The sequence below is a fragment of the Flavimaribacter sediminis genome, assembly GCF_019492055.1.
GTDB classification, from domain to species: domain Bacteria; phylum Pseudomonadota; class Alphaproteobacteria; order Rhizobiales; family Rhizobiaceae; genus Flavimaribacter; species Flavimaribacter sediminis.
In genome coordinates, this window is record NZ_JAICBX010000001.1 from 1,540,649 (window position 1) to 1,598,319 (window position 57,671).

At 54.1% G+C, this 57,671-nt stretch carries 48 protein-coding genes and 1 tRNA gene (2 of these 49 running past the window's edge); 21 read left to right on the forward strand and 28 right to left on the reverse strand.

What is annotated here, in order from left to right; all coding sequences use genetic code 11:
• Together K1W69_RS07350 and K1W69_RS07355 are read left to right on the forward strand one after the other, a co-directional pair.
• Positions 1-950, forward strand: partial view of a phosphatase PAP2 family protein gene (locus K1W69_RS07350; RefSeq protein ID WP_220227638.1) — the 3' portion only. It extends 1,132 nt beyond the left edge of the window; the window shows 950 of its 2,082 coding nt (coding positions 1,133-2,082); its start codon lies off the left edge, out of view; its stop codon occupies positions 948-950.
• 199 nt (positions 951-1,149) lie between these two features.
• On the forward strand, positions 1,150-1,344 hold the full coding sequence (locus K1W69_RS07355) for a hypothetical protein (protein WP_220227639.1): 195 nt from the start codon (positions 1,150-1,152) through the stop codon (positions 1,342-1,344).
• A 22-nt stretch (positions 1,345-1,366) separates the two neighbouring features.
• Here the strand turns inward: K1W69_RS07355 and K1W69_RS07360 are convergent, their stop codons facing one another.
• The 3 genes from K1W69_RS07360 to K1W69_RS07370 all read right to left on the reverse strand — a co-directional run bounded on the left by K1W69_RS07360 (position 1,367) and on the right by K1W69_RS07370 (position 5,577).
• The gene (locus K1W69_RS07360; protein WP_220227640.1) at positions 1,367-2,611 is read right to left on the reverse strand and encodes a thioesterase domain-containing protein; all 1,245 of its coding nucleotides are present in this window, start codon (positions 2,609-2,611) and stop codon (positions 1,367-1,369) included.
• Positions 2,612-2,694: 83 nt separating this feature from the next.
• Positions 2,695-3,948, reverse strand: coding sequence for a thioesterase domain-containing protein (locus K1W69_RS07365; protein ID WP_220227641.1), 1,254 nt, complete (start codon positions 3,946-3,948; stop codon positions 2,695-2,697).
• A 552-nt stretch (positions 3,949-4,500) separates the two neighbouring features.
• The gene (locus K1W69_RS07370) at positions 4,501-5,577 is read right to left on the reverse strand and encodes a hypothetical protein (protein WP_220227642.1); all 1,077 of its coding nucleotides are present in this window, start codon (positions 5,575-5,577) and stop codon (positions 4,501-4,503) included.
• On the opposite strand from K1W69_RS07370, the gene K1W69_RS07375 reads away from it, so the two are divergent.
• Together K1W69_RS07375 and K1W69_RS07380 are read left to right on the forward strand one after the other, a co-directional pair.
• A complete protein-coding gene (locus tag K1W69_RS07375; protein ID WP_220227643.1) occupies positions 5,500-7,053 on the forward strand; it encodes a tryptophan 7-halogenase in 1,554 nt (517 codons plus the stop codon). The genes K1W69_RS07370 and K1W69_RS07375 overlap by 78 nt on opposite strands.
• Positions 7,054-7,179: 126 nt before the next feature.
• Positions 7,180-7,590: a universal stress protein gene (locus K1W69_RS07380; RefSeq protein WP_220227644.1), complete on the forward strand. Its 411-nt coding sequence runs from the start codon at positions 7,180-7,182 to the stop codon at positions 7,588-7,590.
• A gap of 76 nt (positions 7,591-7,666) precedes the next feature.
• Here the strand turns inward: K1W69_RS07380 and K1W69_RS07385 are convergent, their stop codons facing one another.
• The 4 genes from K1W69_RS07385 to K1W69_RS07400 are packed head-to-tail and all read right to left on the reverse strand — an operon-like array spanning position 7,667 to position 12,333.
• Positions 7,667-8,731: a BMP family ABC transporter substrate-binding protein gene (locus tag K1W69_RS07385; protein ID WP_220227645.1), complete on the reverse strand. Its 1,065-nt coding sequence runs from the start codon at positions 8,729-8,731 to the stop codon at positions 7,667-7,669.
• Positions 8,732-8,757: 26 nt separating this feature from the next.
• On the reverse strand, positions 8,758-9,678 hold the full coding sequence (locus K1W69_RS07390; protein ID WP_220227646.1) for an ABC transporter permease: 921 nt from the start codon (positions 9,676-9,678) through the stop codon (positions 8,758-8,760).
• Positions 9,678-10,769 (reverse strand): ABC transporter permease, encoded by a 1,092-nt coding sequence (locus tag K1W69_RS07395; RefSeq protein WP_220227647.1) that lies wholly within the window; start codon positions 10,767-10,769, stop codon positions 9,678-9,680. The genes K1W69_RS07390 and K1W69_RS07395 overlap by 1 nt, the downstream gene beginning before the upstream one ends.
• The gene (locus K1W69_RS07400) at positions 10,759-12,333 is read right to left on the reverse strand and encodes an ABC transporter ATP-binding protein (RefSeq protein ID WP_258570829.1); all 1,575 of its coding nucleotides are present in this window, start codon (positions 12,331-12,333) and stop codon (positions 10,759-10,761) included. Before K1W69_RS07400 ends, K1W69_RS07395 begins: the two co-directional genes overlap by 11 nt.
• Before the next feature lie 285 nt (positions 12,334-12,618).
• On the opposite strand from K1W69_RS07400, the gene K1W69_RS07405 reads away from it, so the two are divergent.
• On the forward strand, positions 12,619-13,818 hold the full coding sequence (locus K1W69_RS07405; RefSeq protein ID WP_220227648.1) for a UbiH/UbiF family hydroxylase: 1,200 nt from the start codon (positions 12,619-12,621) through the stop codon (positions 13,816-13,818).
• Here K1W69_RS07405 and K1W69_RS07410 read toward each other — a convergent pair.
• Positions 13,803-14,771, reverse strand: a complete 969-nt coding sequence (locus K1W69_RS07410; protein ID WP_220227649.1) for an AEC family transporter — start codon at positions 14,769-14,771, stop codon at positions 13,803-13,805. The two genes, K1W69_RS07405 and K1W69_RS07410, sit on opposite strands and share 16 nt — an antisense overlap.
• A gap of 123 nt (positions 14,772-14,894) precedes the next feature.
• On the opposite strand from K1W69_RS07410, the gene hspQ reads away from it, so the two are divergent.
• Complete coding sequence (gene hspQ, locus K1W69_RS07415) at positions 14,895-15,227, forward strand: heat shock protein HspQ (RefSeq protein WP_220227650.1); 333 nt, start codon at positions 14,895-14,897, stop codon at positions 15,225-15,227.
• A 144-nt stretch (positions 15,228-15,371) separates the two neighbouring features.
• On the opposite strand, the gene K1W69_RS07420 is transcribed toward hspQ, so the two are convergent.
• Both K1W69_RS07420 and K1W69_RS07425 read right to left on the reverse strand, forming a co-directional pair.
• Positions 15,372-16,696 (reverse strand): IS1182 family transposase gene (locus K1W69_RS07420; protein ID WP_220227651.1). Its coding sequence is split into 2 segments (ribosomal slippage): positions 15,372-16,069 and positions 16,069-16,696, totalling 1,326 coding nucleotides; the frame shifts between segments, so codons are not numbered across the junction.
• Positions 16,697-16,800: 104 nt separating this feature from the next.
• A complete protein-coding gene (locus K1W69_RS07425; protein WP_220227652.1) occupies positions 16,801-17,424 on the reverse strand; it encodes an invasion associated locus B family protein in 624 nt (207 codons plus the stop codon).
• A gap of 362 nt (positions 17,425-17,786) precedes the next feature.
• Between K1W69_RS07425 and K1W69_RS07430 the strand changes: the two genes are divergently transcribed.
• Positions 17,787-19,607, forward strand: coding sequence for an extracellular solute-binding protein (locus K1W69_RS07430; protein WP_258570830.1), 1,821 nt, complete (start codon positions 17,787-17,789; stop codon positions 19,605-19,607).
• Between the two features lie 19 nt (positions 19,608-19,626).
• Positions 19,627-20,286 (forward strand): DsbA family oxidoreductase, encoded by a 660-nt coding sequence (locus K1W69_RS07435; protein ID WP_220227653.1) that lies wholly within the window; start codon positions 19,627-19,629, stop codon positions 20,284-20,286.
• Here the strand turns inward: K1W69_RS07435 and mfd are convergent, their stop codons facing one another.
• Both mfd and K1W69_RS07445 read right to left on the reverse strand, forming a co-directional pair.
• Positions 20,287-23,790: a transcription-repair coupling factor gene (mfd, locus tag K1W69_RS07440; protein ID WP_220227880.1), complete on the reverse strand. Its 3,504-nt coding sequence runs from the start codon at positions 23,788-23,790 to the stop codon at positions 20,287-20,289.
• Between the two features lie 2 nt (positions 23,791-23,792).
• Positions 23,793-24,074 (reverse strand): FAD assembly factor SdhE, encoded by a 282-nt coding sequence (locus K1W69_RS07445; RefSeq protein ID WP_220227654.1) that lies wholly within the window; start codon positions 24,072-24,074, stop codon positions 23,793-23,795.
• Positions 24,075-24,262: 188 nt separating this feature from the next.
• On the opposite strand from K1W69_RS07445, the gene recG reads away from it, so the two are divergent.
• Complete coding sequence (gene recG / locus K1W69_RS07450) at positions 24,263-26,368, forward strand: ATP-dependent DNA helicase RecG (RefSeq protein WP_220227655.1); 2,106 nt, start codon at positions 24,263-24,265, stop codon at positions 26,366-26,368.
• Positions 26,368-26,790, forward strand: coding sequence for a DUF1801 domain-containing protein (locus K1W69_RS07455; protein ID WP_258570831.1), 423 nt, complete (start codon positions 26,368-26,370; stop codon positions 26,788-26,790). Before recG ends, K1W69_RS07455 begins: the two co-directional genes overlap by 1 nt.
• Before the next feature lie 20 nt (positions 26,791-26,810).
• Here K1W69_RS07455 and K1W69_RS07460 read toward each other — a convergent pair whose 3' ends face one another.
• From K1W69_RS07460 to K1W69_RS07475, 4 genes are all read right to left on the reverse strand, one after another.
• Positions 26,811-27,512 carry a DUF502 domain-containing protein gene (locus tag K1W69_RS07460; protein ID WP_220227656.1) on the reverse strand — a complete coding sequence of 234 codons (702 nt, stop codon included), beginning with the start codon at positions 27,510-27,512 and terminating at the stop codon, positions 26,811-26,813.
• 121 nt (positions 27,513-27,633) lie between these two features.
• A complete protein-coding gene (gene glmS / locus K1W69_RS07465; RefSeq protein WP_220227657.1) occupies positions 27,634-29,460 on the reverse strand; it encodes a glutamine--fructose-6-phosphate transaminase (isomerizing) in 1,827 nt (608 codons plus the stop codon).
• A 123-nt stretch (positions 29,461-29,583) separates the two neighbouring features.
• On the reverse strand, positions 29,584-30,948 hold the full coding sequence (glmU, locus tag K1W69_RS07470) for a bifunctional UDP-N-acetylglucosamine diphosphorylase/glucosamine-1-phosphate N-acetyltransferase GlmU (RefSeq protein ID WP_220227658.1): 1,365 nt from the start codon (positions 30,946-30,948) through the stop codon (positions 29,584-29,586).
• 122 nt (positions 30,949-31,070) lie between these two features.
• Entirely contained in the window at positions 31,071-31,814 is a 744-nt protein-coding gene (locus tag K1W69_RS07475) for a cytochrome c biogenesis CcdA family protein (RefSeq protein ID WP_220227659.1), read from the reverse strand.
• Positions 31,815-31,996: 182 nt separating this feature from the next.
• On the opposite strand from K1W69_RS07475, the gene K1W69_RS07480 reads away from it, so the two are divergent.
• Both K1W69_RS07480 and K1W69_RS07485 read left to right on the forward strand, forming a co-directional pair.
• A tRNA-Lys gene (locus K1W69_RS07480) sits at positions 31,997-32,072 on the forward strand.
• A 149-nt stretch (positions 32,073-32,221) separates the two neighbouring features.
• Positions 32,222-33,046, forward strand: a complete 825-nt coding sequence (locus K1W69_RS07485) for a hypothetical protein (RefSeq protein WP_220227660.1) — start codon at positions 32,222-32,224, stop codon at positions 33,044-33,046.
• Between the two features lie 15 nt (positions 33,047-33,061).
• On the opposite strand, the gene K1W69_RS07490 is transcribed toward K1W69_RS07485, so the two are convergent.
• Positions 33,062-33,709, reverse strand: coding sequence for a class I SAM-dependent methyltransferase (locus tag K1W69_RS07490; protein ID WP_220227661.1), 648 nt, complete (start codon positions 33,707-33,709; stop codon positions 33,062-33,064).
• A 450-nt stretch (positions 33,710-34,159) separates the two neighbouring features.
• Entirely contained in the window at positions 34,160-35,146 is a 987-nt protein-coding gene (gene denD, locus K1W69_RS07495; protein ID WP_220227662.1) for a D-erythronate dehydrogenase, read from the reverse strand.
• A gap of 94 nt (positions 35,147-35,240) precedes the next feature.
• Between denD and K1W69_RS07500 the strand changes: the two genes are divergently transcribed.
• Genes K1W69_RS07500 through K1W69_RS07510 form a run of 3 tightly spaced genes read left to right on the forward strand, consistent with a single transcriptional unit; the run spans position 35,241 to position 40,232 of the window.
• On the forward strand, positions 35,241-35,864 hold the full coding sequence (locus K1W69_RS07500) for an AAA family ATPase (protein ID WP_220227663.1): 624 nt from the start codon (positions 35,241-35,243) through the stop codon (positions 35,862-35,864).
• 52 nt (positions 35,865-35,916) lie between these two features.
• Entirely contained in the window at positions 35,917-37,224 is a 1,308-nt protein-coding gene (locus tag K1W69_RS07505) for an ABC transporter substrate-binding protein (RefSeq protein ID WP_258570832.1), read from the forward strand.
• Positions 37,221-40,232 carry an adenylate/guanylate cyclase domain-containing protein gene (locus tag K1W69_RS07510; RefSeq protein WP_220227664.1) on the forward strand — a complete coding sequence of 1,004 codons (3,012 nt, stop codon included), beginning with the start codon at positions 37,221-37,223 and terminating at the stop codon, positions 40,230-40,232. Before K1W69_RS07505 ends, K1W69_RS07510 begins: the two co-directional genes overlap by 4 nt.
• Before the next feature lie 2 nt (positions 40,233-40,234).
• On the opposite strand, the gene K1W69_RS07515 is transcribed toward K1W69_RS07510, so the two are convergent.
• A complete protein-coding gene (locus tag K1W69_RS07515; RefSeq protein ID WP_220227665.1) occupies positions 40,235-40,882 on the reverse strand; it encodes a histidine phosphatase family protein in 648 nt (215 codons plus the stop codon).
• Between the two features lie 204 nt (positions 40,883-41,086).
• Here K1W69_RS07515 and K1W69_RS07520 point away from each other — a divergent pair, with 204 nt between their 5' ends.
• Complete coding sequence (locus tag K1W69_RS07520; protein ID WP_220227666.1) at positions 41,087-41,464, forward strand: winged helix-turn-helix transcriptional regulator; 378 nt, start codon at positions 41,087-41,089, stop codon at positions 41,462-41,464.
• 80 nt (positions 41,465-41,544) lie between these two features.
• Here the strand turns inward: K1W69_RS07520 and K1W69_RS07525 are convergent, their stop codons facing one another.
• On the reverse strand, positions 41,545-42,591 hold the full coding sequence (locus K1W69_RS07525; protein ID WP_220227667.1) for a DMT family transporter: 1,047 nt from the start codon (positions 42,589-42,591) through the stop codon (positions 41,545-41,547).
• Between K1W69_RS07525 and K1W69_RS07530 the strand changes: the two genes are divergently transcribed.
• Positions 42,574-43,221: a cytochrome c oxidase assembly factor Coa1 family protein gene (locus K1W69_RS07530; RefSeq protein ID WP_220227668.1), complete on the forward strand. Its 648-nt coding sequence runs from the start codon at positions 42,574-42,576 to the stop codon at positions 43,219-43,221. The genes K1W69_RS07525 and K1W69_RS07530 overlap by 18 nt on opposite strands.
• 2 nt (positions 43,222-43,223) lie before the next feature.
• Here K1W69_RS07530 and K1W69_RS07535 read toward each other — a convergent pair whose 3' ends face one another.
• Together K1W69_RS07535 and K1W69_RS07540 are read right to left on the reverse strand one after the other, a co-directional pair.
• Positions 43,224-43,691, reverse strand: a complete 468-nt coding sequence (locus K1W69_RS07535; protein ID WP_220227669.1) for a hypothetical protein — start codon at positions 43,689-43,691, stop codon at positions 43,224-43,226.
• Between the two features lie 75 nt (positions 43,692-43,766).
• Positions 43,767-44,141, reverse strand: a complete 375-nt coding sequence (locus tag K1W69_RS07540) for a hypothetical protein (RefSeq protein WP_220227670.1) — start codon at positions 44,139-44,141, stop codon at positions 43,767-43,769.
• Between the two features lie 398 nt (positions 44,142-44,539).
• On the opposite strand from K1W69_RS07540, the gene K1W69_RS07545 reads away from it, so the two are divergent.
• Positions 44,540-45,208, forward strand: a complete 669-nt coding sequence (locus K1W69_RS07545; RefSeq protein ID WP_220227671.1) for a LexA family transcriptional regulator — start codon at positions 44,540-44,542, stop codon at positions 45,206-45,208.
• Between the two features lie 323 nt (positions 45,209-45,531).
• On the opposite strand, the gene K1W69_RS07550 is transcribed toward K1W69_RS07545, so the two are convergent.
• The 4 genes from K1W69_RS07550 to K1W69_RS07565 form a co-directional block, all read right to left on the reverse strand.
• Complete coding sequence (locus K1W69_RS07550; protein ID WP_220227672.1) at positions 45,532-45,960, reverse strand: PaaI family thioesterase; 429 nt, start codon at positions 45,958-45,960, stop codon at positions 45,532-45,534.
• A gap of 33 nt (positions 45,961-45,993) precedes the next feature.
• Positions 45,994-47,556, reverse strand: a complete 1,563-nt coding sequence (locus K1W69_RS07555; protein WP_220227673.1) for a trimethylamine methyltransferase family protein — start codon at positions 47,554-47,556, stop codon at positions 45,994-45,996.
• Between the two features lie 422 nt (positions 47,557-47,978).
• A complete protein-coding gene (locus K1W69_RS07560) occupies positions 47,979-49,790 on the reverse strand; it encodes a TRAP transporter permease (protein WP_220227674.1) in 1,812 nt (603 codons plus the stop codon).
• Positions 49,791-49,855: 65 nt separating this feature from the next.
• The gene (locus tag K1W69_RS07565) at positions 49,856-50,827 is read right to left on the reverse strand and encodes a TAXI family TRAP transporter solute-binding subunit (protein ID WP_220227675.1); all 972 of its coding nucleotides are present in this window, start codon (positions 50,825-50,827) and stop codon (positions 49,856-49,858) included.
• 139 nt (positions 50,828-50,966) lie between these two features.
• Here K1W69_RS07565 and amaB point away from each other — a divergent pair, with 139 nt between their 5' ends.
• Both amaB and K1W69_RS07575 read left to right on the forward strand, forming a co-directional pair.
• Positions 50,967-52,496: an L-piperidine-6-carboxylate dehydrogenase gene (gene amaB, locus K1W69_RS07570; protein ID WP_220227676.1), complete on the forward strand. Its 1,530-nt coding sequence runs from the start codon at positions 50,967-50,969 to the stop codon at positions 52,494-52,496.
• A 39-nt stretch (positions 52,497-52,535) separates the two neighbouring features.
• Entirely contained in the window at positions 52,536-53,813 is a 1,278-nt protein-coding gene (locus K1W69_RS07575) for an NAD(P)/FAD-dependent oxidoreductase (protein ID WP_220227677.1), read from the forward strand.
• Positions 53,814-53,835: 22 nt separating this feature from the next.
• Here K1W69_RS07575 and K1W69_RS07580 read toward each other — a convergent pair whose 3' ends face one another.
• Complete coding sequence (locus K1W69_RS07580; RefSeq protein ID WP_220227678.1) at positions 53,836-55,242, reverse strand: MFS transporter; 1,407 nt, start codon at positions 55,240-55,242, stop codon at positions 53,836-53,838.
• A gap of 221 nt (positions 55,243-55,463) precedes the next feature.
• Between K1W69_RS07580 and K1W69_RS07585 the strand changes: the two genes are divergently transcribed.
• Positions 55,464-56,447 (forward strand): aldo/keto reductase, encoded by a 984-nt coding sequence (locus K1W69_RS07585; RefSeq protein WP_220227679.1) that lies wholly within the window; start codon positions 55,464-55,466, stop codon positions 56,445-56,447.
• Between the two features lie 496 nt (positions 56,448-56,943).
• Here the strand turns inward: K1W69_RS07585 and K1W69_RS07590 are convergent, their stop codons facing one another.
• Positions 56,944-57,671 carry the 3' portion of a M15 family metallopeptidase gene (locus K1W69_RS07590; RefSeq protein WP_220227680.1) on the reverse strand. Its footprint extends 31 nt past the window's final position, so 728 of the gene's 759 nt are visible here — the last part of the coding sequence; the start codon falls outside the window, past its right edge; it ends in the stop codon at positions 56,944-56,946.

Below are 57,671 nucleotides of genomic sequence, written 5' to 3' on the forward strand. Positions count from 1 at the left end.
CTGTATTGCAGGCGACAAGAGCAGTTCGCAGGCAGCAATACCAGATTCACCGCCGCGGAAGGCCCGAGTCCCTTGCGGCTATGCTTTCACTTGAAGCAAATGGCGAGGGTCTGCAATTGGGCGAGGCCCAAAATTCGATCCAGTTGATGCTGAAAGATCTCGGCGCAGGTCAGCCCGATGACGCCTCCCGCCCCGGCGTGTTGCTCGACTGGATTTCGCAATTGAATGCAGATCGAAACGATCGAAAGCCCCAGGATTTTGAGTCCCTTTTCCTGGTTGACCCAAACCGCAACTATCTTTTGCCAATGGCTTGGCCCGATGGAGCCCCCATGTCTCCGTCCTACGGGTCCCTGCGCGCTGCAGTGGCCGGTGCATGCGTTACTGTCTTAAAGGCGGTTTTTGACATGAACGTGGCCTACACGCGCGCAACTGGCGCAAAGTATAAATATGCGCCAGGCGCATTATCGGGCGAGCGACTCGAGGTTGCCGGAAACATCTTCGGGATTACGCTCGAAGGAGAACTCAACAAGCTTGCCTCCAACATCGCCATCGGTGACCGATTCGCAGGAGCCCATTTTCATTCCGATTGCTACGAAAGTCTCCGCCTCGGCGAATGCCTCGCTGTTGGCATTGTCCAGGAGCAACTCCTCGAATACGGGGTTGCAATGTCAATGTCGTTCACGGGTTTCGACGGCGAAAGAATAACCATCGCGAGCAATGGCAAAGCAGCCAGCGATTCCGTTCGCGCCTATATCGAGCCAGCTTCGGATATTGTGCAGGAGAACCCGCCGCCGGCTTGGGAGGAGATGGAGGATTGGGAATATCGCTTCAATTCCTGGTGGACCCGATCCGTTGTCGAATTCGAAAATCCGATGCTGGACCTCGACGAGGTCGATATTGAATTTGCAATGCCTCAGCTCAAGGAAAAACTTCAACATCTGACGGCCTGAACGCTCAGGCGAACAGCGTCAGATCAGGATGCCGCTTCGGTTGCGCCTCCGAAGCGGCATTCACTCTCTCTCTTCCATTAATAACGGTATCCGTGTCATGACCAACGAAAGTTCCTCGCACCGAGACATTTTGGCTAAGCCCTGTACGACAGAGCGAATATTTGATTGCCGGTCAGATCCGGCGCAGCGTCGACCAAATATGTCAAGTGAAGTAGGCCGCATATCAAATGACGCCTATTTCAAGGTGATCGCCGGTTCAATGGGCATGGGAATGCTGCTGACCTTTGCGCTGCTTGTCGGGCTTTCATTTCCTGATGGCGCCGCTCTGACAGACGCGGCCGTCGGTCGTCACATAACGGTCTCTGACAATATGATCGCCACCGAACGACGATAATAAATCCGGTTCATCTTCCCATTCAGGACGCGGATTCCGGTATATTTGCGTTCGCTGCCGATTCATCAAGCAAGTTCTGCATGATCTCGGCGTTGCGAGGCAACGACGGGTCGACCGTGTCCTTGTGATGTTGACCGGTTACGATCAGATTGTGGTTGGGCAGAAGCTTGTTCAGTGGATGATGCGGATTGGCAACTTCCCGCTGCAATTCGCGGCTGGCGATAATGTCGATATGGTCCGAAATCGGCGTATCATTCATGTAATTGTGCAAGGCGTATTTCAGTTTTGCCGCAGCGTAGGCGGCGCTGTCCGACGCGCAAATCTTAACCAGGCTGTCGCGCACGTCCTTGTCGAACTTGTCCGCCTTGCTGGCCCGCCAACGAAGACCGGTTTGTCGCTTTGCAATCGCCCTGTTTTTAATCTCCGGAATCTCGAATGCGTCCTTGTCCCTGAAGTCGATCCAGGATCCGTTTGTGAAAAACGTCCTGATCTTGGACAGGAATACCCAGAGTCCCGCCCTGGCCTTGCCGAACCATGTCGTTCCGGCAAACAGACGTCCGGCAAACAATCCGCGCTCCTCCTCATACCGGTCGCGCATCTTGCCTCTCTCGATCCTTGGATCGACAAAGATGATTCGATCGAGCGACTTGCCCTGTGCAGCAAATATTTTGACGATTTCAAGCGTTATCCACGCGCCGCCGCAATAGGCGGCCACATACCACGGACCGGTCGGATTCATCCTGAGTATCGAGCGTGCGTAGTCAGCCGCTATTTCTTCTACGGTGCCGAAAGGCTCGTTCTGATCGTCGAATCCGCGAATCTGAAATGCGTAAACCGGCTGGTCCTCGTGGAAGCCAGCCATGAATTGCGGTTTGGGAAAAAGAAATCCGGCGCTACCATGTATGATGAACAGTGGCGTGCGTGACCCGCCGGTACGGGCCGGCACAAGATTGCTCGGAATTTTACGTTCCGTCGAGCCGGTTTCGCTCTGAATTATTTCGGCGATGGCCTGTATCGTCGAGTTCTCGGAGAGCCTGCCTGATTTGAAGCCTATACCGAATTTTTCACCAATTGCCTTGGCTATCTGAGTGGCGAGGATTGAATTTCCGCCAAGTTCGAAAAAATCATCATCCGTTCCAAGGCCGTCTATTTGAAAGGCTTCGGACCAGATCTCCAGAAGGTCTGTTTCGATGACATTGACGGGCGGCACGTAATCTACAAAGAGATCCAGGCTGTCTCTGTTAATCCGTTCGACCTTTTGATCCATTAATCCGCTCATAAGTGTTCGGAAGTTTTGGTGTCTCTAGCACTTTCAGTAAAAGACAACAAACGCGATGACGCCCAAAAATACTATGCGACGGTCTTCAGTGATTGCTTGGGATCGACGACGTTGGCTTCATCCATCATCTTCTGAATGATCCTTGCATTGACAGGAGAAGAAGATGCTACCGCATCGGTGTGTTTTTCTCCCGATACGATTCTGTTCTGGCGCGGCAATATCCTGTTCAACGGGTGATTCCCGTTCTGAAGTTCCTTTTCCCTGGATCTGCTGACTATGATGTCGACAGGCTGATTGAGCGGCGCACTATTGGCATAGTTGAAAAATGCGTGCTTCAGTTTTGCCGAGGCCAATATGATGTCCGTCGTGCTTTCCAGTGTGACAGCCTCGTCCTCGACCATCTCGCTTTCAAACTTCTTCTTTAGCTGACCAATGCGCACAGCCCGTTGCATGTGGTTTTTCTTGCGGGACAAAATCCACTTGCGCACGGCCGGTACGTCGAAGGCGCCGATTTCACGATAGTCGATCCAATGGCCGGTCGCCAGGAAGCATCGGAACCGGGCCCAATTGGAATGAAAGTTCAGTCTTTCCAGCACGGATGTTGAAAGAACCGGTTTGATGATGCGCGCCGGCGCAGAATAACGCATATCGAACTGTTCACGCATTTTCCCGCGCTGGATCCCGGGATCGATCAGCACAAGTCGGGCAGCTTTTTTCCCCATGCCTTCAAGCCTACGCGCCATCTCCACGACGATCCAGCTTCCCGCGCAATAGCCGGCGATGAACCAGGGACCTTCTGGATTGACCTGTAGCATCGAGTCGACGTAGTCCGCGGCTATCTCTTCGACCGTGTCGAGCGGTTCGTCACGCCCGTCAAATCCGCGTATCTGAAATGCATAGACAGGCTGGTCGTCGTGAAATCCTGCCATGAGTTGCGGCGTAGGGAAAACAATCCCGGCGGCGCCATGCACGAGGAACAGCGGCGGCCGGTTTCCGGTTTGCCTGACGGCGATGACATTGCTGGGTAGAGCAAGGATTTCGTCAGACTCGATAAGATTGACCATGGCGGCCGGGGTGCAATACTGAACGAGAGCGCCGGTTTTGAAGGAAGCCGCGAAGGTTTCATTGATCAGGCTGATGAGTTTCGCCCCGTTAGACGAATTTCCGCCGAGATCGAAAAAGTCGTCATCCATGCCAAGATTTTCAATCTCAAGGCATTCTTCCCAGATTGCTATGACCTTGCGCTCGACTGGTGATGCGGGCTCGATAAACTTGTTGGTCAGGTCGAGAGAATCCCGAGAGATCTGCGACGACTCCTGATGCATGCAAACTTTCCCCTGTGCGACGCCATCAGCGATATCAAACTGTCCGCCCGCATGGTGTCTTACTCATATCGATAGACGACTGGCGCATTGCATCTGATTGCGTTGGGGTGGGCAGCCAGCAGCAATGCGAACCATGGACTACATAGCATACTCTGGCCGGCTTCAGGAACCGTCTGGCGCAGGTTTGGATCAGCTATGCAAACTTCCGATGCATATGTTGGGAAGCACAAAAGCGCGTCGCTTGTCGGCTTCACGCGCTGACACTTTCCCATCCACCGCAGCCGAGTAGCCGGCCCCTCGAGTATAGTCAAGCATAACGGCGAAAGCCACAATGGGGAGCCGTTGAAACCGATGCTGTTTGCCAGAGTTTAACAGGCTGGCGCGGTGTCCGCCCGAAAATTCGAGGCGCATAAACTTGTGATGAAAATTCCCGGGGAATGTGCTATAGAAAATTCAGGCGCTTCGTGACTTAACTTCGCGGTATAGCAAGAGGTTACGGAATCCGCAGATTCCCGAAACGAAGCCAAAATGTATTTTATATAATAATAACAGTTACTTAGCGTATTTCAGCCTGTAATATTCTCCATTTTCAAGTCCGATCACGACTGACTGGCCATCGGGGCCCGTATCAACGAGCATGTCCTTGTCAATGCGGGCTGGCAGTTGGAAGGCTGCGACATTCGCCCAGACGTCACCGGCAAGCGTGACTATTCTCAGAGCCTTGCGATCTGCGTCAGGCAGGGCGAGATCCAGTCTTCCATCTTGATTGAAATCGCCTGAAGCCGACAGTCCCATCTTTCTCGAACCGATGAAATGGTTGGAGAAACCTCCCGCTTCAGCTCTGTTTTTCAGCTTACCCTCGCGTAGTTCCACCAGCTTAAGGACGCCGCCAATATGCGGCGTTTGGACATAGGCAATTTGAAACCCTCCGTTCCCCACGTAATCCTCAATTCCTGCAACATTGAGCCAACGGTTGGGCCGCCCGATAAACTTGGTCGCGGCAATCTGGACAAGGCGCCCTTCCCTCAATCCATACACGGACACCGAAGCTCCTCTGTGAACAGAAGACCGGATTGTAACCACCTCCGCAGATCCGTCGCCGTCCAGATCATGGATCCTGGGTGTACGGTCCTCGAAAACCTCAGTGTTCGGCAATTCCAGTTTCTCTGTCTCTCCATTCTGCAAACGAACGGCCAACACCGACGCCTCTATCGCGTCACCCAATATTCCGTGCTGATATCTGGAAGTCGGCCTTTCGTACCAGGCCTCTTCTATGTCCCCGCCATCGTTGGAGGCGGCAAGCGCGCCGTCAGGCAAGGGATCCCGGCTATCAGGTTTCTGCTCGGGTTTCAGCAAACTTTCGTATGCTGCGACGTCAGTCTTTTTCAGTGACCAAGTTGCATCGGCCAAGGCTGAAATGCAGGTCAGGCAGAACATGGCGCTGGCCAGCGCCAGGCGGAAACCGTTCATTCTGAAATTTCCGCTGCAATACAACGCGCAAAGGCAAATTCGACTGTTGCAAAACTGTAATACAGGTGTGATGTTACTGTCATGGAGGAGCAAAATTTCAAAATTGTTGTCGTCGGCGGCGGCACCGCCGGATGGCTCACAAGCCTTATCATAAGGCACTACGCGCGCGAATCGAAGCTGCCCGTCGAAATTCGTGTAGTGGAATCCAGCAAGATCCCGACCATTGGAGTCGGCGAAGGAACTACGGCGATATTTCGTCAGACCCTCGATCTGATTGGCGTGAAGGATACGGAATTCGTCAAACATACAGGCGCAACGGTCAAGCTTGGCATTCGCCACAAGGAGTGGCTACGCCGTAACCATGTTTACGATGGTCCGCTGGACGACCCGAATTTTCTCGCCGTGGATCCTTCCTTCCGACCCGAGGAGATCGGATCGGCGCTTCACATCTATTCCGTGGCTTCTGGAAAGGAGATACCGAACGTTCATCTGTTCGGACATCTCATGAAACGCGAAAAGAGCCCATACGGGCTCGATCTTGACGGCGCATTCATACCATCCGGACCATTCGAACACGCCTACCATTTCGATCAGGCACGCGTTGGCGCCTACTTACGCAGCAAGGCGGACGATATAGAAATCATCGATGACGAAGTCGTGGATGTTGAACTCGACGCAGAGTCAGGATCGATCGCCAAATTGCGCTGTTCTTCGGGTGCGGAAATTTCGGCTGATTTTTTCATAGACTGCACGGGCTTTCGGCGTCAGTTGATTTCCGGCGGGCTTGGCGGCAAGTGGGTCTCCTACCGCAAGAACCTTCCGGTCAATCGGGCGATGCCGTTCTGGCTTGAGCACAAGGAAGGCGACGAGATACTCCCTTTCACGCTCGCCTGGGCGCGGGAGGCGGGTTGGATGTGGGCCATTCCGACCCAGGATCGCATAGGCTGCGGCTATGTTTACAGCGACGAGTTCCTGACGCCGGAACAGGCGCAGCAAGAAATCGAAGCCGCAATCGGCCAGCCGATCGAACCGCGCAAGGATCTGAAATTCGATAGCGGGAGACTGGACGATTCCTGGATCGGCAATTGCCTGGCCGTCGGTCTGTCTTCGAGCTTTCTTGAGCCACTTGAGGCGACTTCGATCCATGGTTCAATCGTCCAGGCCAGGCTTTTCGCAACGGAATTCCTGCCTGCGATGACGCGAGGCAAACCTGTTGACAGGAAGCGGTACAACTCGATTGTCGCCGGGCAGATCGATGATTTCATGGTGTTCATCAATCTTCACTACACTGGCGAACGCGACGAGCCATTCTGGCGACATGCTCGGGAGAACTGTCTTCACGACAGGACGACGGCGATGCTCGAGCATTGGAAAACGAAGATGCCGCGTTATCATGACTTCGCAGCCTTTCCATGCGATCTGCCACATATCAATGCGCAGCTTTATTATCCAGTGCTTGACGGTCTGGAACACCTCGACCGCTCGGTTGCGAAAAACGAATTGGCTTCTTCACCAAAAGTCAGATCGCATGCTCGCAAAACGACGGAGAAATTCGTCAAAGAGAATTTCAGAATTACAAACAAGTGTCTGGGACACCGGGAATATTTGGAAAAGGTGGCGGAGTCGACGCCCTGAAACCAGTGGTCAAGGCCGTGGCTCCGATTACTCGGAAAAGGTCTGGACGGTTTGATCCAACTCAAGACACAAGGCTCCGCGGCATCCTAGAATGCAAACCCGTTCAACTGGATGGAAGGCGATCAGATGTACAATACGATTATCGTGCCTATCGATTTGTCTCACGAGGAGCGAGCAGCACATATGATTGACGCTGCGAAGCAGCTCGGCGGATCATCGGCCAAGATTTACGTTATCAACGTCTTCGATGACGTGCCGGGTTATGTCGCAGCCGAATTGCCTGCGGACATAATCGAAAACTCGAAGAGCGCTTCCATGCAGCGCCTTGAAGCGATCATTGCAGACAAAGGCGTGGATGCAGAAACAGTCATTCGCACGGGTCAGCCTGCGCGGGGCATTCTCGATCTTGCAGAAGACGTCAATGCGGACCTGATCGTGATTGCCTCGCATAAGCCGGGTTTCCAGGATTATCTGCTTGGATCGACCGCTTCACGCGTGGTTCGGCACGCAAAGTGCCCCGTGTTCGTGATACGCTGACTTCGCAAACCATTCTTCAAATACAAAAGGCGCCGGAACAACCGGCGCCTTTAACATTTCAGCTATTTACTGTCGATTAGTTCGGCAGCTGATCGTCGACGCCTTCGACGTAAAAGTTCATGCCGAGCAAAGTGCCATCGTCAGAGACTTCGCCTTCCTTCAGCCAAACAGAACCATCCTGCTTGTTGATCGGACCGGTGAAGGGATTCACTTCGCCTGTCGCGACCTTGGCTTCCAGTTCTTCGGCCATCTGTTTGACGTCATCGGGCATGTTTGTGTAGGGGGCCATGGTCAGGATGCCTTCAGCCAGACCGTCCCAGCTCGATAGCGATTCCCAGGTGCCATCCATCACTGCCTGGGTGCGCTTGATATAATACGGTCCCCAGGTATCGACGATCGCCGTCAACTGTGTCTCAGGTCCCGCCTCGATCATGTCGGACGCCTGGCCAAAGGCCTTGATTCCGCGTTCGGCGGCCACCTGCATCGGCGCAGTCGAGTCGGTGTGCTGTGTCAGAATATCGACGCCCTGGTCTATCAGCGCCTTGGCGGCGTCAGCTTCCTTGCCCGGATCGAACCAGGAATTGACCCACACGACCTTGATGGTGAAATCCGGGTTTACAGACTGTGCGCCCAGCAGGAATGCGTTGATACCCTGTACGACTTCGGGAATGGGGAAGGAAGCGATATATCCTGCTACGCCTTTTTCCGACACTTTCCCGGCAATCATGCCTGAAATGTAACGACCTTGATAGAAACGGGAATTGTAAGTGGTGACGTTGTCGGCGGTCTTGTAACCGGTCGCGTGTTCAAATTTCACGTCCGGGAATTTCTCGGCGGCCTTGATGGTCGGATCCATGAATCCGAACGAGGTGGTGAACACCAACTCGCAGCCTGATCGGGCAAGGCGCTCGATAGCGCGTTCGGCGTCCGGGCCTTCAGGAACGTTCTCCAGATAGACAGTTTCCACCTTGTCGCCGAAATGGTTCTGCAGTTCCTGGCGTCCGATATCGTGAGCCTGTGTCCATCCGCCGTCGGTCTTGGAGCCTACATAGAGGAAGCAGACCTTGGTTGCAGCCTGTGCAGCCCCGGCGGTCATGGAAATGAGCGCGGCAGCAGACATGGCCAGAATATATTTTTTCATGTTTCACCCCTTGGTTTTGGTTTCGTTTAACGGTCCGGCACAAATCCCTGTCCGAGACAGGCCGGTGTATTCATCAACGTCAATCGACGGTTTCTAGAAATCAACACGAGAACCACGATTGTTGCAAGATATGGCAGAGCGGAGAGGAATTGCGAAGGAATCGCGACGCCAAGCGCCTGAGCGTGCAATTGTCCTATGGTTACAGCCCCGAACAGATAGGCGCCCGCAAGAACCCGTAGTGGACGCCAGCTGCCAAAGACGACAAGCGCTAGCGCAATCCAGCCTCGCCCTGCCGACATGTTCTCCACCCATTGCGGCGTATAAACAAGACACAATTGCGCGCCTGCAAGACCGGCGCAGGCGCCGCCAAACATGACGGCAAGGTAACGGGTTCGGATCACCGGAGTGCCCAGAGCATGCGCCGAATGATGATTGTCGCCAATTGCCCGCAGCCGCAGGCCGGCGCGTGTGCGAAACAGAAACCATGACACACCGAAAATCAGCAATATGGAGATGTAGAAAATGATATCCTGATTAAACAGAAGCGGTCCAATAAACGGAATGGACGAAAGCACAGGGATCGCAATCTCGTTGAGCGGAACTCCTGCCTGACCGACGAAACTTTCCCCGATCATGCCGGAAAGCCCGAGTCCGAGAATCGTAAGAGACAGACCGGTCGCGACCTGGTTCGTGACAAGGGTCAAGGTCAGAAAACCGAACAGAAGCGAAAAGGCGGCTCCCGTAAGAGCGCCGCACAGTGCGCCGAGATAGGGATTGCCAGAAAGCTTTGCGACTGCGAATGCAACTGCCGCCCCCATGATGATCATACCTTCGACGCCGAGGTTGAGGACGCCGGAGCGTTCGACGACCAGTTCGCCGATTGCCGCGAGAAGCAGAGGCGTCGCTGCTGTCATGATCGTCAGAATGACCGCCTGCGTCAGATCCATCAGGAGACCCCTCCTTCCTTGACAGTCCGATCAAACACGAACTTGACCCGGTAGTTGATGAGCGTGTCACAACCCAGAACAAAGAACAGCAACAGCCCCTGGAATACGTCGGCGATCTTGTCGGGAAGCCCGATTGATATCTGCGCCGCCTCGCCGCCGAGATAGGTCAGAGCAAGGACAAGACCTGCAGCAAATATGCCTAGTGGGTTGAGCCTGCCGAGGAAGGCGACGATGATCGCCGTAAACCCGTAGCCGGGCGAGATCACTGGCTGGAGCCGTTCGATGGCGCCGGAGACTTCAGAGATACCAGCGAGGCCTGCAAGCGCGCCGGAAAACAGGAAGGCGAAAAAAACCATCTTGGAATTTGAGAACCCGGCAAAGCGCCCTGCCCTCGTAGACTGGCCGAGCACCGAAACCTCGAAGCCTTTCAGCATGTGGCGCATCATGAACCAGGTAAGAAGCGTTACGATGATCGCAAAGACGAAACCATAATTGGTCGGCCCTGACGACGGAACGATTTCGGGAAGAATCGCGTAATCGTGAAATTCGCGCGTTTCCGGAAAATTGAATCCCTCCGGATTGCGCCATGCCCCCCTCACCAACCAATCAAGGAAGAGTTGAGCCACATAGACGAGCATGAGGCTGGAAAGGATCTCGTTGGTATTGAACCGCGTTTTCAGCAGCGCGGGTATCGCGGCATAGGCCGCGCCGCCAAGCATGCCCATCACCACCATCAACGGCAGGACGTAATAACCCTGCAAATTCGGAAGCAGGACCGGAAGAATGGATCCGGCGATCGCCCCCATGATGAACTGGCCTTCTGCCCCGATATTCCAATTGTTGGAGCGGAAACAGACGGACAGTCCAACGGCGATGATAATCAGAGGCGCGGCTTTAATCGTAAGCTCATGCAGCGACCAGGTTTCCGTCAGTGGCTCCACGAAGAAGCTGTAGAGCGCACTGAAAGGATTCTTGCCCAGCATCCAGAAAATGATCACGCCGGCGAGTACGGTGAGGAGCAGCGCCAGGAACGGCGAGAATATGGAAAATAGCGGAGACTGCTGTCGTCGGCGCTCCAGTTCAATGCGCATGGGAAGCCTCCGACCCGTGATCCTCTCCGTGGATACCACCCATCAAAAGCCCGATTCTCTCGAGCGTCATATTCGCCGCCGGCTCAGCTTCTGTAAGCGTGCCTTCGTTGATGACTGCGATTTTAGTCGCCACTTCGAAGATTTCGTCGAGATCCTGACTGATGATAACGACCGCCGAGCCGTTTTCGGCCAGGTCGATCAGCGCCTGCCGGATGCGGCTTGCAGCTCCCGCGTCTACGCCCCATGTCGGTTGATTGACGATCATGACAGCAGGTTGCCGGTCGAGTTCCCGTCCGACGATGTATTTCTGCAGATTGCCCCCTGACAGCGAGGAAGCTTGCGGATCATCGCCCGATTTCCGGACATCCATGTCCTCGATGATACGTTGAGCCGCCTTTTTAACCGCGCCGCGATTGATGATTTTCAGCGGCCCTCCCTCAAGAAACACTTTCGCGTCTGAGCGGTGCCGCGCAAGGATCATGTTATCCGATAGGGACATCTGGGAAACGGCGGCATGCCCGTGCCGCTCCTCAGGAACGAAAGCCGCTCCGAGCAGGCGCCGTCCGGAAATATCGAGTTTTCCTACCGGTTTTCCGCTGATCGCGACCGCGTTGGCGTCGCTGGCAAGGAATTCGCCTGAGAGCATTTCGAACAATTCGCTCTGGCCGTTACCTGCAACGCCGGCGATTCCGATGATTTCGCCCTTTTTGACAGACAGACTAATGTTCTTGATGGCTACTGCGAACGGCGTCCGGGCTGGCGCAGAAAGCCCGGTAGTCTTGAGTAACACCTCATCGCCTGCCGCGCCGGCGTGATGAGTGACAGCCTTGACTTCGGAACCAACCATCATGCGGGCCAGTGAGGCCGCAGTTTCCTGGCCTGGATCGCAGGCGCCTGTCACCTTTCCGTGCCGCAGGACCGTCGCGCGGTCGCAAAGGCGTTTCACCTCTTCCAACCGGTGGCTGATATAGAGCACCGAACGGCCCTCGGAACGGATTTTTTCAAGCGTCTCGAAAAGCTTGTCCGCTTCCTGCGGCGTCAGGACCGAAGTCGGCTCGTCGAGAATGATGAGTTCGGGGTTCTGCAGCAGAGTTCGCACAATTTCGATGCGTTGGCGCTCGCCGACCGAAAGATCGGCGACATGGGCGTTTGGATCGAGCGGAAGGCCGTATTCGCGTGAGAGTTTTTCAGCCTGCTCGGCAAGCTTTTCGATCGGTACGTCGTTATCCATCGACAGCGCGATGTTTTCCGCGACGGTAAGAGCCTCAAACAGCGAAAAATGCTGGAAGACCATACCGATGCCGAGCGCTCGCGCCTGGCCAGGACTTCGGATTTCCACCGGATCGCCCTTCCAGTAAATCTGCCCGCCGGACGGTTCCAGCGATCCGAACAGCATTTTGACGAGTGTCGACTTACCTGCTCCGTTTTCACCCAATAGAGCATGGATTTCACTGGAATTGATTTTGAGATCGATCCCGTCATTGGCGCGGAACTCTCCGAAGATCTTTGTCAGATCCCGGACTTCAAGCAGGCAGTCGTCCCCGTCCTGTCTCGCCTCGACCAAATACACTCTCCCCGAGAGATGTTAATTTATTTTCTGGTTCCCTTGAGCATTCTAGTCACAGCCCACCTGAACTTGAAATGCTCCCGAAAGGAAAACTGCTTCAAGAATTTGACACATAATTGCAAAAGGACGGGTAACTGTCATCAAGTATTGTTTTGATTTGATCCGGTTCCACATGATTTTGCTGCGTCGCAGCAGATTGACGCAATGGTTCGGCAGTTGTGGACAGGGCGTGCTTCCGACGCTAGTTCGTGTCCATAAAAGAAACTCGGAGGCGACCAGAACATGACTCCACGGTTCGACGTTATCGTCTGCGGAGGCGGTCTTGCTGGTGCGGCCGCTGCGCTGGCGGCTGGCCGTTCAGCCAAGAATGTAGCACTCATTGCGCCACAAAATCCCATACCGGACGGACGCACCACTGCATTGATGATGCCGTCGGTTCGCTTTCTGAAACAACTCGGCATTGATTCTGATTTTCTGGAACAGGCCGCGCCTCTGAAAACAATGCGAATTATGGATGACACGGGGAGACTGCTGCGGCCTCCGCCCTTGACCTTCAGGGCTCAGGAGATCTCGGAAGAGGCGTTTGGCTACAATATTTTAAATGGTGAATTGCAGAAGATATTGATGCATGCCCTGCATAATGAAGAGCGCGTCACAGTTTTTGAAGTTGCTGCGGAGAAGATCACTCACGAGGAAGACGGAGTGAGAGTGGCCTTGGAGGATGGCGCCCAGCTGGACGGAAGTATTCTCGCTGGCTCGGACGGACGCAACTCACTTGTGCGACGCTCTGCTGGAATATCCTCACGGTCATGGTCCTATCCGCAAACGGCCATCGTCCTGAACTTCGATCATGAATACGATCATGACGATACTTCCAACGAATTTCACACGCCTGCCGGGCCTTTTACGCAAGTGCCTCTGGGGCGTCATCGCTCCAGCCTGGTATGGGCCATGAGCCCGCCGGATGCGGATGAGAGGAAGCAGGATACAGACGACGTTCTTGGTCAACACGTCGAAGAACGCCTGCATTCGATGCTTGGAAAAGTCAAAATCACATCCGAGCGCGGCTTTTTTCCATTTTCAGGTCTGATTGCTAATCAATTCGGTAAAGGACGGAGCGTGCTTTTGGGGGAAGCCGGTCATGTATTCCCTCCCATCGGAGCACAGGGTTTCAATCTCGGTTTGCGTGACGTCAGTATTTTTATGGATCTCCTTCGCCAGTATGGAACTGGCGGCGAATCCAAGATCGGAGACGCATTCGATCGCGGGAGGCGGTCGGACGTCGGAAGTCGGACCTACGGAGTCGATATTCTGAATCGATCGCTCCTCAACGGATTTTTGCCTGTTCAGATGGCCCGATACGCTGGAATGACGGCATTGGCGCATATCCCGCCGCTGAGAGCGTTCGCAATGCGTGAAGGGATGAGCCCTGGCCAGTCGATGCTATCTGGTGCGGCGAAGCGACATCAAGGGTTCGGGTAAAAGTCCGCAGGGAACCATCCCGCCTGCATCCCTAACAGCAACGTTGAGACCGACAAGACCGAAAGTGTTGTCGTGATCATGATGGTGGCGGAGGCGCGCTCCATCCACAAATTGTACTGCTGGGCGATCACAAAGACATTCGTCGCGGTCGGCAGGGCTGCAAGAAGCACTGCCGTGAATATCCAGACGTCATTATAGTCTCCGGCGAGCGATAGCACTATATAAGTGATTATCGGGTGCAGGATGAGTTTTGCTGGAACGATGTAGGTCAGTTCCACGGGGCGACGTTTAAGTGGTCTGAGAGCCAGTGTGACGCCCATGGCGAACAAGGCGCAGGGCGCGGCGGCCTGCGCCAGATAATCGATCAACCTGACCACCGCTTCGGGGATTGGCGGCGCCATCCACGCGATGATGATGCCGACGATAATAGAAAGGATAATCGGGTGGCTGGCGATACGAACGATTATGGAACGCGTGATTGTCAAAAATCCGCGTTTCTCGCTACCTGAAAGGGCCATCAGCGCAGGCGCAACGCAAAAATGGGCCGTATTGTCGAAAACCAGGATCAGCGCCAGTGGAGCGCCGGCTGCGTCACCAAAAGCAAGTAGAGCTAATGCAGGTCCCATGTAGCCGATGTTTCCATAGCAACCGGCAAGTCCCTGTATCGTACTTTCGGCAAGCGTGGCGCCGCGCAGGAAGAAAGCCAGAGCAAACACGAGGACGAAAACAAAATAGGTTGCAAGCAGGCAGACGAGCGCGAAATCGACCTGCGCAAGTTGGTCCATGGGCGTAGCAGACAATAGGCGGATGAACATCGCCGGCAGTGCGAAGTAGAGCACAAATATGTTGAGCCAACTCAGACCTTCGAGAGGATGGCGATTGACCCGGGCACCAAGATAACCCAGGCCGATCAAACCGAATAGCGGCAATATTAGACCGGCAATGTGCGCCATCAGACCCTAGACCAGGCGGCTTTGCGTAAATTTCAACGCGGTATGTGTCTGATTAATTTTTTCTATGATTATCATTGATTTTCTGACCGCATTGCAGCAATTTCCCAATCAGGAGACGAAGTTATGTTCAAAGCCGAAACAGCGAAGTTTCAGATTGGCCAGACGGTAAGACATCGTATCTACCCGTTCCGGGGCGTAATATTCGATGTGGACCCAACCTTCAACAACACTGAAGAGTGGTATGAATCCATTCCTGAAGAAGTGCGCCCGCGCAAAGACCAGCCCTTCTATCATCTGTTTGCAGAAAATGACGATACCGATTACATCGCCTATGTTTCTGAACAGAACCTCATTCCCGATGATAGCGGACAGCCGGTTCAGCATCCTCAGATCCCGGAAATTTTCGAGGGTTGCGACGATGGAATTTATCGCCTTAGGGGGCCGATAGGCCACTAAGTCACACCATTGCCTGAAACAAAAAGGGGGAGCCAGTTCGGCTCCCCCTCAGACTGCTGACAAACCCCGTCGATTTTTGGCGGGGTTTAGTCTTTTGCTCATTACGACTTGAGCGTTTTATGGCTTCAAGTGCTTCACTCCAGCCTATGCGGGCGCTGGCTGTTTGGTTTTCGTAAGGGCCATTGCGATCTTCTTGATGTTCTGAGCGGTTGCAGCAAGCAAACACTGGACTTTGACCCGCCACAAACTTCGGAACCGCGCGTACCGGTGGCCGTGAAGCTGCTTGGCGTCGGCGAAGGAGCGTTCGACCGTCTCCTTGCGCCGCTTGTAGATCGCCTTGCCCCACGGCGTCAGGCGATGAGCGTCTGTCCGCTCGCGGACAGTGGCCCAGACATGTCGGGTAATGGTGCGTTGAGCCTTGGCGTTGGTCGTGCACGAAGCCAGAAGCGGGCAGGTCCGGCAGACTTTCGGGTTGCTCTTGTAATGCCTGTAGCCGTTTCGGTCCGTGGTGGCGTAAGAAAGGGTCTGCCCTTCGGGACAGCGATAGCCATCCAGAGACTGGTCATAGGCGAACTTTGATTTGCGCATCATGCCCGGTCGCGGCGGGGTGGGATTGCGATAGCCGGTGACGCCGAGAATATCGCGGTCCTCAAGCCCCTTGGCAATGCCGGCGGTGGCATAGCCGGCATCGAGCCCAACGGCACGGGTATCGAAGCCGAAGCGGGCCCGCTGGCGATCGAGGCGGCCGAGATAGACGATGCGGTCATGGACATTGGCCGGGGTGGCATGGGTGTCGGTGATGATCCCGAGCTTGCCGTCGCGCACCATGTAGCCCGCCTCCGATCGGTGCGGGAAACCTTCGTCTCTTTCTCCACCGGCGCGCGCTTGCCCGGCTTCAGCGGCTTCTTGCCATGGGCGGCGCGATCTTCCCCGATTGCAAGGTCGAGATCGTCCCAGTAATCAGAGCGCGACTTGGCCACCAATGCCTTGTCATAGCGGTTCTTGTTGGCGTTCGCCTTGAGATGGGTGGAATCGGTATAGAGCACCGCGCCATCGACAAGGCCGTGATCAATCGCCTGCTCGACAATGCGGTCAAAGATGTCCTGGGCCACGCCCGGATCAGTAAACCGCCGGCGACGGTTCTGGCTCAGTGTCGAGGCGTCAAAGACCGTATCGGAAAGCTTCAGTCGCAAAAACCAGCGATAGGCCACATTCACCTCGATATCCCGCACAAGCTGGCGTTCCGAGCGGATGCCGAACAGGTAGCCGATGAACAGAGCCTTGAACATCAGCGTCGGATCGAGCGCTGGACGACCGTTGTCGGCGCAGTAAAGACCGGCAACCCGATCGTGGATGAAGGAGAAATCGATCACAGCGTCGATCTTGCGAAGCAGATGATCCTTCGGAACCAACTCTTCCAGCGTCACCATCTCGAGAGCGGTCTGTTCAGGGCCAGGTTTCTTCAACATAACCCAATGAATCAGAAACCCCCGGCAAATGCCAGGGGTTTGTCAGCAGTCTGAGGGGGAGCCCGTTCGGCTCCCCCTTTTCATTCCGTATGAGATCGCAACAATCAGTTGCTTTCTTCAATGGCTTTCTTCTGAGCGTCCTCAAGCTTCATCCGTTCCGCCTGAATCTTTTTCTGCATTTCTTCCTGCAGTTTCTGCTGAGATGCCTGCAGGTCAGATTGTTCAACCGGAGGACCGTCGAAGGCCGCCGTAAAACCCGAGAGTGAAATCTTGATCGGATTTGGCGCGCGCTGATAGTTGATGGAAGTGAATACCGCTTCACCACCGCGTTTCATCGAATTGATGATGCCGTCTGTCAGTTGCACTTCTGCCACGCATTTGTCCGGCATGCAGATCGTATAGGGCAAGCGCTGCGCTTCACCTCCGTCGATCTGCAACTGGATGCCTGGCGGAATAAGGCGCGCCGGAGGCACGGTCACCTGCATCGCCCTGCGGTTGACCTTGCCTTCAACCGTCACGAGACCAACAGCTGTTACAAGCTGTCCGGTCTGAGCCTGAACGATATTCTGCACGACGCAGACGTCATTGTCTTCCTGCTTGGTGCATACCTTGTACCAGCCCTGTCCGGGCGCCTGGGCATTGGAGGCTGCCACACCGGCCAGCGATACAGTGCCTGCAAAGATAGCTGCAAGAGCTGCCTTGAAGACGGTCGAGGTTTTGAAAGTCATCGAAATCGAATCTCCTGAGATTTCCGGATCACCATTGTTGTTATTGTGATGAATTTTTGACGTTCATTGCCGATTCTGCTGGATTACCGTTCAATCGCCCCGCCGGCGGCTCTCGCAGAACCTTGATTGTAGCGTTCGTTCTTTCCTCCCTGGTGAAGCGCAATGACGAACAAGTCGCGCTTCACGATCTTTCATAGTTCGATGTTGTCTAAGCATAAACGCCGCTCCTGTCACCCCGTCTTGACGGTTGAATACAAAAATTGGCTTCATTTGAGGCATAAACTCTATTTTGTCGGGGTAATTGAATCACGATTTGGCTTGCTGCCATACTGCCGAGTGTAGAATCAGGGAGATAAGGCGCTATGCGTAAAATGTTTATGAGGTTTGGCGCTGTAGTCACAGCGCTCCTGACATTTGGCGCCGCCGCCTTCAGCGACGATTCAACGCATGCAATTGCAATTCGCGGCGAACCCGCACTGCCCGCTGACTATACGCACTTTCCCTACGCCAATCCCGACGCACCTAAGGGAGGACGTATAGCCTATGGCGTCGTCGGCACGTTTGACACGCTCAATCCTTTCATCGTCAAGGGCGTCAGGACAACAGCGCGTGGCATGTGGGACCCTCAGTTCGGCCATCTGACATACGAACCACTTATGCAGCGCTCGAAAGATGAACCTTTCACCATGTACGGGTTGATTGCGGAATCTGTAGAGTTCGATGAAAATCACACCTGGATACAGTTCAACGTCAATCCAAAGGCTCGGTGGTCAGATGGCGAGCCAGTCACGGCGGACGACATCATCTTCACATTCCAGCTGTTCGCCCAAAAAGCGCGCCCACCCTATTCAGATCGGCTCAAAAAAGTGACGCTGATGGAAAAGGTCAACGACATGAGCGTGCGCTTCACATTGACCGAAGACGCCGGATACGAGTTTCCTCTCATCCTTGCCCTGATGCCGGTGCTCCCGAAACATGCGACCGACGTTGAAACCTTCGACCAGACGACTTTTTCCGAGCCTGTTACGTCGGGCCCTTACACAATCAAGGAAATACGCCCCGGAGAGCGCATCGTTTACGAACGCAGACCCGATTACTGGGCGCGAGACCTGGCGGTAAAACGCGGTTTCGACAATTTCGACGAAATATCCATCGAGTACTTTCTGTCCGACAGCTCACAGTTCGAAGCCTTCAAGAAAGGCGCTTTCGACGTCTATATGGAAGGCAATCCGGTCGCATGGGACCGTTCATACGATTTTCCGGCCGTGGAACGTGGTGAGATTGTCAAAGAAATCTTCGAGGAAAAAACGCCGGCCGGCATGTATGGCTTCGTGTTCAATACGCGTAAACCGGTTTTCCGCAATGTCCATCTGAGACACGCACTGGCGATGCTCTTTGATTTCAACTGGGTCAACCGAACACTTTTTGAAAACGCCTACGAACGGACGGAAAGCTACTTCCAGGGATCGGAATTATCGTCCATCGGCGTTCCTGCGAGCGATCTCGAACGAAAACTGCTTGCTCCGTTCCCCGGCGCCGTAGCGCCGGAGGTCATGGAGGGGCTCTACAGGGCGGCTGAAACCGACGGAAGCGGAAGGGACCGAAAGATCCAGCGACAGGCGTTTCAATTGTTAAAAAAAGCTGGGTACTCAATCAGCAACGGAAAGCTGCTGGACGCCGGCGGAAAACAGCTGTCCTTTGAAGTCATGACACAGAATATCGGACAGGAGAAGTTGGCTCTGGCCTATCAGCGCGGCCTTTCGGCGCTCGGCATCGACATGCAAATTCGCACAGTGGACGACGCCCAGTATCAGCAAAGGACAAACAGTTTCGACTACGACGTCATTATAAAAAGCTACCCCTCTTCACTGTCACCTGGTGTGGAGCAGCTTGGACGTTGGGCCAGTCAGTCTCGGGACATCGACGGCACCTACAACTACGCCGGAACCGCTGATCCGACTATCGATGCGATGATTGACGCGCTGCTTGCCGCAAGAAGCAAAGAAGACTTCGTCGCCGCGGCAAGGGCGTTGGATCGCGTTCTGATCTCCGGACATTATGTCGTGCCGCTGTATTACCTGCCCGGGCAGCGTGTAGCCTACCAGTCGCGCCTTGATCATCCCGAAGAAACGTCCATTTATGGATATCAGTTGCCGACGTGGTGGGACAGCACCGCCAACTGACCGGCGTGGAGATAGTTTCATGACTTCAGTCAACATCGATATCGTGTCCGATGTGATGTGCCCCTGGTGCTATATCGGCAAACGTCGACTGGAAGACGCGATCGGAATGCTGCCTGACGATGTCGAGGTGGATACGCGGTGGCGACCGTATCAACTCGATCCGACGCTGCCGAAAGAAGGCAAGGACAGGAAACAGTATCTCCAGGACAAGTTTGGCGGGTCCGCGGGAGCGTCGAGAGCCTATGAAGCAATCCGGGAAGCCGGACGACTTGAAGAAATCGCTTTCGACTTCGACGCCATTCCAGTAGCCCCCAACACCCTTGACGCACATCGCATCATAAGGTGGTCGGCGTCTGAAGCGCCGGGCGTACAGGACAAACTGGTGGAGATCCTTTTCAAGGCCTATTTCGAAAAGGGTTTGAATATCGGCGACAACGAAGTGTTGCTTAACGCCGCCGAAGAAGCCGGAATGGATCGGTCGATTACGGAGTCTCTTTTGTCCGGTGTCGCCGATTGCGAGGCCGTTGAAAAAGAGATCGACACAGCGCGACAACTCGGCGTGACCGGAGTGCCCTGCTTCATCATCGACAACAAATATGCGGTCATGGGCGCGCAACCTGCAGAGACGCTGGCCCGCGCGATCCGCGAGGTCGCTGCAAAAAAAGCCGAAGCGCAATAATCAGGCCGCCTCGGCGATTTCCGCCAGTTTGGACATCAGTACGGCCGCGCCGTTCAGCCGCTTCTGAGCGTCCGGCAAGTTGCGCGCAAACACGACGCTCTGGTCAGGTCTGAGCCGCGCCTTATCCTGCTGCGCGGCGATATAGGAGACGAGACCGGCCGGGTTCGGGAATTCGGCGTTTCGGAATTGCACCACAATTCCCTTCGGACCGGCGTCGAGCTTTTCAACATTGGCCGTGCGGCAAAGAGACTTGATATAGACGACTTTCAGAAGGTGGTCGACTTCGGCAGGAAGCGAACCGAACCTGTCGATAAGTTCTGCTCCGAACGCGTCTATTTCGTCCAGCGCCTTCAGATCGCCAATCCGTCGATAAAGGCTCATTCGCAGCGTCAGGTCCGGCACATAATCCTCCGGGATCATGATCGGCGTTCCGACTGTAATTTGCGGCGACCATCCCGTATCCGCCAGTTCCTCTCCGCCCTTCAGCTCCGCAATGGCTTCTTCCAGCATGTGTTGATAGAGTTCGAAGCCGACTTCCTTTATATGGCCGGATTGTTCCTCGCCCAGCAAATTACCGGCGCCGCGAATATCAAGGTCGTGGCTGGCCAGTTCAAATCCCGCGCCAAGGGTGTCCAGTGATTGGAGGACCTTGAGACGACGATCAGCGGTTTTTGTAAGTATGCGATTCACTGGAAGCGTCATGAGGGCATAGGCTCTAACCTTGGAGCGCCCTACCCGACCACGCAGTTGGTAAAGCTGGGCCAGTCCGAACATGTCGGAACGATGCACGACGAGCGTATTCGCCGTTGGCACATCTAATCCCGACTCCACGATCGTCGTGGACAGCAGCACATCATATTTGCCGTCGTAAAAAGCATTCATAACATCGTCGAGTTCGCTCGGCGGCATCTGGCCATGCGCCACTGCGACTTTGACCTCGGGAACATCGGATTCAAGAAACGCGTGTATTTCGGCGAGATCAGAAATACGCGGACAAACATAAAAACTCTGTCCGCCCCGGTAATGCTCGCGCAGAAGTGTTTCCCGAATGATCAGCGGGTCAAACGGTGATATGAACGTCCGCACAGCCATGCGATCCACAGGCGGCGTTGTGATCAACGAAAGTTCGCGCACGCCCGTCATTGCGAGCTGCAATGTGCGCGGGATTGGGGTCGCCGACAATGTCAGCACGTGGACATCGGCTTTGAGTTCTTTAAGTCTCTCCTTGTGCTTGACGCCGAAATGCTGCTCTTCATCGATGATCAGCAATCCCAGATTGGCGAATTTAATACCCTTGCCAAGCAGCGCATGGGTGCCAATGACGATGTCTGCTTTTCCGTCAGCCAGTTCCTTCTTGGTCTGGGACAGTTCGCCGGCTGAGATGAGGCGCGAAGCCTGCCGCACCCTGAGCGGGAATCCTCTCAATCGCTCCGCAAAGGTTTTATAGTGCTGACGTGCGAGCAATGTTGTCGGCACAACAATTGCGACCTGAACTCCGTTCATTGCAGCCACGAAAGCCGCTCGCAGCGCAACCTCGGTCTTCCCGAAGCCTACATCTCCGCACACCAGGCGATCCATGGGTCTTGATGCGGCGAGATCGTCAAGAACGGAATCGATCGTGGTCTGCTGATCGTCGGTTTCGTCATACGGGAACCGTGCCGCAAACTCGTCGTAGAGTCCTTCCGGCACGACGAGACTGGCGGTATGGCGGGTATGGCGTTCGGCGGCGATACTGATCAGCGCGTCAGCCATGTCGAGCAGACGTTTCTTCAGTTTTGCCTTGCGCATCTGCCAGGCGACGCCGCCGAGCTTGTCAAGGGTCGCTTCAGCCGAATCGCTGCCGTAGCGCGACAGGAGTTCAATATTTTCGACCGGCAGGAAGAGTTTGGCCTGATCTGCATAATGCAGTTCCAGACAGGCATGGGGCGCGCCGGCTGCTTCGATGGTTCTCAGCCCGACAAAGCGACCGATGCCGTGTTCGGCGTGTACAACAATAGATCCCTCTTCGAGACCGGAAACTTCTGTTATGAAATCCACGCCCTTCTTGCGGCGGCGATTTCTTCTGACCAGCCTGTCTCCAAGAATATCCTGCTCGCCAATGACGGTCAGTTGTCCGCTCTCAAAACCGGCTTCCAGATTGAGAACAGTCATCGCGGCTTCGCCGGTCTTCAGTTCACCCATCTCCGAGATCGAAGAGATGGGCCGTACACGTTCTAGGCCATGCTCACCGAGCACCTGCATCAGCCGATCCAGAGAACCGTCGCTCCAGGCCGTGACAAGCACCCTTCCGCCTTCCGATCTGCGATCGGCGATATGTTTTACGACCTGGTCGAAAACATTGGTCCGCTCGGCTTCCGTGGAATTTTCCTCAACGGTTTTGGCCCAGCGCTTTCCCGGCTTGGAGTCTAGATTGACAACTTCGCGCATGCCGCCACTTTCTTCGGCGAAAGGCGATAAGCGGATTGCATTGCGAGCGCTGAGAAAGGATTCGACAGCACCCTGTTCGAGATAAAGCGTTTTCGGCTCAATCGGATTATAGGGAGTGCCATGTGTAGAAGCTGACGCGTCCGACACCTCGCGACGCGCTCGATAGTGGTCCTCGACCTGATCATATCTTTGCCCGGCGGCTTCCGCAGCGTTGTGGTCGGCAAACCATGTATAGCCTGGCAGATAGTCGAACACGGTCTCCAGTTCTTCGTAGAAGAGCGGAAGCCAGTGTTCCATTCCAGCAAATCGCCTGCCTTCACTGACGGCCTGATAAAGAGCGTCGTCACGACGCGCTGCGCCAAAACTGGCAAGGTAGTTTTTACGGAAACGGCTGATGGTCTCGTCCGTAAGCGCAACTTCGCTCATCGGGTTGAGCTCCAGTTCCCTGCCCTGACTGACTGTTCTCTGGGTGTCCGGATCAAAGCTGCGGATGCTTTCTAGCGTATCACCGAAGAAATCGAGACGGAGTGGAAGTTCGTTGCCAGGCACGAAAACATCCAGAATGCCACCGCGAACAGCAAATTCTCCGACTTCCCGAACTGTGGCGACGCGTTCGAACCCATTGTAGGAGAGCCGGGTAACCACATCGTCCATCCTGACCTGATTGCCAGCGCGGGCCCGAAATCCGAGCTTCGCGAGTACGGTGCGGGGGGGCAGTTTCTGGATCAGCGCGTTGGCGGATATCAGAACAATCGCTGGATTCGGGTTTTCTGCATGGGCAATCAGCGAGCAAAGGGCGGACAGCCGGCGCGCTGAAGCATCCGCGCTTGGTGACACACGGTCGTAGGGCAGACAATCCCAGGCCGGAATGGTCAGGACGGGCAAGTCCGGAGCAAAGAAACCAAGCATTTGCTCCAGGTCGGTAAGATGCTGTCCATCGGTCATCACATGGACAACAGGCTTGCCGGATCTCGCGGTCTCCGCGAGAACAAGCGGAACAGCGCCGTCCGGAACATTGGCCAGTGTGATCGGTTCATCGCTTGCGATGATTGTTGAAGGATTGAAGCTGTGCAGCATACTCATGGGTTTCGTTCGTAAGCACAGATTGCCCGAAACAGGGCTGTATCGAAGTCTGCAGGGGTGTCGATTTCGCCTGTGACCCAGCGGATCAGGTCGCGATCGTCCACTTCCAGAATCCGTTCGAGCGTATCGAGTTCGTCATCGGTCAGTTTATCGATGTTACGATCGGCGAACTGTCCCATGACGATGTCCATCTCACGAATACCGCGGTGCCAGCAGCGAAACAGAATCTTGCGGCGGCGTTTGTCCAGATCGGAGCTGGACCTTGTCGTGCCGGTCATGACGGGAAACTCTTAATCTGCTTGTGGAGGGGCTTCTATAGACGACCCGGCGTTCGTTGTCAGCCGTCGCTTTGTCGATATGCGATATCATGGTAGAGGCTGTTGTTCCAATGCAGATATGCTTCATTTTTTCCGGGATCGCCTCCGCAACTGCTCAGATTCCGGACGGATTGTGAGAGTGTGAAGAAATGCGTCCCGCAGAACTCGATCCGCTCTTTGTTCCCATCACATCCTATTCCGGGATAGGGCCGAAAATTGCGGATTTGATTGCCCGTGCGCTCGATCGTGAATCCGGAGATGACACCCGCGCCGTAGACTTGATTCTTCTACCCCCTCACCGGTTGATCGATCGTAGACATCGACCCGGCGTAGCCTTCGCACAGGAAAGCGAAATCGTTACGCTCAGTCTGCACATCGATCGTCACATGCCACCGCCGCCTGGACGAAGAAATGTCCCGTATCGCGTCCTGGCTCATGATGAAACCGGTGAAATAGCGCTGACTTTTTTTAATGCGCGATCAAACTGGCTCGAAAAGCAATTGCCTTTGGGAGAGAAGGTTCTGGTCAGTGGTCGAATGGAATGGTTCAACGGACGCGCGAGTATGGTGCATCCCGACCGCATGGCCAGAGAAGGCAGCGATGATCCATTCCCTGTAATCGAACCAGTTTACCCACTGACAGCGGGACTTTCCCCGAGGATTTTGCAAAAAGCCATCGACGCTGCGTTGGAAGCATTGCCGGTCTTGCCAGAATGGCAGTCCAAACCGCTTATCGATAAAAACGGTTTTCCAAGCTTTGGCGACTCCGTCGCGAGGCTCCATGCTCCGCGTGATCACTCCGACATGGATCCGAATGCTCCGGCGCGCAGGCGTCTGGCATATGATGAATTACTCGCCGGTCAATTGTCCTTGGCGCTCGTCCGTCAGCGCATCCGCGCTCTGACGGGAAAACCGGTCAGAGGCGACGGAAGACTGCGAGAGCAATTGATGGCGGCCCTGCCCTTTCATTTGACAACCGGCCAAATTCAAGCCGTCGATGACATCCTTGCGGACATGAACTCCGAAGAACGCATGTTGCGTCTGCTGCAGGGCGATGTCGGATCTGGAAAAACCATAGTTGCACTGATTGCGCTTGTCGCCTGTGTTGAGGCCGGTGGCCAAGGTGTTCTCATGGCGCCGACCGAGGTTCTCGCCAACCAGCATTTTGCCACTATCATGCGACTTCTGGAGAACTCTGGAATACGATGCGCGTTTCTGACCGGTCGCACCAAGGGACGAGAACGCGCGGATGTCCTGGAGAAGATCGAGAACGGACAGGCTGGGATTATTATCGGAACCCACGCTCTTTTTCAGGAAAACGTCAATTATTATAATTTGCTTCTGGCGGTTGTGGATGAACAACATCGGTTTGGCGTCCACCAGCGCCTCCGCCTGACGGCCAAAGGCGCAGCGCCGCATATGCTCGTGATGACGGCGACGCCGATCCCGCGCACACTTGTTCTGTCAGCCTTCGGCGACATGGATGTCTCCCGTTTGTCGGAAAAGCCGGCGGGTCGAAAACCGATCGCAACGGCCACGATGTCGATTGACCGCTTGCCTGAGATCCTGGATCGGTTGCGAAACGCAATTGATGCCGGCAGGAAAATATACTGGATATGCCCGCTGGTAGAAGAGTCCGATCTTGTCGAACTCATGTCGGCCGAGAAGCGGTTCGAATGGCTCAAAGAGCATTTTGGGACAGTGACCGGATTGATCCATGGACGAATGAAAGCAGACGAAAAAGATACGGCCATGCAGGATTTCAAATCCGGCAAAACCCGCCTGCTCGTCGCCACGACGGTTATTGAAGTCGGAGTGGATGTGCCTGATGCTTCGATCATGGTCATCGAACACGCGGAACGTTTCGGGCTTGCTCAGCTTCATCAACTGCGCGGCCGCGTAGGGCGTGGCGATGAAGCATCGAGTTGCATTCTGCTCTACAAAGGGCCGCTTGGCGCCACCGCCAAGGCCCGTCTTTCGATCATGCGCCAGACAGAAGACGGTTTTCGGGTTGCGGAGGAAGATTTACGATTGCGCGGCGAAGGTGAATTGCTGGGTACGCGACAGTCCGGAATGCCCGGATTTCGGCTGGCCTCGCTTGACGTACATGCGGATTTGCTTGAAACCGCTCGCAACGATGCACGTCACATTGTTCACGAAGATCCTTCGTTGTCTTCAGAGCGTGGAGCCGCCTTGCGCATGTTGCTTCACATTTGGCGCAAGGACGAAGCCGTAAGGCTGTTGAGAGCAGGCTGATGACCAAAAAACCATTCAAGGATGCAAGCGTCAGATCCGCCTTCGAGGCTTTTCCGGAGGAAGCGCGACAAAGTCTGATGCAAATGCGGGAAATTCTTTTCCAAGCGGCCAATGAGACTCCGGGCGTGGGAAACATTACCGAATGCCTGAAGTGGGGCGAGCCGAGTTACCTGCCTGAGAAATCGGGGGTTGGCACGACGGTTCGTTTGGCGTGGAAGCAAAAACAGCCAGGGCGCGTGAGTGTATTTCTGCACTGCCAGACCAATCTGGTCGAGCGTATCAGGGGGATCTATCCTGATGTGTTTTCATTCGAAGGCAACAGGCAGCTTTCCGTGCCTGTTGGCGCGCCGTTACCGGAAGAGGAATTGCAGCACTGCTTCTCGATGGCTCTAACCTATCATTTGAGAAAGAAGACTGGATAGAGCCTGCACCGCTTGGTGGATCAAGCGTCTATCTTGTCTCGCTCGGTGATGGCCTGTCGTGCGATCTCTTCGGTTTTTTGATGATATTCCGGAGCGACCAAGCCCGCAGATATCACCATTTTGGCGGCTTCTTCGACGCTCATGTCCAGAACCATGACATCTTGCCGAGGCACAAACAGTAGAAAACCTGACGTCGGGTTCGGGGTCGTCGGGAGAAAAACAGAAACAGTGTCGACACCTGAATCAGTCAACCTGTAAGCAACTTCACCCTTCGTATCTGTCGCAAGAAAGACAATCGACCATAGGCCCTTGCGCGGATATTCGATCAACCCCGCCTTGTTGAATGAATTGTTCTGCTCGGCAAGGACGGTCTGGAAAATCTGTTTCAAACCCTTGTAGATGCCGCGGATCAGCGGCATCCGGTCGAGTATGGATTCGCCATAGGTCAGGATCGTGCGGCCGATTAGATTGGCGGTGAGAAAGCCAACAAGGGTAATGAAAATCAACGCCGTCAGAAGTCCGAACCCTGGAACGCTGAACGGCAGGTAATTGTCCGGGTTGTAGACGTTCGGAAGGTAAGGTTTTACCCAGCCATCTACCCAACCGATAAAAGACCAGGTGATATAGGCGGTGATCGCAAGCGGAGCGCAGACAATCAGACCCGTGAGGAAATAGTTCCTGACACGGGTTGTCGCGCGAATTCGGACCGGTTTGTCAGACATGAAAATGCCAAAAGGAGCTTTGATGCATAAAGCATTATTATAAGAAGGCGAAGTGCCGCCAACAAGCGCTGTCTTGTGCCTGAGCGAAATATTGATGTTGGCGGCTGAGCGCGCCTAACCGCTATTCGACAGTGACCGATTTTGCGAGATTGCGGGGCTGATCAACATCCGTTCCCATGAAAACCGCCGTGTGATAGGCGAGCAATTGCACCGGGATTGAAAACACCAGCGGCGCAATGAACTCGTCAACATTGGGCAGTGCGACCGTGGACAAGGTTTTCATGGATGACGCCGCGGCGCCGGCTTCATCGGTAATGAAGATGATTTTGCCGCCTCTTGCGGCGACTTCCTGCATATTTGACATGGTCTTGTCAAAATGCCGGTCGTGCGGCGCAATTACGATCACCGGCATATTTTCATCTATCAGCGCGATCGGGCCGTGCTTCAGCTCTCCGGCGGCGTAAGCCTCTGCGTGGATGTATGAGATTTCCTTGAGCTTCAATGCGCCTTCCATCGCCAGCGTGTAGCTGGTTCCACGACCGAGATAGAGCACATTGTGGTATTTCGACAGCTCACGGGACAACTCTTCCAACTGTGGTTGAATCGCATGAAGCACACTACCCACGATCCTCGGCGCATGCGTTGCCGCTTGAATCATCTCGGATTCCTGTTCAAGCGTGAGCGTATTGCGGGCGCGGCCAGCCAGGATGGCAAGTGAAGCGAATACGGCGAGTTGCGACGTGAAGGCCTTGGTTGACGCCACGCCGATTTCCGGGCCTGCAAGCGTCGGGAAAACAACATCTGCTTCCCGCGCAATCGTCGATTCCTGAACATTGACGATCGCGCCGATCTTGAGACCGTTCTCCTTGCAGTACCGAAGTGAAGCCAGCGTATCAGCCGTTTCTCCGGATTGAGAAATGAAAAGCGCCGCTTCCCGATCTGTCATGGGCATTTCGCGGTAGCGAAATTCAGAAGCGATATCGATTTCGACAGGCAATCGCGCGTAACGTTCGAACCAGGTCTTTCCGATATGACCTGCAAGGAAAGCGGTTCCGCAGGCAGCTATCTTCAGACCATCGATAGATGCGAAATCAATAGGCTGGGCAACAGGCCGAACAGTTTTGGCGACGAAATCCATGTAATGCGCAAAGGTGTGGGAAATCGCTTCCGGTTGTTCGTAGATCTCCTTTTCCATGAAGTGGCGATGGTTGCCCTTTTCAACCTGCGCATAGGCGACAGACGCTTTCGAACGCTTTCGTTGGACGGGTAAGCCGTCCGTCGAGAAGATTTCAAGCCGATCCTTGCGTACGACAGCCCAGTCTCCGTCTTCGAGATAGGTGATATCGTCGGTAAAGGGAGAGAGAGCGATGGCGTCCGATCCGAGAAACATTTCACCGGATCCATGACCAATAGCGAGTGGCGGACCATTGCGTGCGCCCATGATCATGTCGTCATGGCCTTCTACAAGCACGCAAAGCGCATAGGCGCCGTGAATAAGCTTGACCGCAGCCTGCATCGCCTCTTCCGGCGACTTGCCGCTCTCGAGCAGACTGGCGATGAGTTGCGCGACCACTTCCGTGTCTGTTTCCGTATGGAATTCCGCTCCGCGCGCCTCAAGCTCCTGCCGAATTTCCGAAAAATTTTCGATGATACCGTTATGGACGACGGCTACGCCGTTGCAGAAATGCGGGTGCGCATTGTTCGTGGTCGGAGCGCCATGTGTCGCCCAGCGCGTGTGGCCGATGCCGATGGTCCCGTCCAGCGGCTGTTCGTTCAGTTGTGCTTCCAGATTCACCAGCTTGCCTGCGGCGCGTCTGCGATCAAGATGGCCGCCAGACAAAGTGGCGACGCCGGCGGAATCGTAACCCCTGTATTCAAGACGCTTGAGCGCGTCCACGAGTTGAGTTGCCACCGGTTTGTTGCCAATAATTGCTACAATGCCGCACATGAAACCGGATCCCTATCAGAAGTACTGCCCTTCACGCTTGTTATATGATTTGGGCAACGCCGCAATCAGTGGCGGTGTTCACATTGAGTTACACCGTTAAACGCATCTGTTTCCACACATTTTCTATTTCTTTGGCTTTCCCGAATCGGCCTTTATGGCGTGATTGCGAGCGCGTATTTTCTCGGCCACGCCTTCCTTGTTTTCCTGACGAGCGCGGCCAAAAGCGAGAGCCTGTGACGGCACGTCCCGGGTAATCACACTACCGGATGCGATGTAACTGTGATCACCGATAGCGACCGGAGCCACCAAAGACGAATTGGAGCCGACAAAAACCTCCGTTCCAATCTGGGTGAAGTGCTTGTTGACGCCATCATAGTTGCAGGTGATTGTCCCGGCGCCGATATTGGATTTTGCGCCGATCGAGGCGTCGCCGATATAGGTCAGGTGATTGACCTTGGCGCCTTCGCCGACGGTCGCGTTTTTAACCTCGCAAAAGTTTCCGACTTTCGATCCTGACTGGAGATCGGCGCCTGGGCGCAGTCTTGCGAACGGTCCAACGGTGCAATCGGAACCTATTGTGGTCCCTTCAAGATGGCTGAACCCCTTGATGACGGCGCCGCTGCGAATTGTAACGCCGGGTCCAATGATGACGTTTGGCTCGATTGTGACGTCGGCCTCTATCATTGTGTCATGGCTCACAAACACTGTTTCAGGCGCGACCATCGTGACGCCCGACTTCATCATGTCAACGCGCCGATCCCACTGCCATAATTGTTCAACCTCGGCGAGTTCAGCGCGATTGTTGATTCCGATGAGTTCGCGATTGCTCGCTTCCACTGCAACGGCCCGGCCGCCCTTGTCTCGCGCGATGCCGACTATGTCGGTCAAATAGTATTCCAATTTTGCGTTTTCATTGCCAATTGCACGAAGCATTTCGAGGGCCTTGTGGCCATTTATCGCCATTAACCCGCCGTTGCAGAATTCGATCTTGCGTTCTTCGTCGGTGGCGTCTCGTTCCTCCCGAATGGCGACGAGTTCACCATTTTCCTCTATCAGACGTCCATATCCGTGCGGTTTGTCCGTTCGGAAACCAATCACTGCGACATCGGCTCCATCGGCGAGCATTTGTCGGCTCTGCATCAAGGTTTCGGATCGCACCAGCGGCGTATCACCGAAGATGACAAGAATGTCGTCATAGCCCTCTTCGATGGCCTGTGCTGCGGTCAGGGCTGCATGGGCCGTGCCCAATCGCTCTTTCTGCTCCCAGACCGAAAGGTTGTCGGTAACGTCTCTTGATGCGGCCTCGACAGCCTCTGCATCGCGCCCGACGACAAGGGCGACCGATCCGACGCCGGCAGCCTTCGCAGCGCTTATTACGTGCGAGATCATCGGCAGATTGCCGACCGGGAAAAGAACTTTTGAGCGAGACGCGTTCATCCGCGTGCTCTCGCCGGCGGCAAGTATGATCGCAAGACAGCTCCGCGCCATGGTTTTCTCCATCATCACGGGATTTCTAGACCGAGAATGTCAACAGGTCCTGAATCCTAATCCACGGACGTGTCGGCCAGTTATCTAACGCCTGTCGACCTTTTACAAAAGGGCGATTGTGGTCAGCCGATTGTGGACAGGATCGGGAAAGTTTCCAGAAGCCAAAAGGCCATGGTTTCCATGCCACCTGTCAGGAACAGGACTCCGGTAAGCACGAGCAGTCCACCCATTACTTTTTCTACGGCGCCGAGATGCCGCCGGAACCGGGTAAGAAAACGCATGAACAGACCGGAAAAAGCCGCCGCAATCCAAAATGGAATCGCTAGCCCAAGTGAGTAGAAACCGAGAAGAAGAGCCCCTGCCCCGACCGTGTCTTTTGTGCTTGCGACGCCGAGGATTGCGCCGAGCACCGGCCCGATGCAGGGGGTCCAGCCAAAGGCGAATGCAAGACCTATTATGTATGCGCCAGTGATTGTCGCCGGCGCGCCGCCGCCCTGAAAACGGGCCTCACGGGCTAGAAGGCCGATCCTGAAGACGCCGAGAAAATGGAGGCCCATAATGATTATGACGACGCCAGCAATCTGTGAGAGGATGCCCATGTAACTGCGTAGCAACGCGCCAATCGTCGAGGCTCCGGCTCCCAGGGCGATGAAGACAGTTGCAAATCCGAGCGTAAAGAAGAGCGATGCGAACAAGATCGCCCTGCGCGCCTGGATTTGGCTCTGCGCGCTTTCCCGGAAATCTTCGACGCTGACACCAGCCATATAGCAAAGATAGGGAGGCACAAGCGGCAAAACGCACGGTGACAGGAAAGACAGCGCTCCCGCGCCAATCGCCACAAAGACGGAAATGTCGTTGATATCCACTCGATTACCTGAAACACGTCTGGAGCAACATGCCCTGACATAGTTTCAAATAGCATCACGCGCCAGTCACCTTTTCGCAAACGCCAAAAAGACGCATAAACCCGGTATTTTTGATATTGACCCGCCATGGGGTCGTCCCTATGTTCCGCGCAATTCTTGAGGCAGGGATTCCCGGCCTCCGGGAGCCGATAGCTCAGCCGGTAGAGCAACTGACTTTTAATCAGTAGGTCCAGGGTTCGAACCCCTGTCGGCTCACCATTACACAAATAATACAATATCTTATAGCAAAAAATAAATGCTTCGCAGCAAGTTTTGCTGGAAACGTATTACTGTGGGTTCCATCACAGTCTTTCAGCCACAGGAAGTGATACAGTCTCGTGAACCATTGGAACTCGCAGGAGGGTTCGATGCATCTCATAGAGAAAGGTTTGCTGCTTTTCCTTTTCTTCAGCCTGGTTCTGCTGGCTGCCTGTAACAAAAAACCAGACGCGGAATCCGTAGGCGGAACTGAAGCGGCTACCGAGGAAACTTCCAGTGACGGCGAGGCCCATATTCCGCCCTCGAACACGACGGACAGTTCTTCATACTCCACCGACAATTCTGCCTATCAACGTTATCACAGGCGTTCCAGAAACGTACCTCCAGCAAGCGGCGAAGACGTCGGCAGAGCGCCGGCGTCGGTTGGGCAGCCAGATCCGCTGGAATACAGAGAACGGCTAGCCGCCCTTCCAAAAGGTTCTTTTTCCTATAATCGAACCAATTCAATGTGGCGACATGAGCCAGAAACGGTTGTTTTGAAACTAAACGCCTCTGACGTCTTTCCAGACATTCCGGCAAGTCTGGGCGGTGAAATCGTCAGGGAGCGGGCAGCGATAACGCCCAAAATGTCCGCCGAGTTGAACGGGACCGCCGGACTTGAGATCAGCCCTTCAGGCGCTGTTGAAAAGAGAATATCGGATACCGCGACAACGATATGGCAATGGAGGGTGACGCCGGTCGAGGAAGGCGCGCAAATCCTCTGGTTGACGGTTTACGTCAATATCGACGACCAAGGACCACTTATCCTGGCAAGCTATGAAGACACCATCCGGATCGATGTGTCTGCCTGGCAAAGAACCAAAACAGTAGTCGCAGAAATTTCGCCGGTATGGGCGTTTCTTGCAGGTCTCGTATCCCTGATTTCCGGTCTGGTCGTCTGGTTTCGGAAGTGGCGGCTCAAAGTCGGTCGATGACGCATAAGTCGACAATTAGTTTGGTTTACTGGCGACGATAAATGGCCTGACATCCTTGCCCTGCGTTGCGTGAAATTCACAAGCAATGATGTCGAATCCGGCATTGCGAATCTTTTCCTCAAGCGATGACGCTTTTATCGAATGCACGTGCTGAGGGGCTTTTCCGACAGCTCTCATCAGCGGAATCACCAAACGGATCAAGGGGGTCATATCGCCAACACAGGGTGTTTTGGAGATGAAGTATCCGCCAGATTTCAAGCATAGGCGAATCAACTCCAAATTCCGATCGATGTCTTCGACGAGGTGAAGGTAGTTAAAACCGAGGACGGCGTCATACTGATCAGGTTGCAGTTCGAGCGTCTCGACTGTGCCTGTCGAAAATTTCAATTGGGCATTGGGACTTCTCACTGCTTTTTCTTGTGCAATTGCTATCATTTGCGGCGAAATGTCCGTGGCGAGATAGGAGGAAGCCATCGTCGCCAGATGCAGGGCTGTAGTTCCGGTTCCGCAGCCGAGTTCCAGCACACTGTCATCGCTTCTCAAAAAGTCGCTGACGCGCGTCAGAGTCTTCTGGTAGCCTTCCTCGTCCTTGATTGGATCGGTTGAATATTTCCGGGCAATGCGATCCCAGAACCGGGCGTCCTTATTTACCGTTGCCGTCATGTCAGGAAAGATACCAGGTTTTACAATCGCCCCTTTGATGCAGATGTTCGCCAACCTGAGCAAGACTTAAACGCAATGAAATCAGAACAGGCATGAATCTTTTTTGAAGTTTCTCTTCGTGACTTCATTGAAGATGTCGGGATAATCTAGATTGATGTAGTCGACATCGCAGCCGGAGATATATGCGAACGTCGCTTCGTCATTCCCGTCATAGTAGGCCATTATTTCTGTCTGCTGTCCGCTCTTCAGTCATATCGGACCCATTAAGCGCCAGGGTATAGAGCCCTGTCATTTCATCAATGAGCGATCTCAGTGTTTCTGAACCGCATATTGCCTCCTGGACTTCGCCGGTTGCCAGAGCGCAGTCCAGGGCCTGCGCTTCTGACGGCGCCGCGGCCAATGGAACAAGTCCTGCTCCAATGCCGATCGATCTCATTGACCCGCCCCGTCTCATTGCCCTGATCTATCCAGATCATCCTCGATATAGATGCGAATAATATCCTCGAAACTTTTGTCAGCCGCAAATCCCATTGCAAGCGCGCGTTGGGGATCGAAATCACGCGGCCAGCCTGAAACCAGACGCATGACCAGATCGTCCGGTTCCCGTTTGATTAGCCGAACGGCATCCTCGCCAGCAATATTTCTGAGCGCCTCGATCTGTTCTGCGACTGTGCACGAAATACCCGGCATGTTGATGGCGAGACGACCCTGGAGCAAGGACGTATCAAGATTGGCGGCATGAGTGAGAAATCCGATAGCCGTTCGCGGCGAAACATGCCAATGACGAACATCCGTACCCACGGGAAGAAGCGCTTCCTTGCCATTAAGCGGTTCGCGGATGATTCCTGAAAAGAAAGAGGATGCTGCAAGGTTGGCCTTACCCGGGCGAACAACTACTGTTGGCAACCGAATGGAAATACCGTCGATAAAACCCTTGCGGCTGTAATCGGAAACAAGAAGTTCGGTAATTGCCTTCTGCGCGCCGTAGGAAGATTGAGGGGCACTAAGGAATTCATCCCCGATCTTGTCAGGATAAGGTCCGCCAAAAACCGCAATTGATGACGTGAAGACCAAGCGTGGCCGATATTGCCCTTCGGTCGCTTCATGGACCTGTTTGAGCGCTTCCAGGAACTGCCAAGAACCGCGTGCGTTTGTGTTCCAGCCCTTTTCGAAGTTCGTCTCCGCCTCGCCGGACACTATTGCTGCCAGGTGAAAAATCATGTCCGCCTTCAACTCGGCTAGTTTGATCGCTTCACCATTGTTCGCTATGTCGCCCACTAAAGATCGCGTTTTGAAATCGGATTTGATCGAACGCGCTTCTACGATGTCGTGTAGAATCAACTCGTCGATTGAGATGTCTCCCAAACCACCATTAGCAATAGATTGCGCAAGCTTTTGGCCAACCATTCCTGCGCCGCCGAGCACCAGAATTTTCAAATTTTCTCTCCCTGCGATACAGCCTGACCGTTGCCTGACCGGCTTCGTGCTGTAATGCTTGGGCCGACTATTGCAATCTTTAGCGGTGGTGTCGATGACCCATGTTTCCTTCGAGCGTTTGGCAGATATCATCGCAACGCGAGGCGCGGCGTCCAGGAGCCTGACGGCGATTGCAGGCCCGCCAGGGTCAGGAAAGTCGACTGTCTCGCAGCAGCTTGTTGACTATTTGAACCGGATCGAACCTCGATCAGCCGCTTTGCTGCCGATGGATGGATACCACTACGACGACACCGTCCTGCGCGAACGCGGTCTATTGGAGAGAAAAGGGGCTCCGGAGACCTTTGATACCCTTGGGCTGATTGCAATGCTCGAACGGCTGCATTCCAATGCCGAGAAAGAGATCGCCGTTCCCGTTTTCGATCGCACCATCGAGATTTCCCGGTCAGCCGCCAGGATAATAGAGGGAGACGTCCGTCATGTTGTTCTGGAAGGCAACTATCTACTGCTTTCTTCAGGTGATTGGTCGCAAATGCATCGATACTATCGCACGACAGTCATGCTTGATGTTTCGGAAGAGTCGCTGAAAGAGCGACTGGAGCAGCGTTGGCTGCATCTGCCTGAACGCGAACGCCAATCCAAAATCAGCAACAACGATCTTCTGAACGGGCGACTTGTCATGTCTGAAAGCGCGCCTTCAGAATTTATCCTGAAGAACTAAACCCGCGGCGTCACAACGTAGCGGAGAAATTTTGCCAATCCGGTACAAATCGTTGTATCTGTTTGGCCGGTTGTTAACGGGATTGAGGATACCGAAAACGCATATTACTGACTTGGCGGCAGAGGGGATGAAATTGATCGTTGCCCGACAGACTGTGTCCCGAAACTTGAAATTTCGACGCTTCTCGATTTATCTCGCAGCGATTGCCTTTTTCTGTTGTCTGACCAACACAGTCAGAGCCGAACCCGGCGTCTTTGAAGACAGGATCGTTTTTGGTCAGTCTGCGGCGTTTGAAGGTCCAGCAGCTTCGCTAGGCACAGATATACGGAACGGAATCCTCGCAGCATTCGATGAGGTCAACAGAACGGGCGGCGTTAACGGTCGCAAGCTTGAGTTGATTTCCTACAACGACGGTTACGAACCTGAACTTGCAATCGATAATACCAGACGCCTTATAGAACAGGACCAAGTCTTTGCGCTGATCGGAGAAGTCGGCACGCCGACATCGCGCGCAGTCCAGCCGATTGCGCGTGAATACCGGGCGCCATTCATCGGCGCTTTTACAGGAGCCGCATTCCTGCGCGACCCTGGCCTGACCAATGTCATCAACATACGTGCTTCATACGATCAGGAAACAGAGGAACTTGTCGATTTTCTGGTTAAGGATCGCGGCATCAAACGGATCGCCATTCTCTATCAGGATGACACATTCGGCAGCGCAGGCCTTTCTGGGGTTGTCGCGGCGCTGAACCGCAGAGGCCTCGAACTGGTCGCTGACGGCACTTACATGCGCAATACGGTCGCCGTGAAGAGAGCCGCGTTGGCCATACGCAAGGCTCAACCCGATGCTGTTATCATTATCGGAGCGTACAAACCCGCTGCCGAGTTTATCCGCATTGCGCGATCGATTGGTGTCGACGCACTGTTTCTTACTGTTTCCTTCGTAGGCAGCAACGCTCTTGCATCCGACCTTGGAAAGGAAGGCAGCGGAGTAATCGTGTCTCAAGTCGTTCCGTTGTTCCATGACACGTCTGTTTCGGTCGTAGCAAGTTTCCACGATGCGATGGCGAAACTGTCCGAAACGTCAGGCAGAGATCTGCTGATAGACGGTCTGGGCTTTGTCTCTCTGGAGGGATACATCACAGGTCGACTGGTCGTGGAGGTGTTGAGAGACCTTGGAGACGACCTTACTCGGGAAACCTTCATCGGCCTATTTGAAGAATTAAAAGGATACGAGATCGACGGTTTCTCGCTTCAGTACGGGCCGGGAGACAACCAAGGCTCGAACAATGTATTTCTGACCGTGATCAACGATGATGGCAAGTTCGAAACCATCAAACGCCAGGCTGCAGATCAATGAGTGATGGCGCTAAAGAAAGCAAACCAGTCGCCCATTCCAAGGTCGCGATTTCGGAACGCAGTTTCGCCGAGCCTGTGGCCAAAAAAGAAGCTGCGCGGGTCGAGGAGGTCAAATCATCCGCCGTTGTCTTTGGCATAAAGGCAAAGCTGCTCCTGTCTTTCATTGCGCTTGCCACCTGCACGCTCGTCGCATGCATTGTGGCCTGGACCGTGTTCAGCCATATCCAGCGCGCAGTGACCAATGTCACGTCGGACAGCCTGCCGAAAAACACTCTTGCGCTTACGATTGCAGAACACAGCGCTGAAATTTATGTCAGTGCTCCCAGCATCATGGCCAGCGAAAGCCAGTCGGTTCGGGAATTCAGAAAGAAACTGCTGGACGACGCCGTCATGCAGTTGAACGCCGCCATAACCCAATGGCGGAATATCGGTATGGCCCGTGACATTGCCGACGACCTCACCGGGAAGGTCGAAAGGATTTCAGGCTATATCGATGAAGTGAACTTTTCCGTCGCCAACATGCTGGACATCACGGAATCGTTGCATGGACAGGTAGACAAGCTGTCACAGAGCCACAGCCGCTTCCTGGAAGTGCTCGAACCTCTGATCGACGACGCCGTTTTCAATCTGGTCATCGAAAACGAGTCGACAACCTCCAAAACGGAGGCGGCTCTTCGAGAAACCTTGGCCGCAGAAACAGAAACTCTTGGCGCGCTTCTGGCGCTGAAAAACGACCTGTCTATCATAAATGAGCCGTTGGTGAACGAGGCCAATCTCGAAAACGGCAATATGCAACATTTTGTTGCCGATGAATTTGGTTCAATCCGCGAGCATATTTCAGACCATATTCGGACCCTTCGGCTGTCCGCGGCTGCAAAAGAACTAGAGTTTTTCAATGATTCTGTTCAAGCCTTCGTCGTTGGGCTTGGAAGCTATCTGAGGCGGGCCGCGGATTCGCAGAATTCCGAACCCGAAACTGCCCTGCGCCAGGATCTTATCCGCGCACATGACGACCTCGTACAACATATCGATCCGCTGATATCACAGGCGCGAGAACGACTTCTCACGCACACATACGATATCGTCAGCCAACAATCCTCCAAGACCATGGAACTCATCGACCTTGGAGCAAATACGATCCACAACCTCCTTACTATCCGGTCAGACGGCAATCTCGCCGCCGGCCTGCTGAATGAAGCGTCCAGCATCCAGGAGCCGGAACGGCTGGAGCCGCTTGGGGAGCGTTTTCGCGCAGCGGCCGGCCAGATTGAGCGAGCGTATAGGCAACTGCCTGAGCAGAACAGATCAGATGAGTTGCGTATGGTCATCGATTCGGTTCTGAGTATCGGTCAGGGCGATGACAGCATTTTCGGATTGCGCGGACAGGAACTTGTGGAACTGGAACACGCGCAGAATTCCATCAGCGCAAGCGGCGATGTCTCCCAACAGCTTGTCATTGCGGTGACCCGACTCGTCGAAGAAACAGAACAGGACGCCAACGAGACGGCGCGACACGCGGATGAAACAATACGCACCGGCAAAGTTGAAATGCTGGTTATCGCCGGCGCCAGCCTGATCGGTTCAGCTCTGATCATGCTGATCTTTGTCGGCCCTCGGATTATCAGACCAATACGAGAGATCACCGACACGATGACCGATCTTGCGGCCGGTGACACGACCGTAGTTATACCCGGCACTGACCGGAATGATGAGCTTGGAAAGATGTCGAAGGCGTTGGAGGTGTTCCGGGACATCACAATCTCGATCCAGGAATCCAACCTGAAGGAAATCGATCTCGCGCGTCGCAGGCTCGCGGATGCGATCGAGAGTATATCGGAAGCCTTCTCCCTCTATGATGCCGAAGATAGGCTGGTCGTTTGCAACAAGAAATACGGCACGTTGGTGCATCCGGAAATCGCCGACGAGATTCACCCTGGATTGTTTTTTGAGCAGATTGTGCGCCGCTCAATCGAACTTGGACTGATATCCGAGGCGATTGGGCGTGAAGAAGAATGGCTGAAAGAAAGGGTCAAGAGACACCGTCATCCTGAACAACCCCACATCATGCATCGCCATGACGGAACCTGGATCATGGTCAGCGAACGCAGGACTGCTGATGGCGGAGTTGTCGCCGTTTATTCCGATATTACCGAGTTGAAGGAACGAGAGAACGAACTCGCCGAGAAATCGATTGCTCTCGAACAGCTTTCTAAACAACTCTCCAAATATCTCTCTCCGCAAGTCTATCAATCTATCTTCAGTGGAGAACAATCGGCAATCGTTGCAAGCAAGAGGAAGAAATTGACAGTCTTCTTCAGCGATCTTGTCGGCTTCACCGAAATTGCCGACAGGTTGGAATCAGAAGATCTTACGCAGATCCTCAATCAGTATTTGACGGAAATGACGACGATCGCTTTGGACCATGGGGCGACAATAGACAAATATATCGGTGATTCACTGATGATTTTCTTCGGAGATCCTGTGTCCCGGGGAGTCCAGGCAGACGCCGTTACCTGTGTTAAGATGGCTATCGCCATGCAGAAGCGCTTGCGTTCCCTCAGTGAGGAATGGAGGTCGATGGGACTGACCGAAAAGCTTGAATGCCGAATAGGTATTGCAACCGGTTTTTGTACGGTTGGCAATTTCGGAAGCGAAGACCGGATGGACTACACGATTATCGGAGGAACAGTGAACCTTGCCTCAAGACTTGAGGGAGTGGCTGCGACTGGCACGACGCTGGTCGCAGCTGAAACCTACAGTCTGATCCAGGATGAGATCGTCTGTGAGGAACATGAGACGGTCGCGGTCAAAGGAATCGCCTATCCCGTACGCACCTACAGGGTAATCGACACCAAGGAGGTCGTCGCCAAACGTGGCAGACCAGTGCGCAAGAAAGGCGACCGCATTACAATCGACGCAGATATAGATTCAATGTCCGAAGATGAGCGTAAGGAAGTCGCCGAAATGCTGCAGAAGATCCTGTCAGATCTCAATCCGCGGTCGACGTGAAATCAATTGTCCCCATACCATCGAATATCGCGATCTGTCGCCTCTTCGCGATTGCACGGTACACTTTCGAGCAACTCCTCCATTCGCCGCCACGGATGAACGGCGCGGAAGCTGTCGATTGCAATAGTGAAATAGTTTCCGCCGCCGTTGTTCGGCTGATCGAATGAACGTGAGATCGGCGCATCGGCAAAGTGGCAATAAAGCAGCGTGCCGACACCGCCATGACCGACAAGCAGAATATCACCCTGATCTGCCTGCTTCAAATAAGGCAGCGTCGCCCGCACGATTCGACTCTGTGCGTCAATCGCTCTCTCCCAACCGCGAACGCTGATGTAGGGTTCCCTGAAAAACTGGTTCGCAACATCCTGAAACTCTGCGGGTGGAAGAAAGCCAGTTGCACTCCGGTCGTTCTCGCCCATTGCATCATCTATTTCTACTTCCAGACCAATTCCCAGGGCCATGATCCGCGCTGTTTCGACGGCCTTTGTTTCACCGCTGCTGACAAGGCGCGTCGTCGCCCGTAAAACAGGCGCTCCAGCAATCCGCTTTACCCGGTGTTTGCCGATTTCGGACAATTTCCACTCCGGAACGGGGATATCAGTCTCCATCGCCACCTGTGGGTGCGACAAGTAACGCAATACTCCGGGCATAATACTTACCAGCCTCTACCAGCAACAACTCTGTAAACGATAGCACAACCAGATGACATTACGTTGATGACGAGTTATCGGCCTTGATTGTTTTTCACGCCATATTTAATTGCAATTTGCCAGCGACCGGCTACCATCCCCTCGAATGGCCGTCACATGAAAACTACAAAATCTGAATGTCCGATAGACTTTGCAGCCCGCGTCGTGGGTGACAGGTGGAGTCTGCTGATTATCCGAGACATTCTCCTCTACCGCAAGAGCAGGTTCAGGGAACTGGCGAGTGAAGAGGGAATAGCGACCAATATTCTCAGCGACCGGTTGCGACAGCTCGTTGATAGCGGTGTGATCGAAAAAAAGCGCGATCCCGATGATCGAAGAAGTTACATTTATCAGGCGACGCCAAAAGGCAACGGGCTGGCTGGTCTGATGTCGGAGCTAGGCGCTTGGGGAACGGCTAACGAACCGGGATCAAAGGAACTCATTGGAACGCTGAAGCACTACCGTCGGGATTCGGAGGTCGCCGCCACGATCAGATCCAATATTTACCGCAACCGTTATGCTGATGATGCGGATATGCAGTGAAACTTTCAGGTTGGCTCAACTGGAACTGTAATCACACTATCCATGACACACCCACACGTATTGCCAGACAAACGTTCTGACTATTCGGCGCCCGGATCCGCTTGAGCGCGCGATTGCGGTTGTTCGATCAGGATAAATGCGAGTCCGGCAATTACGACCGCGCCTCCCGCTAACGCGGTCAATGTTGGGCGTTCTCCCAGGAAGGCAATGCTTCCTGCAACGGAGAAAACGGGCAACATCAGCAGAAATGGCGCAACCTGACTGACTGGGTGTTTTCTCACTAGCGAATACCATAACGCATATCCGAGCGCGGTCATGACCAAGCCAAGATAAATTACTGCCGTCCAGTCAACCCATTCGGCCGTCATCATGGAATTCAACTGGTTTTTCTCCAGCAGAAAGGACATGATGAAGAGCTGCGGCGCAGCCCATATGGCGACCCAGGCCGTGGTGGTCAGCCCGTCGATTTCCTTGAGTGTGCGTATCATTGCCTGTCCGATCGCCCACGTAAATGCACCCCCAATGACAAGCAGCACCGAGACCCAGGCGGCGCCAATTTTCGGTTCACCCATCATCAGCGCAACGCCGACAAACGCCATCGCGATTCCGATCCATTTTCGTATGTCCGGCGTTTCTCCGAGAGCGAAGACGCCGATTAGCACAAGGAACGGCACTTCAAGCTGGACAACGAGAACCGCCACCGAAGCATCGAGTCCCTTCAAACCATTAAAGGTCAAACTGTACTGGATGGCGGCGGAGACGACGGCTATCCAGAAAATTCGATGTAACTGCCCGGTAGGTGGACGGACGAACCAGACCAAAGCCACAGCCGTTACACTGAAGCGTAAAGCCATCAGGAAAATTGGAGGAAACTGGTCCAGAGCGGCCTTGGCGAACACGAACCCCATTCCCCAGACCAGCGCAACGAGGAGGCCCATGGTCACGTCAATTGGCGACAATCTATTCATATCACTGTCTGCATTGTCCTCGTGGCACGCGTCTGGGATCGATATCCTGTCTGGGATATACATATCATCAGAAACACCGCAAAGGTGACGATACAATTTTGCAATTCCGATGTTGTGGCCATTCCATCCGGAGAAAATTTCATGCCTTTGCCAGATCAACTGTACGGAACGCCAATTCCGCCGCATCTCAATCGTTGGAATTGGGGCGCATTTCTAATGAACTGGATCTGGGGAATAGCCAACAACACCTGGATTGCATTGCTGATGTTCGTACCATTTGTAAACATCGTCATGCTGTTCGTTCTGGGAGTAAAAGGTAACGCCTGGGCCTGGAACAACAATCTGTGGCGCGATGAGGCGCATTTTCTAAAGAGTCAGAGACGCTGGGCCATTGCCGGTTTTATCTGCGTTGCGTGTGTGCTCGCTCTCATCGCCTATGGTGGCGACAAGGCTTTGAGCTTTCTGAAGAACACCGACGTTTATCAAATGGCGATGGAGGAAATCACGTCCAATCCAGCGGTTAGTGCGGCGCTTGGTGAACCAATCGACGCCGGTTTCTGGGTTACGGGAAACGTCAATATGGACCTGATGGACGGCAGTGGACATGCGCAGTTGCACATCCCGCTTTCGGGAACCAAGGCGTCAGGCGATGCAATGGCGCAAGCAATCCGATCAGATGGAAAATGGATTATCGAGTTGCTGATCGTGAAGGTTGACGATTACTCGGAACCAATTGTTGTGATCAACACTCGGAATAAACCGATTCCAGGCTCCCCACAGGAGATCTAATATCACTCAACGCGTAGATCAATGTTCTGGATTTCCTGAAGAATCAGAATCCGCATAGTATGGCTGACAGGCACGCCAGAGCGCATGGCACGAGCTCTTTCTCGGATGCTCTTGAGATCAATCTCATCAAACAGGTCGAACAGTTCCCCTCCCCTTTCCGCCAGCATTGGGTCGAAATCAATCAATGCGGAAAGCGCCGAGATTGTTTCGGCATACAACTCGGCGGCGTTGTTTTTCGTTTCCACAATGAGACGCAGGACCAGAGCCAGATGTCCAGCGCCATTCTTAGATGCAATTTTCCTTAACGTAGCGCTCGAAAAACAATCCCGATCGCCCCTCGCGCCGTTGTAGCGGTGGGACCCATTATAGAGGCGAACACCGCATTGCCTCGCAATTCGGTAAATATCATGCTTGGGTTTTCCTTTGATAACTATCGGATTCTGACGCGCAGTCGATTGGACGTCTTTCATAATTAACGATGCAAATTGTCATAAATAATGGAAAGGAGGCCGAGCTTCCGGCAATTAGTGTGAGTATACTCACCGCTATTGGGTAACGCCTTGTTTGTCATCGCCAATTTCAAACAGACCCAGCATCTCTCCCGCTTGTCGCCGCGTCATTCCCTCGAGAAGCAGGTTGCAGTAGGTCTGTTCGAGCTCGGAAGGAATCCAATAGCCGCGACGCTGTCGTTTTCTGATTTCCAAGTGTCGGGATGCGCCTAACTTGGTTTCTCGCGTTTGTTCGCCAATTACATTCTGCAAAGCATGTCCCTTACGAATGTTGAGCCTGGCGGCGCGTCGACGGATTGACTGTGCCGATATCCCGAAATGTCGTGCTATTTCTTCAGTTGAGGCATCCCCGCCAAAAAGTTGCAAGACGCGAATCTGCTGGCTTTCGGATAGTTGGCTTAGAGACTTCATCACTGGTCTTCCTTGCTATTCAGGATACTGACGTAGGCCACCGACACATCCGTGTATCTAACTTCCGAATTTCTATCGGCGTCGATCAAGACCGTTCTATCCACAACGCGACGCATAACTTTGCGTATACCGAAGTCTTCCGTAGTAAGATGATCAAATGTTTCCGTTTTGTTCTCATTAAAATGATGACTGAAAATATGGACGCGATTATCTTCTCCCTCAGGCAATGCCTGTGGGATTGAATTGTGCAACATCAGGTGGATACTCCCGGCAAACGAGTTGGATCAGATACCATTTACACACTATGCCATTTTGGTATAATTGTCAATCCTGAGCCTGTACTGAAGCTAAAAAATAGCGCCTTTGGAAGTCCGTGGATTGAGGATTGGAATTGCTGAATGAACGCCATCAGGAAACTGCGTGAGCAACGCAATCTGACACAAACAGAATTGGCAAGACGGGCTCAGACTTCGCAACCTCAGATCAATCGCCTTGAAACTGGGGAACGACAACTTTCGAAGGAATGGGCGGAAAAACTTGCCCCTCATCTGGGTATTTCGCCGGCTGAGCTTATGTTCGGCCTCGGATCGGATGACGGGTCCGCAGAAGCATTCTCGGACTCAGAAGGAAATGGGTCAAATGCAGCAATTGGTTCACGCTTGATGAATAACACCAACGATGTTCCCGTTTACGGACAGGCAGTCGGTGGAGACGATGGCGAGTTCGTGCTGAACGGAGAAAAACTCGACGATGTATTTAGACCACCGAGTTTGTCATCGGTGATCGACGCTTACGCTGTTTACGTTACCGGAAGCTCGATGGAGCCGAGATATTTTGATGGCGAGGTCGTCTACGTCAATCCAATCAAAAAAGCGCGGCGCGGCGACTTCGTCGTGGCGCAGATTCGGGACCCTGAACGCGAGACCACTATGGCCTATGTGAAACGATTCGTGCGCTGGAATGAGAGAGAACTCGTTCTATTTCAGTACAATCCCGAGAAAGAGCTGAAATTTCAGGCGCGGGATGTCATTTCCGTGCACCTCGCGGTCATGGGCGGTAGTGTCTAGATCCAGTTTCGCGTTAAAACTGTGACATATTTGCAATTGTCGAAGATAAAAGGACACGCATTTGGCGAGTCCGGTTTCAATTCTAAATCGTTTCAGTAAATTCAAGCCGTTTCAAGGCTCACAGCCCAGGGCGGTGTGGCTGTATTACGTAAATTATTGCATTTGGCTTCGGCCGCCGGGCTTCGATTGGCACTTTCATTTTAATGCCAATCGGAGTCCGTTTTGTTCGTAGCGCTGGGAAATCCGTTCGTCAGCAGCGGCAGATACCGACGGTCTGACTGACGAATTGCAATGACCATTTCGTCATCAGGAGTGTGGTGTGTTTAATCGCGCGGCCAGAGCACCATCTGAGTGCAACGGAACTTCGCCATCACTTTTGAATTCTTTAGCGAAACAACCTCTGCATCCCAAACCTGCGTCATCCTGCCCTTGTGGGCCGGGGTAGCAACGCAGGCGACAACGCCTTCGAGAGCTGTACCGAGGAAATTGGTGGATAGGTCTATGGTCGTGAAACCGACTGCTCCATCCGGCAATGATGCAACTGTGCCATAGCCGCAACAGGTATCTGCCAGCGTGACAACTGAGCCTGCATGAAGAAAGCCGTTCCAGGCGAGCAGATGCTTGTGGACGCTAAACTGCGCCTCGACACGCTCAGGCGTAACCATGACAAAGTTGAAACCCAGATAGCCCGGCAAATACTCCGAGCCGCGCGCATTCCATTCTTCAATCGTTTCTGGAATCGAGACCTTCATCGACTTGTCTTCACTCCTCCGGCAATTCGAATATCAGAAGTCTGTCGGAACGCCGCCCTCAGCCTTTCTTCGCTCGACAAAATCCCGCAATTCCGCAGCGACGGCCGGGTCGATATCCGGTTGCTGATACTCGGCCAATCGCTCTTTCCATATTCGGTTGGCTTTTTGCATTGCGGTGGGCTCGCCCGCCTGAAACCATGTCTCGTAGTTCCGCCAGTCGCTGAGAATCGGCGAATAAAAGGCGTCCTGATAGCGTGATTGGGTGTGTGGACTTCCGAAGAAATGGCCGCCAGGACCAACTTCTGCAATTGCCTCCAATCCCAACTCGTCTTCCGAGAAGTCCATTGGCTTGAGAAATTCGGCCACCATCTGCAGAAGGTCGATATCGAGAATGGTTTTTTCGAATGAGCAACACAGGCCACCTTCCAGCCAACCGGCTGCATGCTTGATAAAATTTCCGCCGCCATTGATGGCGCCCCAGAGAGAGAATACGGATTCGTAGGCTGCCTGAGCGTCTACGGTATTGGCTGCGCAGACATTTGATGTGCGATAGGGAATCCCATAGCGTCGCGCGAGTTGACCGCCCAGATGCTGCGCTTTCATATATTCCGGAGTTCCGAATGCCGGTGAACCCGATTTCATGTCGACGTTCGATGTAAATCCGCCATACATGGCCGGAGCGCCGGGATTGACCATCTGGCTGAATGCGAGCGCGGCCAGGGCTTCCGCATTCTGCAGGACGAGTGCGCCGGGTATCGTAACCGGAGCCATTGCTCCCGAAAGCGTAAACGGGGTAATGACGACCGGCTGACCCATTCCCGACATATCGATAATGCCCTGCATCATCGGAATATCGAGTTGGAGTGGCGAATTGGTATTGATGATTGTGTAGACGGAGGGCTCTCGACGAAGCGTATCTGCGCTGACACCGCGCGCGATCCTGGTCATTTCGATGGCGTCCGCGACCCTTTCGTGACCGAGCGAGTAGATACAAAAGGTCTTGTCCGAAAGAGTTATCATGTCTGAAAGACATTCGAGATGACGCACCGAAGCGTGAATATCGATTGGTTCGACCGGATAACCGCCAACCGTATGCAATATCGAATGCATCTGCGCCAATCGCAGAAAATTCCGGAAGTCGTCCTGATTGCCGCTCCTGCGTCCATGATCCAGATCAGAGCAGTTCGGCGCGCTTGCCATCATGGCGAAGATCAATTTGTCGCCGCCGACCTGAAGATTGTGTTCTGGATTACGGGCGTGCAGGGTGAATTGCGACGGAATTGTTTGGAGCGACTCCATGACGAGGTCCGGATCCATCCGAACACGCATTCGGCCCGGAACCACTTCCGCGCCGGCCTTTTTCATAATTTCGCGAGCCCCGTCATGCAGAACGCGAATCCCGGTTTCGGAAAGCAGCCGCAGCGAAGCTTTGTGGATTTTCTCGACTTCTTCTTCCGACGCCAAATCAATCGGTGCAAACGCGCGAACCGGCTGTTGAAATGCCTTCTGGACGGCGCCGCCAGCGGAGCGTTTCCTGTCTCTGCCGCCCCTGCGTCGACCCGATGGCGCTTCGTCTGGAATGATGATGTCGTTCATAGCTTGTCTCGCTGCTGTCGAAGTGCTGAATGTCTGTCGCAAGACCCAAAATGTCTTAGGAAAATATCCTGAATCCGAAATATTCCCCGACCTTGTTTTAAAAGGCTTGCCCTGTCCAGCCCTTTCTGTGGCGGGACTCGGATCTTTAGGTGCGCTATTCGTTGCTTTCCGGCAACATTCCGAAGTTTTTTGATCTGAAGGTCAAAAATTTCTGGAGAAAACGGGAATTCGGCATTTTGCTCATTTGGACAAGCCGTTAGCATTGCGACTCATCAGATGCATGCAGCGCCGCTGGTGCGCAGACCTGACCATCAAGTTTCTCGTTTCGTACCGCGTTTTCGGGACGCATCTGACACTCTACAGCATTGCCGGGGGGCATGCCTCGAACCGGAGCTTTGTTTCACCGCAAGGTTCCGGTTCGTTCACGGAGTAGCGACCAAAGCCTTGATAATAACTGGAGTAAAGACGATCGCGGCTCCGAGCACCGCCAGAAGGGCTCTTCTCCAGAATGTCTTGCGCACAATTATCGCCCAGGAGATCAGTCCGAGTCCGATTGAGAGTTGCAGGAACGCCAGAAGCGCCGGGAAAGGCCGTCCGACAGGATCCAGAATATCGCTGTCGGCGATCATGCCGAGCGGGATGATATAGAGGCCTATCCCCAGAGACATTGCCGTGACGGCGACCCTTATCCAGTTCTCGCCAATCATTCCTGCTGCGATGAAAACCGGACCGCAAACGGGTGGCGTAATCGTTGAAAGGAGCGCGAACCAGAAGACGAAGAGGTGCGCCTGAAGCGGTTCGAGGCCAAGTTCAATCAGGGCGGGCCCCGCGATCGAAACGCAAATGACGTAGGCAGCGGTCGTCGGAACTTCCATCCCCAGTATGAGACAGGCGACAGCTGTCAGCAGAAGTGATAGCCACAGCATTCCTCCGGAGCCTGAAAGAATGAGTGACGTCACTTTCACCCCGAGTCCGGTGATTGACAGGACGCCGATAACGATAGAGGCGCAAAGGATAATCGATGCAATCATTGAAACCTGCTTGGCCGAGGTAATCAACGCGTTTTCAATTCGCTGCAATGAACGTTTCAGGTTCCACTTAAAGTCGGACCCGGCAAAGAGCAGGATAAATGATGCTACGATCGCCATGCATGCGGAGAATTGTGGCGTGTAGCCTGCGCCAAACATCCCCCACATGAGGATGGCGAAAGGGACAAGAAAGAACCCGGCAGTAACAGCTACTTCGCGAAAATTCGGACGATCGTCTGCATTGACCGCTTTCAGGTCATATCGGCTGGAATAGGCGTTGATGCCGATCCACACGGTCAGAAAATATAAAAGCGACGGCAGGAAAGCCGCCGCCATGATCGTCGTGTAGGGAATTCCTGTCAGTTCGACCATGACAAAGGCCCCTGCTCCCATCAATGGCGGCATGATCTGACCGCCGGATGAGGCTACGGCTTCGACGGCGGCGGCCAGACGTCGCGGATAACCAAGCTTCGTCATGGCCGGCAGCGTGATTGCGCCTGTCGAAGCGACATTGGCCGAGGCCGATCCGGAAATCGAACCGAACAGCGCTGACGAAATCACGGATATCTTTGCTGCGCCTCCCTTCAGGCGACCGGCCGAGAGCACGGCGACATTCATGAAACCCTGACCTGCTTCGCCAGCGTTAAGAAACGCGCCGAATATGACGAAGATCGCAACAACAGAAACGGAGACGCCGGTAAGACTACCCCACAGACCGCCTTCGGCAATCGTCAGGGTGCCCAGGAAACTCCCAAGCGGCGTGCCCGAATGACCAAACTCACCGGGAACGTATTGGCCAAACAGTCCATAAGCGAGGGCAAGCATTGCTATGAGAGGCAATGGCCAGCCGATCGACCTGCGAGCAGCTTCAAGCGTGATCATCAGCAGGGCGCCGGCGACAACCAATTGCCAGCGATTTTCCAGGAAGCCGTACTGGTCAGCAAGCGCGTCGTGATAGACGACGATCCAGAGGCAGGACAATGTGCCAACCAGCCAGAAAACAAACCCGGTAATTCTCGACCAACCGGGACTGGAGGCGAAAAGGAAAATCCAGGGTAGAGCCAAGGCCATGTGCAGCGGACGACTCACCAGGTTGGAGATGAGCCCATAGAAAATCAGGCCAAGATGAAAGGCGACAAGAACGAGCGCCAGAGATATCCAGACGACTCGAGTCGGTTTCAAGGTCGCGCTGATTGTCTGGAACATGCAGAAACTCGAAGTGTCCTGTTCGCCGATCGGTCAAGGCGACCGGCGAACAGGAGACATACAGATTATTTCAGAGATTCGTCGGTTGGGTAACCGACTTCCTTATAGAATCTGGCGGCGCCTGGATGAACCTTGCCTGTCATGTTCGGCATAAGCGTCTCGTTGACCCCATTCCACCAAGGGGCTGACTTGGCCATGTGTTGCAGGCTTTCCCAGTAGTCTTTCGCAAGCAAATAAGCCGTATCATCATCCATCTCGGTTGTTGTATAGGCGACGACCGGAAGCGAGGTGGTGATGACTTCCTGAGTCTGGCCCGCATAAGTGTTTGCGGGGATGACGATCTGGGTTCGTCCGGTCTCCTCTATTTCCTGTCCGGTCATCGACAGGATTGTAATGGGAAGTGACGCCGCCGCCTCCGTGACATTGGGCGCAGGATAGGAACCCGCCGTCACGAAACCGTCTATCTGTCCGTTCTTCAGAGCAGGAACGGCATTGGAAAGCTCAACATCGGCAATCTCTACCTTACCTTCAAGCCCGAACAGTTCGAGGTAACGCGCGCCTTCCCTGGCGCCGAATGACCCTTTGCCAAGCAGCAATGTCTTGCCCGCCAGTTGTTCGAAATCCGTCACGCCGCTCTCTTTGGACATGACGAAATGCATCGTTAGCGACGGGATCGGGAAAAGAGCGCGGATAGTGTCGAATTTGGGATCCCCCTTTCCCTCGAACGGGCCCTTACCCTGCTGCGCAAGAGTGACCAGGGAAGGAGGCGTTGTGAAGACATAGTCTGCGCCACGCCCCCTCACCTCCATTACGTTCTGAACAGATCCCTGGCTTTCTTCGTTCGTGACGATGATATCCCCGTCGGATGCCTCCTTGACGGCTTCTGATATCTGAACGCCCATCTGATAGTAGGACGATCCTGTCTTTGCCGATTTGTAAGTCACGCGCGTCTCCGCTTGGGTCGCGGACCCAAGGCTGAGCGCAAGCAGTCCCGCAAAGCCGAACAAGGCTGTGCGAATGATGAATTGATTTTTCATGGTTTCCTCCCGATATGGATGAGCCCGTCCGGCTAACGCCGACAATACTGTATGAAGGCAATTGTTTATCATAGAGAATACGTGTCAAGGCTATCGCGATCTTGAAATGCGTCTTCCGAACCAGCATGAAGAGCGGGTAATGAGACGCTCAGGAGCCAGAAACATGATTGCCGATGAAACCGCAGAAATTCTGTCCAGACTTGGCGTGGACGAGAAACTTTACACATCAGGTGAGTTGGCGGTCTCTACGCCTTTGACCGGTGAAATTATCTCGAACGTAAAACAGACCGGAGCTGAAGAGGTCTCATCCAAAATCGAGGACGCCCACCGCGCATTTCTGCAATGGCGCAACGTGCCAGCGCCCCGCAGGGGCGAGCTCGTCCGCCTTCTTGGAGAAGAATTGCGAAACGACAAGGAGGATCTCGGAAGACTGGTGTCGATCGAAGTCGGTAAGGTTCCGTCCGAAGGCGCGGGCGAAGTGCAGGAAATGATCGATATCTGCGACTTTGCCGTTGGCCTGTCGCGGCAACTCTATGGTTTGACAATCGCAACGGAGCGAGACGGTCACCGCATGATGGAAACCTGGCATCCGCTCGGCGTGGTTGGCGTCATAACCGCATTTAATTTTCCTGTGGCGGTGTGGTCCTGGAATTCCGCCTTGGCGCTCATCTGCGGCAATACGGTCGTATGGAAGCCGTCCGAAAAAACACCGCTGACCGCTCTGGCGTGTCAGGCAATTCTGAAGAAGGCGCTTGATCGTTTCGGCGATGCTCCGGAAAACCTGCTGACGGTTTTGATTGGCGCGGGCGACGTTGGTGAGGCTCTTGTGGACAACACGAAGGTGGCGCTCGTCTCAGCGACCGGATCGACGCGTATGGGCCGACTGGTAGGTCCCAGGCTCGCCTCCCGGTTTGCAAGACAGATTCTCGAACTCGGGGGCAACAACGCCGGTATCGTTTGTCCTTCTGCCGACCTCGAGATGGCGCTCCGCGCAATTGCCTTCGGGGCAATCGGCACCGCCGGGCAGCGTTGTACGTCGATGCGCAGGCTTTTCGTCCACGAGGATGTTTACGATCAACTCGTGCCCCGTTTGAAAAAAGCTTATGAAACGGTCTCGATCGGCAATCCGCTCGAGCAGGATGTTCTTGTCGGTCCTCTCATCGACCGCAACGCCTTTGAAGCCATGGAGGCTGCGCTGGAATCAGCCACAAAACAAGGCGGTGCGGTAACTGGCGGCGGTCGTGTCGATACCGGCTTGTCCGAAGCATACTACGTTCGGCCGGCTCTTGTAGAAATGCCGGAACAAAGCGGCATTGTTCTTGAAGAAACGTTTGCGCCGATTCTCTATGTGATGAAGTACACCGAACTCTCCGAGGCTATCGCTCAGCACAATGCGGTTGGCGCCGGTCTATCCTCTTCCATCTTCACCTTGAATATGCGCGAGGCGGAGCAGTTTCTCAGCGCCACTGGTTCCGATTGCGGCATAGTCAACGTCAACATTGGAACCTCCGGCGCTGAAATCGGTGGAGCTTTTGGAGGAGAAAAAGAAACCGGCGGAGGACGGGAGTCGGGTTCGGACGCCTGGAAGGCCTATATGCGCCGTTCCACCAACACGATCAATTATTCCGATAGCTTGCCGCTGGCGCAGGGCGTTTCTTTCGACATCTAGTGGAAGCCAGTTCCCAGCCTCGATTGGAGACAGATATTGATGCAACTCAATAGCATCGCATGGTCTTTCTCGGCGGGCGAACCACTGGACACCGACAGGCTTGACGGTGACACGTCAACCGATCTGGTCATAATCGGCGGTGGTTTCACGGGGTGCTCCGCCGCACTTCATGCAGCAGAGGCTGGCCTGGGTGTTTGCCTGCTGGAAGCGGAGACCATTGGTTGCGGTGGCTCCGGACGGAACGTCGGCCTGGTAAACGCCGGTTTGTGGACGCCACCGGAGGATGTCGAACAGCTATTAGGCGCTCAAGAGGGGCGTAAACTCAACGAATATCTTTCCGGCGGACCTGAGCTCGTCTTCGAACTGATCCGTAAACATTCCATCGAATGCAGCGCAATAAGAACCGGAACGCTACATTGCGCTCATTCCGGTGGCGGAATGCGGGACCTGGAGCGCCGTTACAATCAGCTTAGACGGTACAATGTTCCTGTCGACATTCTGGATGCGAGTCAAACCGCGGCGCGCACCGGCAGCAATGCCTTCGAAGGCGCGTTGTTTGATCCACGCGCAGGGACTATCAATCCGCTGGCCTATTGCCGCGGCTTGGCGAGAGCCGCGATCAAGGCGTCGGCCAAATTTTGTGAAAAAACGCCGGCAACGGCGATAAAACGGAAAAATGAACGATGGCTGGTCGTCACGCCTACAGGCTCTGTATCCGCGCGATGTCTGATGATTGCCACCAACGCCTACACCATTGCGACCGATGGCATGCCGTCCATGGGGCATACGAGAGTTGACTACTGCCAGTTTGCGACTGCGCCATTGTCTGATCATGCGCGTGCTTCAATCCTGCCCGGGCGTGAAGGATGCTGGGACACCGCTCCAGTCATGTCGTCTTTCCGCCTTGATCGTGAAGGCAGATTAGTCATCGGCGGCATCGGTTCGCTGGACCACCCGGCGGCTTCGATTCATGCGCGATGGGCGAAGAGAAAACTCGCTTCACTGTTTCCTCAATTGGCCGAAGAGCGCTTGGTGCATGGATGGTCGGGGCGGATCGCCATGACCCGGGATCATCTGCCAAAGATTCTCGAGCTCGGGAATTCAGGATATGCCGTATTCGGCTATTCCGGTCGGGGAATAGCCCCCGGAAGTGTTTTCGGCAAAGCTGTCGCCCAAGCTATTGCAGCCGATACGCAATCCGAACTGCCGCTTCGCTCCGTCGAATCCTATTCCGAGAATTTCCAACGGTTTCGACAGATGTGGTTCGAAGGCGGGGCGCTGGCTATTCATGCTCTCCAGTCTGTAAAGCTTGGTTGAAACGGGCTGTTGCTGAATTCGATCACTCGCGCGGTCGGGCAAACAGATAAAGTGCTGCGAGGCCGAATACGACCGGCAACAGTGGGGCTGCGAATACCGCTGCAGCTATTGGCTCCGGTCTGCCTCCAGCATCCATCGCGGCTATGCCGGATGAATTGGCGACGATACCCAAATAGGCTGCGCCGAATGCGAATCCCAGCCTCTGCACCGTCGGCATGGCGCCAGATACTCTACTGACGTCATCCTCATCCGCCGCCTGTGTCGCCACTCTGAGAATGAACGTCCACGCCGTTCCGTAACCGCTGCCCATCAGAATGGCGGATATGAAAATGAACCATATCGGACCATGCGGAATGGACAAGGCCAGGCAGGCGATACTTGTAGCGACGATGCACATCCCGATGGCCGCCATCGTTCGGTCGTGTCGCTCCGAAATGCCGGATACGATTACAGCCATGACCGACCACGCGAGGGATTCGCACAAAAGCACATATCCCGCTGTCAGAATGGATACGCCGTGAACGGCCATCATGAGAACTGGCCCGTAAAGTCCAATGGCAATCGTAGCTGCTGAAAAACAGAATACGACAGCGAGAGCGGCGTTTGTCGCCCGGCTGACGTCGACGGGATTTCTGGGAAGCAGTCTGTCATTACCCGACGCCATATCAAGCTGTAAAAAACGGGCAAGAAGCAGAAGGGCGAGAGCCACGAAGGCGGTCGTTTTGAGCAAGGACACCTCAATTCCGGCCCAGGCAATAGAGACAATGGAAGCGGTCAACCACAACAAACGCCGGATTGGAAACGGACTGTTGTCACGAGTATCTTTGGCGGCGCTCCGTATGTGACTGCTGGATGCAATCCAGACTGCCAAAACAATGCCTTGTCCGGCGAAGGCGAAAAATCCAGCACTCCAGGAAAGGTATTCCACAAACAGCGCTCCAAGAACCGGCCCCACGAACGAGGCAACGCCCCATAGCGCTGAGATGACTGCAATCAAACGACCTGTCAGGCGCGACGGAAACAGGGTTGCAATGGATACAAAAGACATCGCCATCATGCCGCCGCCGCCGAAACCCTGAAGCAATCGGCCAGCCAAAACGACATTCATGGACGGAGCAACAGCACTGACCAGACAACCAACCGAAAAGAGAAATGCAGCCACGGCCATCGGCGTCCTTACGCCATAGCGCGTTGTCAAGAGACCGCTGGCTGCGCCGGAAACAATGGAACCTACTTCGTAGAGAGCAATATTCCAGGGCAACGCACCGATTCCACCGATATCAGCAACGATTGCCGGCATCATGGTGGCGACAAGCAATCCATCAGCGGCGTGCAGCCAAATCCCGAGACACACTAGAACAAGCGCTGATGCGTGATCTGTTTTGAGAAGTTCGCGCCAGCGAACCAGCTCTTTACTGCCTGTTTCCACGTTTGCCATCCAGTCGCCACCGACCAAAGATTCGGAAGGGAGACGGGACTTTAGCTGCTCAACTTAACTTGAGGTCAAGGATGTTAATTCATTTGTTATTAAAACGAGATGTCAATAATGGCCAAATACTGTTTCACAACAGATGATATATCATTACGATAGCAATTAGCCGGCTTTTTCCTACGCCAGTCAGGTTAATACCAATCGTATCGGAGATGTCTATGAACAAGAGAATGCTTGGGAAGGATGGACCTCTGGTAGGCGCTGTAGGGCTCGGCTGCATGAGCTTTGCAGGCTTTTATGGCGCGACGAATGAAGCTGAGTCACACCGCACTCTTGCTAGAGCGGCTGAATTGGGAGTGACACATCTTGACACCTCGAACGTCTATGGAGCTGGCCTTTCCGAAAGTGTGATTGGAAGCTTCTTAAAGTCGCATCCGCATCGATTCTCGATTGCGACGAAAACTGGAATTGTCGCTGGGCCGCCGCGGAGTTTCAACAACTCAAAAGACCATATGCGAAATACCCTCGAGGAATCGCTGCGCCGTCTTGGAGTCGAACATGTCGATTTGTTCTATGTCCATCGTCGAGACCAAACCATTCCGATAGAAGATGTCGCTGGATTCCTGGCGGATTTCGTTGCTGAAGGTAAAATCGGAGGCATTGGTTTTTCAGAGATTGCACCGTCTTCGTTGCGTCGCGCAGCGCAAATACATCCTGTCCGGGCGGTTCAGTGCGAATATTCCCTATGGACACGCATTCCGGAGCTTGGATTAATCCAGGCTTGTGCCGAGCTTGGCGCAGCCTTCGTTGCTTTTTCTCCGCTTGCTCGCGGAATGTTTGCAGACAAAATCCCTGATCCTGCCGCATTCACTGAACGCGACTTCCGCCGTGAAAACCCTCGCTTCACCGAACCGAATTTCAGTTACAATCGCAAAGCTGTCCAGAAGTTTATCAACTACGCCCAAGATCAAGGCGCGCCCCCTGCATCAATGGCGCTGGAATGGGTGCTTAGGCAAGGCGATCATATAATAGCCATTCCCGGGACGCGCACAGCAAAACATCTGGAACAGAACGCGCTCGCCGGTGACCTCAAGCTGAGTGACGAACAGTTGCATGCAATTGATAAGCTGCTTCCTGCAGGCTTTGCCCATGGATTCCGCTACACGGACAAGCAATTGGTTGGCATCGAGCAGTATTGTTGAAAATGCTTTGCGCCGCATACCCTCTTCAGAAAGAACTCCGTTGTGGTCGAACCGTGGCTACAACTGTTGCAAAGTGTAATGTAGTATGACTATAAGAATCACGGTTTGTTACGTCTCGAAACTATTTGGTATTACTCTGTCTTACGATGTATATCGGTGATACTTGGGCGCTAAATGAAAAAACCAAACACTCGTTCAACACCTGCTTCTGGTAGGTACCGTAATATTGTTAATGGTCATCGCCGACTTGCTAAGATTTGCCGGAGTAATTCACCTGTTGTGCGAAGAATGCGTTTGAGGCGTATGCAAAAACTTGCTGCCAAAAAGAACACTGAAGAATAGGTCTACCACCCTCCTCCGCCGCCCGAGAATCCGGACGATATGCTGTTCATTGAATAGCTGATGTGACGACTGTCAAATGAACCTCCATGATACCAGCCGGGACACCATGTAGCGGCCGCAGTAGCCGCTGCTGCAGGTGTCAACCAGATTACTTTTATTCCGTCCCGGGAGGATCGCAATATCCGTACCAGGCTACTTCGTCGACGCCATCGCTGTTGACGACGTAGAGTTGCGTACCACGGTCGAAATGCCAGAACTCCTGAGGATAGTTCGCAAAGCCTGATTTCGTCATCGCCCAATGCAGCAATCGTCTATTGCGCATCGGTGGGTGATCGGCGTTGCACTTCCCCTCGGAATGCAAAAGCTCGAAAGCAGCTGTGGGCGTGTAGTCGCAAATTTCATCGAAACCAGACCCCATATCCAGAAGTTCGCCAGTGGTAAGTGACCGCAATGTCAGGTCCACCGCCCCGCCGGTTGCGTGGACCGGCCAAGTCTGAGGATCGTCCTTCTCGAACCGGTGCGGATTGGAAACATATTTGATGACTTCATGGAAAACTGCAGCGTCGTTCATTTCGGGATATCGCTCACGAACATCATATTCGACATGTCGCCACAGCGCCTTTTGCGCCTCGACGGTACGATAGGCGTCCCAGACAAAAACCTCCGCATCGTATTGCCTTAGAAAAGCATTGGCGTGGCGCAGCGATTGCAGAACGCCCGCTCTGCACCAGATATCGGGAAGGCTGCCGCGCACCCGGTGTCCATAGGGAGGATTTTCGCCATCGTTCTGATAATAGTAGGACTTGCCTGCGATGCCGGAGCCCGTCACGCAAACCAGTGGTTCGGCGTAGCGAGGATCCGCGCTGTTTATCGGTATGTCGG

What these genes read in the sequence shown, in the direction of transcription:
- K1W69_RS07355 (WP_220227639.1), top strand. Translation starts at nt 1,150, where the DNA reads ATGTCAAGTGAAGTAGGCCGCATATCAAATGACGCCTATTTCAAGGTG.
- K1W69_RS07360 (WP_220227640.1), bottom strand. Translation starts at nt 2,611, where the DNA reads ATGGATCAAAAGGTCGAACGGATTAACAGAGACAGCCTGGATCTCTTT.
- K1W69_RS07365 (WP_220227641.1), bottom strand. Translation starts at nt 3,948, where the DNA reads ATGCATCAGGAGTCGTCGCAGATCTCTCGGGATTCTCTCGACCTGACC.
- K1W69_RS07375 (WP_220227643.1), top strand. Translation starts at nt 5,500, where the DNA reads ATGGAGGAGCAAAATTTCAAAATTGTTGTCGTCGGCGGCGGCACCGCC.
- K1W69_RS07380 (WP_220227644.1), top strand. Translation starts at nt 7,180, where the DNA reads ATGTACAATACGATTATCGTGCCTATCGATTTGTCTCACGAGGAGCGA.
- K1W69_RS07385 (WP_220227645.1), bottom strand. Translation starts at nt 8,731, where the DNA reads ATGAAAAAATATATTCTGGCCATGTCTGCTGCCGCGCTCATTTCCATG.
- K1W69_RS07390 (WP_220227646.1), bottom strand. Translation starts at nt 9,678, where the DNA reads ATGGATCTGACGCAGGCGGTCATTCTGACGATCATGACAGCAGCGACG.
- K1W69_RS07395 (WP_220227647.1), bottom strand. Translation starts at nt 10,769, where the DNA reads ATGCGCATTGAACTGGAGCGCCGACGACAGCAGTCTCCGCTATTTTCC.
- K1W69_RS07405 (WP_220227648.1), top strand. Translation starts at nt 12,619, where the DNA reads ATGACTCCACGGTTCGACGTTATCGTCTGCGGAGGCGGTCTTGCTGGT.
- K1W69_RS07410 (WP_220227649.1), bottom strand. Translation starts at nt 14,771, where the DNA reads ATGGCGCACATTGCCGGTCTAATATTGCCGCTATTCGGTTTGATCGGC.
- hspQ (WP_220227650.1), top strand. Translation starts at nt 14,895, where the DNA reads ATGTTCAAAGCCGAAACAGCGAAGTTTCAGATTGGCCAGACGGTAAGA.
- K1W69_RS07425 (WP_220227652.1), bottom strand. Translation starts at nt 17,424, where the DNA reads ATGACTTTCAAAACCTCGACCGTCTTCAAGGCAGCTCTTGCAGCTATC.
- K1W69_RS07430 (WP_258570830.1), top strand. Translation starts at nt 17,787, where the DNA reads ATGCGTAAAATGTTTATGAGGTTTGGCGCTGTAGTCACAGCGCTCCTG.
- K1W69_RS07435 (WP_220227653.1), top strand. Translation starts at nt 19,627, where the DNA reads ATGACTTCAGTCAACATCGATATCGTGTCCGATGTGATGTGCCCCTGG.
- mfd (WP_220227880.1), bottom strand. Translation starts at nt 23,790, where the DNA reads ATGCTGCACAGCTTCAATCCTTCAACAATCATCGCAAGCGATGAACCG.
- K1W69_RS07445 (WP_220227654.1), bottom strand. Translation starts at nt 24,074, where the DNA reads ATGACCGGCACGACAAGGTCCAGCTCCGATCTGGACAAACGCCGCCGC.
- recG (WP_220227655.1), top strand. Translation starts at nt 24,263, where the DNA reads ATGCGTCCCGCAGAACTCGATCCGCTCTTTGTTCCCATCACATCCTAT.
- K1W69_RS07455 (WP_258570831.1), top strand. Translation starts at nt 26,368, where the DNA reads ATGACCAAAAAACCATTCAAGGATGCAAGCGTCAGATCCGCCTTCGAG.
- K1W69_RS07460 (WP_220227656.1), bottom strand. Translation starts at nt 27,512, where the DNA reads ATGTCTGACAAACCGGTCCGAATTCGCGCGACAACCCGTGTCAGGAAC.
- glmS (WP_220227657.1), bottom strand. Translation starts at nt 29,460, where the DNA reads ATGTGCGGCATTGTAGCAATTATTGGCAACAAACCGGTGGCAACTCAA.
- glmU (WP_220227658.1), bottom strand. Translation starts at nt 30,948, where the DNA reads ATGGCGCGGAGCTGTCTTGCGATCATACTTGCCGCCGGCGAGAGCACG.
- K1W69_RS07485 (WP_220227660.1), top strand. Translation starts at nt 32,222, where the DNA reads ATGCATCTCATAGAGAAAGGTTTGCTGCTTTTCCTTTTCTTCAGCCTG.
- K1W69_RS07490 (WP_220227661.1), bottom strand. Translation starts at nt 33,709, where the DNA reads ATGACGGCAACGGTAAATAAGGACGCCCGGTTCTGGGATCGCATTGCC.
- K1W69_RS07500 (WP_220227663.1), top strand. Translation starts at nt 35,241, where the DNA reads ATGACCCATGTTTCCTTCGAGCGTTTGGCAGATATCATCGCAACGCGA.
- K1W69_RS07510 (WP_220227664.1), top strand. Translation starts at nt 37,221, where the DNA reads ATGAGTGATGGCGCTAAAGAAAGCAAACCAGTCGCCCATTCCAAGGTC.
- K1W69_RS07515 (WP_220227665.1), bottom strand. Translation starts at nt 40,882, where the DNA reads ATGCCCGGAGTATTGCGTTACTTGTCGCACCCACAGGTGGCGATGGAG.
- K1W69_RS07530 (WP_220227668.1), top strand. Translation starts at nt 42,574, where the DNA reads ATGCCTTTGCCAGATCAACTGTACGGAACGCCAATTCCGCCGCATCTC.
- K1W69_RS07535 (WP_220227669.1), bottom strand. Translation starts at nt 43,691, where the DNA reads ATGAAAGACGTCCAATCGACTGCGCGTCAGAATCCGATAGTTATCAAA.
- K1W69_RS07540 (WP_220227670.1), bottom strand. Translation starts at nt 44,141, where the DNA reads ATGAAGTCTCTAAGCCAACTATCCGAAAGCCAGCAGATTCGCGTCTTG.
- K1W69_RS07545 (WP_220227671.1), top strand. Translation starts at nt 44,540, where the DNA reads ATGAACGCCATCAGGAAACTGCGTGAGCAACGCAATCTGACACAAACA.
- K1W69_RS07550 (WP_220227672.1), bottom strand. Translation starts at nt 45,960, where the DNA reads ATGAAGGTCTCGATTCCAGAAACGATTGAAGAATGGAATGCGCGCGGC.
- K1W69_RS07555 (WP_220227673.1), bottom strand. Translation starts at nt 47,556, where the DNA reads ATGAACGACATCATCATTCCAGACGAAGCGCCATCGGGTCGACGCAGG.
- K1W69_RS07560 (WP_220227674.1), bottom strand. Translation starts at nt 49,790, where the DNA reads ATGTTCCAGACAATCAGCGCGACCTTGAAACCGACTCGAGTCGTCTGG.
- K1W69_RS07565 (WP_220227675.1), bottom strand. Translation starts at nt 50,827, where the DNA reads ATGAAAAATCAATTCATCATTCGCACAGCCTTGTTCGGCTTTGCGGGA.
- amaB (WP_220227676.1), top strand. Translation starts at nt 50,967, where the DNA reads ATGAGACGCTCAGGAGCCAGAAACATGATTGCCGATGAAACCGCAGAA.
- K1W69_RS07575 (WP_220227677.1), top strand. Translation starts at nt 52,536, where the DNA reads ATGCAACTCAATAGCATCGCATGGTCTTTCTCGGCGGGCGAACCACTG.
- K1W69_RS07585 (WP_220227679.1), top strand. Translation starts at nt 55,464, where the DNA reads ATGAACAAGAGAATGCTTGGGAAGGATGGACCTCTGGTAGGCGCTGTA.